53 protein-coding genes (1 of these 53 only partly in view) are annotated in these 57671 nt (G+C 59.8%); 16 read left to right on the top strand and 37 right to left on the bottom strand.

Translation table 11 applies throughout. The features are described 5' to 3' along the window. Together AB7M29_RS18885 and AB7M29_RS18880 are read left to right on the top strand one after the other, a co-directional pair. Positions 1–569, top strand: partial view of a response regulator transcription factor gene (locus tag AB7M29_RS18885; protein ID WP_008012908.1) — the 3' portion only. It extends 133 nt beyond the left edge of the window; only the last 569 of its 702 coding nucleotides appear in the window; its start codon lies beyond the left edge, outside the window; it ends in the stop codon at positions 567–569. A 4-nt stretch (positions 570–573) separates the two neighbouring features. After that, the gene (locus tag AB7M29_RS18880) at positions 574–1875 is read left to right on the top strand and encodes an ATP-binding protein (RefSeq protein WP_454247529.1); all 1302 of its coding nucleotides are present in this window, start codon (positions 574–576) and stop codon (positions 1873–1875) included. Positions 1876–1939: 64 nt separating this feature from the next. On the opposite strand, the gene pncA is transcribed toward AB7M29_RS18880, so the two are convergent. Then, positions 1940–2569 (bottom strand): bifunctional nicotinamidase/pyrazinamidase, encoded by a 630-nt coding sequence (gene pncA / locus AB7M29_RS18875; RefSeq protein ID WP_123722664.1) that lies wholly within the window; start codon positions 2567–2569, stop codon positions 1940–1942. Positions 2570–2798: 229 nt separating this feature from the next. Between pncA and AB7M29_RS18870 the strand changes: the two genes are divergently transcribed. Together AB7M29_RS18870 and nudC are read left to right on the top strand one after the other, a co-directional pair. Beyond that, the gene (locus AB7M29_RS18870; RefSeq protein ID WP_454247528.1) at positions 2799–3611 is read left to right on the top strand and encodes a crotonase/enoyl-CoA hydratase family protein; all 813 of its coding nucleotides are present in this window, start codon (positions 2799–2801) and stop codon (positions 3609–3611) included. A gap of 6 nt (positions 3612–3617) precedes the next feature. Beyond that, positions 3618–4448, top strand: coding sequence for an NAD(+) diphosphatase (gene nudC / locus AB7M29_RS18865; protein ID WP_454247527.1), 831 nt, complete (start codon positions 3618–3620; stop codon positions 4446–4448). Here nudC and AB7M29_RS18860 read toward each other — a convergent pair. Next, positions 4416–5195 carry a TSUP family transporter gene (locus AB7M29_RS18860; RefSeq protein ID WP_454247526.1) on the bottom strand — a complete coding sequence of 260 codons (780 nt, stop codon included), beginning with the start codon at positions 5193–5195 and terminating at the stop codon, positions 4416–4418. The two genes, nudC and AB7M29_RS18860, sit on opposite strands and share 33 nt — an antisense overlap. Positions 5196–5391: 196 nt before the next feature. Beyond that, entirely contained in the window at positions 5392–6630 is a 1239-nt protein-coding gene (locus AB7M29_RS18855) for an acyl-CoA dehydrogenase family protein (protein WP_217855860.1), read from the bottom strand. A gap of 356 nt (positions 6631–6986) precedes the next feature. Here AB7M29_RS18855 and sfnG point away from each other — a divergent pair, with 356 nt between their 5' ends. Next, complete coding sequence (gene sfnG, locus AB7M29_RS18850) at positions 6987–8081, top strand: dimethylsulfone monooxygenase SfnG (RefSeq protein WP_454247525.1); 1095 nt, start codon at positions 6987–6989, stop codon at positions 8079–8081. Between the two features lie 120 nt (positions 8082–8201). Here sfnG and AB7M29_RS18845 read toward each other — a convergent pair whose 3' ends face one another. Next, positions 8202–8678: a nuclear transport factor 2 family protein gene (locus AB7M29_RS18845; RefSeq protein ID WP_217855856.1), complete on the bottom strand. Its 477-nt coding sequence runs from the start codon at positions 8676–8678 to the stop codon at positions 8202–8204. 56 nt (positions 8679–8734) lie between these two features. After that, positions 8735–9298, bottom strand: a complete 564-nt coding sequence (locus AB7M29_RS18840) for a TetR/AcrR family transcriptional regulator (RefSeq protein ID WP_217855854.1) — start codon at positions 9296–9298, stop codon at positions 8735–8737. Positions 9299–9515: 217 nt separating this feature from the next. On the opposite strand from AB7M29_RS18840, the gene pssA reads away from it, so the two are divergent. From pssA to AB7M29_RS18805, 7 genes are all read left to right on the top strand, one after another. After that, entirely contained in the window at positions 9516–10859 is a 1344-nt protein-coding gene (pssA, locus tag AB7M29_RS18835; protein ID WP_217855852.1) for a CDP-diacylglycerol--serine O-phosphatidyltransferase, read from the top strand. A gap of 255 nt (positions 10860–11114) precedes the next feature. Continuing rightward, a complete protein-coding gene (locus AB7M29_RS18830; RefSeq protein WP_454247524.1) occupies positions 11115–12131 on the top strand; it encodes an AraC family transcriptional regulator in 1017 nt (338 codons plus the stop codon). A gap of 277 nt (positions 12132–12408) precedes the next feature. Continuing rightward, positions 12409–14073, top strand: a complete 1665-nt coding sequence (locus AB7M29_RS18825) for an AMP-binding protein (protein WP_217855847.1) — start codon at positions 12409–12411, stop codon at positions 14071–14073. 16 nt (positions 14074–14089) lie between these two features. Further along, positions 14090–14851 carry an SDR family NAD(P)-dependent oxidoreductase gene (locus AB7M29_RS18820; RefSeq protein WP_454247523.1) on the top strand — a complete coding sequence of 254 codons (762 nt, stop codon included), beginning with the start codon at positions 14090–14092 and terminating at the stop codon, positions 14849–14851. Between the two features lie 12 nt (positions 14852–14863). Beyond that, positions 14864–16057 carry an acetyl-CoA C-acyltransferase gene (locus tag AB7M29_RS18815; protein ID WP_050683239.1) on the top strand — a complete coding sequence of 398 codons (1194 nt, stop codon included), beginning with the start codon at positions 14864–14866 and terminating at the stop codon, positions 16055–16057. Positions 16058–16199: 142 nt separating this feature from the next. After that, positions 16200–17327, top strand: a complete 1128-nt coding sequence (locus AB7M29_RS18810; RefSeq protein ID WP_454247522.1) for an acyl-CoA dehydrogenase — start codon at positions 16200–16202, stop codon at positions 17325–17327. Positions 17328–17357: 30 nt separating this feature from the next. Continuing rightward, positions 17358–18131 carry an enoyl-CoA hydratase gene (locus AB7M29_RS18805; protein ID WP_030131385.1) on the top strand — a complete coding sequence of 258 codons (774 nt, stop codon included), beginning with the start codon at positions 17358–17360 and terminating at the stop codon, positions 18129–18131. A 126-nt stretch (positions 18132–18257) separates the two neighbouring features. On the opposite strand, the gene AB7M29_RS18800 is transcribed toward AB7M29_RS18805, so the two are convergent. The 11 genes from AB7M29_RS18800 to argH form a co-directional block, all read right to left on the bottom strand. Then, a complete protein-coding gene (locus AB7M29_RS18800) occupies positions 18258–19409 on the bottom strand; it encodes an acyl-CoA dehydrogenase family protein (RefSeq protein ID WP_454247521.1) in 1152 nt (383 codons plus the stop codon). A gap of 3 nt (positions 19410–19412) precedes the next feature. Next, complete coding sequence (locus AB7M29_RS18795; protein WP_454247520.1) at positions 19413–20519, bottom strand: enoyl-CoA hydratase/isomerase family protein; 1107 nt, start codon at positions 20517–20519, stop codon at positions 19413–19415. Between the two features lie 257 nt (positions 20520–20776). Beyond that, on the bottom strand, positions 20777–21472 hold the full coding sequence (locus AB7M29_RS18790) for an HPP family protein (RefSeq protein WP_217855842.1): 696 nt from the start codon (positions 21470–21472) through the stop codon (positions 20777–20779). 155 nt (positions 21473–21627) lie between these two features. Then, a complete protein-coding gene (locus tag AB7M29_RS18785; RefSeq protein ID WP_454247519.1) occupies positions 21628–22806 on the bottom strand; it encodes an MFS transporter in 1179 nt (392 codons plus the stop codon). Between the two features lie 184 nt (positions 22807–22990). Next, positions 22991–24397 carry an MmgE/PrpD family protein gene (locus AB7M29_RS18780; RefSeq protein ID WP_454247518.1) on the bottom strand — a complete coding sequence of 469 codons (1407 nt, stop codon included), beginning with the start codon at positions 24395–24397 and terminating at the stop codon, positions 22991–22993. Then, on the bottom strand, positions 24394–25281 hold the full coding sequence (locus AB7M29_RS18775; RefSeq protein ID WP_454247517.1) for a polysaccharide deacetylase family protein: 888 nt from the start codon (positions 25279–25281) through the stop codon (positions 24394–24396). The genes AB7M29_RS18780 and AB7M29_RS18775 overlap by 4 nt, the downstream gene beginning before the upstream one ends. Further along, complete coding sequence (locus AB7M29_RS18770; protein WP_454247516.1) at positions 25274–26122, bottom strand: polysaccharide deacetylase family protein; 849 nt, start codon at positions 26120–26122, stop codon at positions 25274–25276. Before AB7M29_RS18770 ends, AB7M29_RS18775 begins: the two co-directional genes overlap by 8 nt. A 274-nt stretch (positions 26123–26396) precedes the next feature. Further along, a complete protein-coding gene (locus AB7M29_RS18765) occupies positions 26397–27221 on the bottom strand; it encodes an ABC transporter substrate-binding protein (RefSeq protein ID WP_454247515.1) in 825 nt (274 codons plus the stop codon). A 53-nt stretch (positions 27222–27274) separates the two neighbouring features. Beyond that, on the bottom strand, positions 27275–28039 hold the full coding sequence (locus tag AB7M29_RS18760; RefSeq protein WP_052966337.1) for an amino acid ABC transporter ATP-binding protein: 765 nt from the start codon (positions 28037–28039) through the stop codon (positions 27275–27277). Positions 28040–28049: 10 nt separating this feature from the next. Continuing rightward, the gene (locus AB7M29_RS18755) at positions 28050–28928 is read right to left on the bottom strand and encodes an amino acid ABC transporter permease (protein ID WP_052966338.1); all 879 of its coding nucleotides are present in this window, start codon (positions 28926–28928) and stop codon (positions 28050–28052) included. A 151-nt stretch (positions 28929–29079) separates the two neighbouring features. After that, positions 29080–30507: an argininosuccinate lyase gene (gene argH / locus AB7M29_RS18750; RefSeq protein WP_454247514.1), complete on the bottom strand. Its 1428-nt coding sequence runs from the start codon at positions 30505–30507 to the stop codon at positions 29080–29082. 306 nt (positions 30508–30813) lie between these two features. On the opposite strand from argH, the gene AB7M29_RS18745 reads away from it, so the two are divergent. After that, on the top strand, positions 30814–31779 hold the full coding sequence (locus tag AB7M29_RS18745; protein ID WP_454247513.1) for a LysR family transcriptional regulator: 966 nt from the start codon (positions 30814–30816) through the stop codon (positions 31777–31779). Between the two features lie 332 nt (positions 31780–32111). On the opposite strand, the gene AB7M29_RS18740 is transcribed toward AB7M29_RS18745, so the two are convergent. From AB7M29_RS18740 to AB7M29_RS18725, 4 genes are read right to left on the bottom strand one after another with little or no spacing between them, the layout of a single operon-like run. After that, a complete protein-coding gene (locus tag AB7M29_RS18740; protein WP_454247512.1) occupies positions 32112–33491 on the bottom strand; it encodes a UDP-glucose dehydrogenase family protein in 1380 nt (459 codons plus the stop codon). After that, on the bottom strand, positions 33488–33901 hold the full coding sequence (gene arnF, locus AB7M29_RS18735) for a 4-amino-4-deoxy-L-arabinose-phosphoundecaprenol flippase subunit ArnF (RefSeq protein ID WP_454247511.1): 414 nt from the start codon (positions 33899–33901) through the stop codon (positions 33488–33490). Before arnF ends, AB7M29_RS18740 begins: the two co-directional genes overlap by 4 nt. Further along, complete coding sequence (arnE, locus tag AB7M29_RS18730) at positions 33898–34242, bottom strand: 4-amino-4-deoxy-L-arabinose-phosphoundecaprenol flippase subunit ArnE (protein WP_008072369.1); 345 nt, start codon at positions 34240–34242, stop codon at positions 33898–33900. The genes arnF and arnE overlap by 4 nt, the downstream gene beginning before the upstream one ends. Continuing rightward, complete coding sequence (locus tag AB7M29_RS18725; protein WP_454247510.1) at positions 34239–34364, bottom strand: hypothetical protein; 126 nt, start codon at positions 34362–34364, stop codon at positions 34239–34241. The genes arnE and AB7M29_RS18725 overlap by 4 nt, the downstream gene beginning before the upstream one ends. A gap of 140 nt (positions 34365–34504) precedes the next feature. Here AB7M29_RS18725 and AB7M29_RS18720 point away from each other — a divergent pair, with 140 nt between their 5' ends. Then, positions 34505–35485, top strand: coding sequence for a site-specific integrase (locus AB7M29_RS18720; RefSeq protein ID WP_454248733.1), 981 nt, complete (start codon positions 34505–34507; stop codon positions 35483–35485). A 9-nt stretch (positions 35486–35494) separates the two neighbouring features. Here AB7M29_RS18720 and AB7M29_RS18715 read toward each other — a convergent pair whose 3' ends face one another. The 12 genes from AB7M29_RS18715 to AB7M29_RS18660 all read right to left on the bottom strand — a co-directional run bounded on the left by AB7M29_RS18715 (position 35495) and on the right by AB7M29_RS18660 (position 50656). After that, entirely contained in the window at positions 35495–36250 is a 756-nt protein-coding gene (locus AB7M29_RS18715) for an ABC transporter ATP-binding protein (protein ID WP_454247509.1), read from the bottom strand. After that, a complete protein-coding gene (locus AB7M29_RS18710; RefSeq protein ID WP_217855830.1) occupies positions 36244–37305 on the bottom strand; it encodes a FecCD family ABC transporter permease in 1062 nt (353 codons plus the stop codon). Before AB7M29_RS18710 ends, AB7M29_RS18715 begins: the two co-directional genes overlap by 7 nt. Continuing rightward, positions 37302–38486 (bottom strand): ABC transporter substrate-binding protein, encoded by a 1185-nt coding sequence (locus AB7M29_RS18705; protein WP_454247508.1) that lies wholly within the window; start codon positions 38484–38486, stop codon positions 37302–37304. The genes AB7M29_RS18710 and AB7M29_RS18705 overlap by 4 nt, the downstream gene beginning before the upstream one ends. A gap of 63 nt (positions 38487–38549) precedes the next feature. Next, on the bottom strand, positions 38550–40982 hold the full coding sequence (locus tag AB7M29_RS18700) for a TonB-dependent siderophore receptor (RefSeq protein ID WP_454247507.1): 2433 nt from the start codon (positions 40980–40982) through the stop codon (positions 38550–38552). 110 nt (positions 40983–41092) lie between these two features. Further along, entirely contained in the window at positions 41093–42070 is a 978-nt protein-coding gene (locus AB7M29_RS18695) for a FecR domain-containing protein (RefSeq protein WP_454247506.1), read from the bottom strand. Beyond that, a complete protein-coding gene (locus AB7M29_RS18690) occupies positions 42071–42586 on the bottom strand; it encodes a sigma-70 family RNA polymerase sigma factor (protein WP_217858888.1) in 516 nt (171 codons plus the stop codon). Between the two features lie 81 nt (positions 42587–42667). Beyond that, positions 42668–43852, bottom strand: coding sequence for an aminotransferase class V-fold PLP-dependent enzyme (locus AB7M29_RS18685; RefSeq protein WP_454247505.1), 1185 nt, complete (start codon positions 43850–43852; stop codon positions 42668–42670). 16 nt (positions 43853–43868) lie between these two features. Beyond that, the gene (locus tag AB7M29_RS18680; protein WP_454247504.1) at positions 43869–45113 is read right to left on the bottom strand and encodes an MFS transporter; all 1245 of its coding nucleotides are present in this window, start codon (positions 45111–45113) and stop codon (positions 43869–43871) included. A gap of 16 nt (positions 45114–45129) precedes the next feature. Then, positions 45130–46980 (bottom strand): IucA/IucC family protein, encoded by a 1851-nt coding sequence (locus tag AB7M29_RS18675; protein ID WP_454247503.1) that lies wholly within the window; start codon positions 46978–46980, stop codon positions 45130–45132. 48 nt (positions 46981–47028) lie between these two features. Then, positions 47029–48177 (bottom strand): NAD/NADP octopine/nopaline dehydrogenase family protein, encoded by a 1149-nt coding sequence (locus tag AB7M29_RS18670; protein WP_454247502.1) that lies wholly within the window; start codon positions 48175–48177, stop codon positions 47029–47031. A gap of 26 nt (positions 48178–48203) precedes the next feature. Next, a complete protein-coding gene (locus tag AB7M29_RS18665; RefSeq protein WP_454247501.1) occupies positions 48204–49247 on the bottom strand; it encodes a PLP-dependent cysteine synthase family protein in 1044 nt (347 codons plus the stop codon). A 14-nt stretch (positions 49248–49261) separates the two neighbouring features. After that, the gene (locus AB7M29_RS18660) at positions 49262–50656 is read right to left on the bottom strand and encodes a Y4yA family PLP-dependent enzyme (protein WP_454247500.1); all 1395 of its coding nucleotides are present in this window, start codon (positions 50654–50656) and stop codon (positions 49262–49264) included. Between the two features lie 609 nt (positions 50657–51265). Between AB7M29_RS18660 and AB7M29_RS18655 the strand changes: the two genes are divergently transcribed. Together AB7M29_RS18655 and AB7M29_RS18650 are read left to right on the top strand one after the other, a co-directional pair. Further along, positions 51266–52156, top strand: a complete 891-nt coding sequence (locus tag AB7M29_RS18655; RefSeq protein WP_454247499.1) for an HpcH/HpaI aldolase/citrate lyase family protein — start codon at positions 51266–51268, stop codon at positions 52154–52156. A gap of 28 nt (positions 52157–52184) precedes the next feature. Beyond that, the gene (locus tag AB7M29_RS18650) at positions 52185–52625 is read left to right on the top strand and encodes a ParB N-terminal domain-containing protein (RefSeq protein ID WP_217858880.1); all 441 of its coding nucleotides are present in this window, start codon (positions 52185–52187) and stop codon (positions 52623–52625) included. 41 nt (positions 52626–52666) lie between these two features. Here the strand turns inward: AB7M29_RS18650 and AB7M29_RS18645 are convergent, their stop codons facing one another. The 5 genes from AB7M29_RS18645 to AB7M29_RS18625 form a co-directional block, all read right to left on the bottom strand. Next, entirely contained in the window at positions 52667–53221 is a 555-nt protein-coding gene (locus tag AB7M29_RS18645; RefSeq protein WP_217858879.1) for a PqiC family protein, read from the bottom strand. Positions 53222–53237: 16 nt separating this feature from the next. Continuing rightward, entirely contained in the window at positions 53238–54893 is a 1656-nt protein-coding gene (locus tag AB7M29_RS18640; protein WP_217858878.1) for a PqiB family protein, read from the bottom strand. After that, positions 54874–55530 carry a paraquat-inducible protein A gene (locus tag AB7M29_RS18635; protein WP_217858877.1) on the bottom strand — a complete coding sequence of 219 codons (657 nt, stop codon included), beginning with the start codon at positions 55528–55530 and terminating at the stop codon, positions 54874–54876. Before AB7M29_RS18635 ends, AB7M29_RS18640 begins: the two co-directional genes overlap by 20 nt. Next, positions 55527–56123: a paraquat-inducible protein A gene (locus AB7M29_RS18630; RefSeq protein ID WP_217858876.1), complete on the bottom strand. Its 597-nt coding sequence runs from the start codon at positions 56121–56123 to the stop codon at positions 55527–55529. Before AB7M29_RS18630 ends, AB7M29_RS18635 begins: the two co-directional genes overlap by 4 nt. Positions 56124–56523: 400 nt before the next feature. Further along, on the bottom strand, positions 56524–57546 hold the full coding sequence (locus AB7M29_RS18625) for an IS110 family transposase (RefSeq protein WP_454247498.1): 1023 nt from the start codon (positions 57544–57546) through the stop codon (positions 56524–56526). Between the last annotated feature and the right edge of the window lie 125 nt (positions 57547–57671).

Below are 57671 nucleotides of genomic sequence, written 5' to 3'. Positions count from 1 at the left end.
CTCCGGACTTGGTGATTCTTGATCTGATGCTGCCGGGGCTCGATGGGTTGCAGGTCTGCCGCTTGCTGCGAGCCGATTCGGCAACTTTGCCGATCCTGATGCTCACCGCCCGCGACGACAGCCACGATCAGGTGCTGGGCCTGGAGATGGGCGCCGACGACTACGTCACCAAACCCTGCGAACCACGCGTGTTGCTGGCCCGGGTGCGGACCTTGCTGCGCCGCAGTAGCCTCAGTGAACCGATGACCGCCAACGATCGCATTCTCATGGGCAATCTGTGCATCGACCTGTCCGAACGCACCGTGACCTGGCGTGAGCAACTGGTCGAGCTGTCCAGCGGCGAATACAACCTCCTGGTGGTGCTGGCCCGGCATGCCGGCGAAGTGCTGAGCCGCGATCAGATTCTGCAACGCTTGCGCGGTATCGAATTCAACGGCACCGACCGCTCGGTGGACGTGGCCATTTCCAAGCTGCGGCGCAAGTTCGACGACCACGCCGGCGAGGCGCGCAAGATCAAAACCGTGTGGGGCAAGGGTTACTTGTTCAGCCGCTCCGAGTGGGAATGCTGAGTCGATGTTCAGAATCCTGTTTCGCCTCTATTTGGTAACCATTGTCTCGTTCAGCGCCGCGATTTATTTGGTGCCGGACTTGGTGATCCAGGTCTTCCATGAGCGTTTTGTCACCTACAACCTCGATTACTCCCGAGGGTTACAAACGCTGATCGTCAAGCAGTTTCGCGCGGTGCCGATTGAGCAGTGGCCGGCATTGGCGGCCGAGATGGACAAGGAATTCCAGCCGTTGCACATCGTGCTGGCCCGCAACGACGACGCCGAATTTACCCTGGATGAACGTGCGCGCTTGCAGCGTGGGGAAAACGTCGTGCGCATCGGCGACTGGGGCTGGCGCACCTTGGCCGTGACGCCGTTGAACGAGCAGATGGTCGTGGAAATGGTCGTGCCGCCGGACCCGACGGACGTCAGCTGGTTGTACTGGAGCATCAACGTACTGATCGGCGCGACTATGCTCGCGTGCCTGTTGCTGTGGTTGCGCCCGCACTGGCGCGACCTGGAGCGCCTCAAAGGCACCGCCGAACGCTTCGGCAAAGGCCACTTGAGCGAGCGCACGCAGATTTCCCCCAGTTCCAACATCGGCAGCCTGGCCCACGTGTTCGACACCATGGCCGGCGACATCGAAAACCTGCTCAACCAGCAACGCGATCTGCTCAACGCCGTGTCCCACGAATTGCGCACGCCACTGACGCGGCTGGATTTCGGCCTGGCCCTGGCGCTGTCCGACGACTTGCCGGCCACCAGCCGCGAACGTCTGCAAGGCTTGGTCGCGCACATTCGCGAACTGGATGAGTTGGTGCTGGAACTGCTGTCCTACAGCCGACTGCAAAACCCGGCGCGGCTGCCGGAACAGGTCGACGTGTCGCTGGATGAATTCATCGACAGCATCCTCGGCAGTGTCGACGAAGAACTGGAATCCCCGGAAATCGTCATTGATGTGCTGCTTAACGGCCAGCTCGAACGCTTCTCGCTGGACCCGCGACTGACCGCCCGAGCTATCCAGAACCTGCTGCGCAACGCCATGCGCTATTGCGAAAAACGGATTCAGATCGGTGTGCAGGTGTGCGCCAAGGGCTGTGAGATCTGGGTGGATGATGATGGCATCGGCATTCCAGAGGAGGAGCGGGAGCGGATTTTCGAGCCGTTTTATCGGCTGGATCGTAGTCGGGATCGGGCGACTGGCGGCTTCGGGTTGGGGTTGGCGATCAGCCGCCGGGCGCTGGAAGCACAGGGCGGCACACTTACTGCGCAACCGTCGCCGCTGGGGGGGGCGCGGTTCAGGTTGTGGTTGCCGACCCCCGCCTGAATCTTGCGAAACCCTTGTGGCGAGGGGGCAAGCCCCCTCGCCACAAGGCATTACCAGTCACCGTTCAGCCGAGTATTTCGGTTGATGGAATCAACCCGACCCCAGCCACCTGCATCCGGTCGATTGCTGCCGCCAGCGATCCATCCAGATCAATCGCCCGACACGCATCCACCACCACAAACGCATTGAACCCCGCCGCCCGCGCGTCCAGCGCGGAGAACATCACGCAGAAATCCAGTGCCAGCCCGACCATGTAAACCGTGTCGATGCCGCGCTCTTTAAGGTATCCGGCCAAGCCTGTGGTCGTGGTTCGATCCGCTTCCAGAAACGCCGAATAACTGTCGATGTCCGGGTTGCAGCCCTTGCGGATGATCAATTGGGCGTGGGGCAGGTCCAGTTCCGCATGGAACTCGGCACCGGGTGTGGCCCGTACACAATGCTCAGGCCAAAGTGTCTGCTCGCCGTAAGGCAACTGAATCACGTCGTAAGGCTTGCGACCGGGGTGGCTGGAGGCGAATGAGGCATGGCCGGGCGGGTGCCAGTCCTGGGCGATGATGACCTGCTTGAATTGGCGGCCGAGGCGGTTGATCAAGGGCACGATCAGGTCGCCCTCCGGCACCGGTAATTGACCGCCGGGGATGAAGTCGTTCTGTACGTCGATAACCAGCAGGGCTGCACGTGAAGAGATAGGCATGGGTGGGGTTCCTCCTTGGAAAGTCAGGTGCAAGCATAGTGACAACTTTGCTGGTGCGCTAAGCCGGTTTCTCATTAATTTCGGTGGTGCAGCCAATCGCGAGCAGGTCAGTCCAGATACCACAAAACCCGGAGCAGTCCCGCATTTGGCCGAACCGCTGCCTTACTGCTGGCACTGATGCCTTGTTATAGTTCGGGCCTCATATTCTGCCCGGTAAAGGATCACTGCCATGTCTCAATACACCGCCTTCAGCGTCGAACTGGCCGATAAAATCGCCCATGTGCAGATCAACCGGCCGGAAAAGATCAATTCGATGAACGCCGCGTTCTGGAGCGAGATCATCGAGATTTTCCAGTGGATCGACGATACCGACGAAGTCCGGGTGGTGGTACTCAGTGGTGCCGGCAAGCATTTTTCTTCCGGTATCGACCTGATGATGCTGGCCGGTGTGGCCAATGAGCTGGGTAAGGATGTCGGCCGCAATGCGCGCCTGCTACGGCGCAAGATCCTTGCACTGCAAGCGTCGTTCAATGCCGTCGACAACTGCCGCAAACCGGTGCTGGCGGCGATTCAGGGTTATTGCCTAGGCGGCGCCATCGACCTGATTTCAGCCTGCGACATGCGTTACGCCGCCGAGGACGCGCAATTTTCCATCAAGGAAATCGACATCGGCATGGCAGCCGATGTGGGCACTTTGCAACGCTTGCCACGGATAATCGGTGACGGCATGCTGCGTGAACTGGCTTACACTGGTCGCACCTTTGGCGCCGACGAAGCGCGGACCATCGGCCTGGTCAATCGCGTCTACAGCGATACCACCAGCCTGCTTGAAGGCGTGATGGGCATAGCCCGTGAAATCGCCGGCAAGTCGCCGATTGCTATCACCGGCACCAAAGAGATGATCAGCTACATGCGTGACCATCGCATCGACGACGGCCTCGAATACGTCGCCACCTGGAACGCCGCCATGCTGCAATCTACCGATCTGCGCGTGGCTATGGCCGCCCATATGAGCAAACAGAAACCCGAATTTCTGGATTGATTAAACATGATTTCACGCTGGACCACTGCAGTACTGGACACCGATCAACCCGGCGGTTGGGCCGTGGCCCGCAGCCCTGAAGGCTTTTTGTTCGATGACAATGGCGCGCTGTTTCCACGGGAATGGCTCAAGCGTCAGGACCTGTCGATTCTCGCCGAGCATGGCATCGGTCACCTGGATGGCGAACCGGTCTACCTGCTGGAGTTGCGCAGTCACAGCGAAGTACCGGGCTGCAACTGGAAAGGCCTGCGAGCGTTCATGCTCGAGGGCGATCACACCGTCTACAAGGTTCTCGGCTATGCCGCGCAAATCGGGACTTGGGCCCGCGAACACCGTTTCTGCGGTAATTGCGGACAGGTGATGAACCAGGTGCCGCGTGAGCGGGCGATGTACTGTGAGCCGTGTGATATACGCCACTATCCGCGCATTTCACCGAGCATGATCGTGCTGGTGACCCGTGGCGACGAGGTTCTGCTGGCCCGATCGCCACGTTTTGTCACCGGGGTCTACAGCACGTTGGCGGGGTTTGCCGAGCCGGGGGAGTCGGCCGAGGATTGCCTGATTCGCGAGGTCCGCGAAGAGGTGCAGATCGAGGTCAAGAACATCCAGTACATGGGCAGTCAGTGCTGGCCGTTCCCGCATTCGATGATGCTCGGTTTTCACGCCGAGTATGCCGGGGGCGAGATTGTCTGTCAGGAAGACGAGATCGAAGACGCCCAGTGGTTCAACGTGCACGAGCTGCCGCCATTGCCGGCGTCTCGCTCGATTGCCCGTTACCTGATCGACGTCTATGTGGCGCGGCGCTTAGGCCACGCTGAACCAGTGCTGCCAAGCTAACCGGACGGTCAAGCCAAGCACCACGGTGATGAACACCGGACGAATGAATTTCGCACCGCCGCTGATGGCGGTGCGCGCGCCGAAGAAGGCGCCGACCATCACCGACAGGCCCATGCTCAGGCCGATGATCCAGTCCACCTGCCCGGAAAATATGAACACCGACAGCGCTGCGATGTTGCTGACGAAGTTCATGCTGCGCGCCACGCCGCTGGCCTTGACCAGGTCGATGGGGTACATCAGCAGGCTGCTGACGGTCCAGAACGCCCCCGTTCCCGGCCCGGCCACGCCGTCGTAGAAACCGAGGCTGAAGCCTTGTGTCGATTGCCATTTTTTCTTGATCGGTGCGTCGCTGTCCAGCGGCGCCTTCGGTGTGCCGCCGAACAACAGATAAAGACCGCAAGCGAAAACGATCACCGGCAGCATCTTGTTCAGCCATTCCGCCGGCAAGTAATGAGCGACCACCGCGCCGGTGAGTGCACCCACCAGTGTGCCGACGATGGCGTGCGTCCATTGCCGAGGATGGAACAGCTTGCGCCGATAGAAAGTGAAACTGGCAGTGGCCGAGCCGAAGGTCGAACTGAGTTTGTTGGTGCCCAGCACCAGATGCGGCGGCAGGCCTGCGGTCAGCAGCGCCGGAGTGGTCAACAGGCCGCCACCGCCGGCGATGGCGTCGATGAAACCGGCAATGAAAGCGACGAGGGCCAGAACGACCAGGGTAGTGGGGTCAACGCTGAGTTCGAAAGGCATGGAATGGGCTTATTCGGCAGGGCGCAGAAGAGGGCTGCGAGGAAGGCCGGTATCTTACCCATATCCAAACTCTGCGGCGACCGGTCTGGCCCTTTCGCGAGCAAGCCCGCTCCCACATTTAATCGCATTCCCCTGAAGGAACTCGGTCGAATGTGGGAGCGGGCTTGCTCGCGAAGGCGTCAGCCCCGACGACGCATCACTTGCGCTCAGGCCCATTACCAATCTGCCAAACAAACGGCGGTTCAGTCCCGTTGATCGCCCAGTCCCCGACAATCCGCGCCTTGTAGATCACCGGATTGTGCGACGACACGGTCCGCGCATTGCGCCAATGCCGATCCAGCGATTTGCCTTCACGAACATCCGAAGCGCCCAAGGCATTGAACAGCCCCGTGGTCGCGCGCTGGATCAATTCCGAGACCACCACCTGAGCCTTGGCCGACTCAATCTCCGCTGCCACATTCGCCGCACGCTCCAGCGCTTTATCCCCGGAGAACCGCGCCAGATAAGCCCGCTGCGCCGGTTGCGCAGCCTTCAAGGCACTGGCTTCGGCGGCATACACCCACGCCGCCACTTCACCAACCACCTGCTGCACTTGCGAATCTTCGCTGACCCGCTGTGCATTGCCGTGGCTATAGATGCGTTTACGCTCGCGCACCTGATGCGCCACATCACGCAATGCGGCGCGGCCAATTCCGGCCAGGGTCGCCAACAGCACCAATTGATAAAACGCCGTCTGGTATTTGAAGCGGGTGGCGAAGTCGATGATGTTCTCGGCGTCCACTTCGGCATCGATAAATCGCGAGGTGCCGCTGCCCGTGGTGCGCTGGCCGAAACCGTCCCAGTCATCGCTCTGCACAATTCCCGATTGGCGTGTGCGGACGGCAGCAATCACGTCGCCGCCGGTATCGCTGCGTTGGGCATAGACGTCGATCCAGTCAGAGAAAATGCTGCCGGTGCTGTAGAACTTCTCGCCGTTGAGCCGCCACTGATCGCCGTCGGGCGAAACCTTGGTGATCACATCACCGATCGCCACGCTGCCGATTTCGGTCCAGGCGCAACCGACGATGTCGCCCTCCACGAAGCGTTTGAACCAGACATCCCTAGCCGGTCCCGGCGCTGCGTTCAAACGATCCTCGGCAAAGGCGAAATGCCCGCGCAGGGCCTGGGGCACGTTGGAATCGGCTTCGGCCAGTTCGATCAGCAATTCGAACAACTGCGGCAGGGACGCGCCGCCACCGCCGTATTCAACCGGCACCCGAACCGCGCCGAAGCCAGCGTCCTTGAGCCATTGAATCGGTTCGTAAGGCAGGCTGCGGGTTTGTTCGCGCTCAACGGCACCGGCGGCGATGCGTTGGAAGATCGGCCGAAAACGTGCGGCCAGCGCTTCATAATCCGTGCCGGTAGATAGCGGGTTGATTACTTGATGTTCGGTCATGGGACAGCTCCTTGGGACGACAGTGAATACCGTGGGGGATTGCACGGTCCATGCCGAAGCTCGCAGACCTTGGTTTATTGGATGTTGTGGATTTCGGCGTGGCCTGAATTGTTGCTGTGCCAACAGAGCATCAGCAAATTGCTTCAGGTGTACCCGGATCCCTGTGGGAGCGGGCTTGCTCGCGAAAGCGATATGCCAGTCAATAAAGATGTTGAATGTTAAACCGCCTTCGCGAGCAAGCCCGCTCCCACAGGGATCTCGCTCGACTCAAGACGGTAGTGTCACAAATCGCGATTCAGCGCTGGCACGGTTGCTGCTCTGCCTCAGGACTTCCCTGAAAACCCGAGGACATGCCAATGAGTCATCAAGCCGTCAAATTTGCCTACTGGGTACCGAACGTCAGCGGCGGGCTGGTGGTCAGCAAGATCGAGCAGCGCACCCACTGGGGCATCGACTACAACCGCAAACTGGCGCAACTGGCCGAAGAGGCGGGGTTCGAATATGCCCTGACCCAGATTCGTTTCACCGCCGGTTATGGCGCCGAGTTCCAGCATGAATCCGTTGCCTTCAGTCATGCGCTGCTGGCCGCCACCACCAAGTTGAAAGTCATCGCGGCGATCCTGCCGGGGCCATGGCAACCGGCGCTGGCGGCCAAACAACTGGCAACCATCGATCAACTCACTAACGGCCGGGTGGCGGTGAACATTGTCAGCGGTTGGTTCAAGGGCGAGTTTCAGGCCATCGGCGAACACTGGCTGGAGCACGATGAACGTTATCGCCGCTCCGAAGAATTTATTCGCGCATTGAAGGGCATCTGGACCCAGGACAACTTCACCTTTCGCGGCGACTTCTATCGCTTCGACAACTACAGCCTCAAACCCAAGCCTCTGGGTCAGCCGGAAGTCTTCCAGGGCGGCAGTTCCCGCGCGGCACGGGACATGGCGGCGCGGGTTTCGGACTGGTACTTCACCAACGGCAACACCCCCGAAGGCATCAAGGCCCAGGTCGATGACATCCGCACGAAAGCAGCTGCGAACAATCATTCGGTGAAGGTCGGGGTGAATGCTTTTGTCATCGCTCGTGACACCGAAGAAGAGGCGCGGGCGGTGTTGGCGCAGATCATCGATCAGGCCGACCCCGAAGCCGTGAACGCCTTTGGCGACGCGGCGAAGCAAGCGGGCAGGGCGTCGCCCGAGGGCGAGGGCAACTGGGCCAAGTCGACCTTTGAAGATCTGGTGCAGTACAACGATGGTTTCAAGACCAACCTGATCGGCACACCGCAGCAGATCGCCGAGCGGATCGTCGCGTTGAAAGCGGTGGGCGTGGATTTGGTGCTGGCGGGGTTCCTGCACTTTCAGGAAGAGGTGGAATATTTCGGGAAGCGGGTGTTGCCGTTGGTGCGGGAGTTGGAGGCCAAAGCTCAACTGAAGCAAACCGCCGCGGTAGCCTGAACACCACAAGCCACTGTGGGAGCGGGCTTGCTCGCGAAGACGGACTGACATTCAATATTGATGTCGACTGACACACCGCTTTCGCGAGCAAGCCCGCTCCCACATTTGAACTGTGTGAACCTATAGGCCCAAGTCGGACAAGCCCGGGTGATCATCCGGCCGGCGGCCCAGCGGCCAGTGGAACTTGCGGTCGCTTTCCTTGATCGGCATGTCGTTGATGCAGGCGTAACGGTTGAACATCAGGCCGTTCTCGTCAAACTCCCAGTTCTCGTTGCCATAGGAACGGAACCAGTTACCCGAGTCGTCATGCCATTCGTAGGCATAACGCACGGCGATGCGGTTGGCGCCATGGGCCCAGAGTTCCTTGATCAGTCGGTAGTCCAGTTCCTTTGCCCATTTGCGGGTCAGGAATGCTTTGGCTTCTTCGCGGTTATGGGCGAACTCGGCGCGGTTACGCCATTGGGTGTCCAGGGTGTAGGCCAGGGACACCCGTTCCGGGTCGCGGGAGTTCCAGCCATCCTCGGCCAGGCGAACTTTTTCGATGGCCGATTCACGGGTAAACGGTGGCAATGGCGGACGAACTTCGGCAGTAGACATATTAAGTCTCCCTATCAAATTAACGTTCAAGCAAGTTGTCGGGCTTATTAAAAGTGTTACAGGTCCAATAACTTTCGCGCCATGCATTGCGCATTATCGGCGGCACTGTGATCACCCATCACAAGCGCTACGGTAATGGCACCGTCGATCAGGATCAGCAGCTGTTTGGCCTGCGTCTCCGGGTCTTGTGCGCCATGTTCGGTACAGAGCTCGCGCACGTAGTCGAGCAGCTTCTGTTTGTGGTCTTTGGCGACCAGGCGAACCGGGTCTTGCGCATCGCCGGTTTCGCCGCTGGTGTTGATGAATGCGCAGCCGCGAAAGCCTTCGGAGGCGAACCAGGCCTTGAGCACGGTAAACAGGTTGAGCAGCCGGTCGGCCGGGGTTTGCGCCTTTCCGACTTCGCTTCGATACCAATTCATCCAGCGCACATCACGGCGTTGCAGGGCCGCGACGGTGAGCTCCTCCTTGTTGGCGAAGTAGCGGTAAATACTTTTTCTGGAGACGCCGGCGGTTTTCACCAGAAGATCCATGCCGGTGGCAGCGATGCCACTTTTGTAGATCAACTTTTCGGTGACATCCAGAATGATGTCGCGTGTGTCGTTGCTAGTGATTTCGTTCATGCGGCCAACAGTAGAATGATCGTTCTCCTTGGTCAAGTGGTAATTTGTGTCGCTTGTGAAATTGCCTTCGCGAGCAAGCCCGCTCCCACAGGGGAACGCATTTCAAATGTGGGAGCGGGCTTGCTCGCGAAGAGGCCATTACAGACAGTAACAAGACCCAAGGCAATCCATGGTGTAAGCTCTCGGGTTCTTCGGATTCGACCCTTTTGCGAGCCCTATGCCGTCGCTTTTCAAACGCTCTCTGCTGCCTAAACTGCGCAGTTTTCCGCTGACCGCCGATGCCGTCACCATCCTCTCTGGCGCCGCCGAGTTCCGCCGTTGCCTGCTGGAACAAATCGCCCAGGCAACCCAGCGCATCTATATCGTCGCGCTGTACCTGCAACAGGACGAGGCCGGGCAGGAAATCCTCGATGCCCTGCACGCCGCCAAACTGGCGCGCCCGGAACTGGACGTGGTGGTGGTCGTGGACTGGTTGCGCGCCCAGCGCGGTTTGATCGGTGCCGGTAAGCAGCCGGGCAACTCGGCCTGGTATCAGGAAGCGACCCGTACCCACGAAAGCGTGGTGCCGGTGTACGGTGTGCCGGTGCAGACCCGCGAGCTGTTCGGCGTGCTGCATTTGAAGGGCTTTGTGATCGACGATTGCGTGCTCTACAGCGGCGCGAGCCTGAACAACGTTTACCTGCACAAATTCGACAAGTACCGCTTCGACCGCTATCACCTGCTGCAGAATCACGCGCTGGCCGACTCGATGCAGCACCTGATTCAGCACGGTCTGATCGCCTCAAAAGCGGTGCATCGCCTCGATCTGCCAAACCTGCCGACCACCCGCAGCCTGCGCAACGACATCGGTGACCTGCGCAGCCGCCTCAAGCACGCGGCGTACGACACCACGGCCGGCAATACGGCGAAGGGCGGTTTATCGGTCAGTCCCTTGCTCGGTGTGGGCAAGAACAACCCGTTGAGTCGGGTGATCTGCGAGCTGATCGCCAGCGCCCAACATCAGCTGACCATCTGCACGCCGTACTTCAACCTGCCGCTGGCAGTGACCCGGGAAATCAACCGGGCGCTGGCGCGGGGCGTGAAGATCGACATCATCGTCGGCGACAAAACCGCCAACGACTTCTACATTCCGCCTAGCGAGCCGTTCAAGGTCATCGCGGCGTTGCCGTACCTTTACGAAATCAGCCTGCGACGCTTCGCCAAGCGCCATCAGCGCAGCATCGACAGTGGCAAGCTGAACCTGCATTTGTGGAAGGATGGTGACAACACCTATCACCTCAAGGGCATGTGGATCGATCAGCGCTACACCTTGCTGACCGGTAACAACCTCAACCCACGTGCGTTCCGTCTCGACCTGGAAAACGCGTTGCTGATTGATGATCCGAAAGGTGAGTTGCTGGAACCGCGTGGCAATGAGCTGGCGGAGATTTTCCAACACACCAGCCGTATTGAGCGGTATCAGGATCTGGAAACGCTGCCGGATTATCCGGCGGGAGTGGCCAAGTTTCTCAAGCGCGTGAGTCGGGTACGGATCGAGCGGTTGTTGTATCGGATTTTGTGAGGGTTAATACGGCGGGGTAGGTGTGGCGCCTGCCCAAATGCCATCGCGAGCAGGCTCGCTCCCACATTGGAATTGTGATCGACTCAAATCCAATGTGGGAGCGGGCTTGCTCGCGAAAGCGGTGTGTCAGGCGACATCAATGTTGACTGTTATGGCCCCTTCGCGAGCAAGCCCGCTCCCACAGGGATCTGCGCCGGGCTGATGGCTGCGCTAATATGCTCACCACTCACACAAGAACAAGGCTCGCCACGGTCAATGTCGGAAAAAGACACCATCTCCATTCAACTGGTGCGTGAAGCGCTGTTGCAAAGTTGCGCCCCGGGCGCTGCCACCGAAGAGGTGTTGAACAAGGTCGGCATCGATCCGGCGTTGCTGGAAACCACCGACGCCCGTGTTCCGGCCACCGCTTATGCGCGGTTGTGGCGGTTGCTGGCCCGCCGCGGGGACGATGAGTTTTTTGGCATGGACCCGCGCAAGCTCAAGTCCGGCAGCCTGGAGTTTCTGTGTCGTTGCTCGATGGTTCAGCCAAGTCTGGCGGCCGGGCTGACTTCGGGCCTGAGCTTTCTGTCGTTGATGCTGGAGCGCATGCCCGCGCAACTGGTTCGCCAGCAAAGCCTGGCGGAAATCGTCCTGCTGGAGGACGAAGAAGACCCGCGCCGCGCCTTCACCTACTTCACTTACTGGATGATCGTGCACGGCGTTGCCTGCTGGCTGGCGGGGCGGCGGATTCCGATCCTGGCCATCGAGTTGCGTTGCCCAGCGCCGGATTTTTGTGATGACTACCGGGTGATGTTCTCCGAAAACCTGCGGTTCGACCGGCCGCGCACGCGGATGATTTTCTCCGCTGACTGCCTGGATTTGCCGATCAAGCGCAGCTCTGAAGAGCTCAAACGCTTCCTGGCCCATGCGCCGGCGAACATTCTGGTAAAGTATCGCGACCCCGAAAGCCTGGCCAGTCGGATCAAGCACGATCTGCGGCAACTGCCTGCCGAGCATTGGCCGGAAACCGAGGCGCTGGCGCAGCAACTGTGCATGTCGGCCTCGACCCTGCGCCGCCGCCTGGCTGAAGAGGGCCAGACGTATCAGGGGCTCAAGGACAGTGTGCGCAAGGAACTGGCCATCGTCTGGCTGGCCGAGCCTGCCATCAGCTTCGCCGAAATCGCCACCCGTTTGGGGTTTGCCGATACCAGTTCGTTCTACAAGGCATTTCGCAAGTGGTCGGGGTCTAATCCGGGGCATTATCGGAGTTTGATTCTTAACGAGGCCAGTTGATCCGGATTTTGTGTTGATTGGTCTGGCGCCTTCGCGAGCAAGCCCGCTCCCACAGTGGAATTGTGTCTGCCCACCTATTTGCAACCCACACAAAACTTATGTGGGAGCGGGCTTGCTCGCGAAGGCGTCCGCCCAGGCGCTGCATCCCTTGAACCTTGGCCAAACCAGTCACACAACTTGATAGCTTTGACCATTGTCCCGCGCCCCGCGCAGAGCGAGTATTTCCCTGTTATTTACGGTTCCCCCAACCTAATAAAAATACACAGGGATTCTGGCAATGCGCGATTACTTGTCTGCCACGTCACAGTTCAATTATCAGCACACCGTCGATGCCGCGCTCACAGGGTCGTTGAGCGCGCTCAATGCCTGCGTCGAGTGTTGCGACCGGCATGCCTTGCCGGGGCGCATCGCGCTGTTTTGGGAAGGCCGCGACGGCGCCAGCGCGACCTACACCTTCAGCGACTTGCAGGATAAGGCCGCGCGGTTTGCCAATTTCCTGCTGGCCCAGGGCGTGAAGAAGGGCGATAAAGTCGCCGGCCTCTTGCCACGCAACATTGAATTACTGATCACCGTGTTCGCCACCTGGCGCATCGGCGCGGTCTATCAGCCGCTCTTTACGGCATTCGGCCCGAAAGCCATCGAACATCGCCTCAACAGCTCCGGCGCCGCAGTCGTAGTAACCGACGCGGTCAATCGCCCGAAACTTGCTGAAGTGGCCGACTGCCCGACTATCGTCACCGTTGGCGGTCCCAAGGGCCAGGGCATCGTGCGTGGCGATTTCAGTTTCTGGGCCGAACTGGCCAATTATTCTTCCGAGTGCGAACCGGTATTGCTGACTGGCGAAGACCCGTTCCTGCTGATGTTCACCTCGGGCACCACCGGCCCGTCGAAAGCGCTGTCGGTGCCGCTCAAGGCAATTGTCGCGTTCCAGAGTTACACCCGTGATGCCGTAGACCTGCGCCCTGAAGACGCGTTCTGGAACGTCGCCGATCCGGGCTGGGCCTATGGCATCTATTTCGGTGTCACCGGGCCGATGGCGATGGGGCACCCGATCACCTTTTACGATGGCCCGTTCACCCTCGAAAGCACCTGCCGGGTGATCAACAAATACGGGATCACCAACCTCACCGGTTCGCCGACCGCGTATCGCTTGCTGATTGCCGGTGGCGACGAGTTCGCCCGCTCGATCAAGGGCAAGCTGCGCATCGTCAGCAGCGCTGGCGAGCCGCTGAACCCGGAAGTGATCCGCTGGTTCGCCGATAACCTCGGCGTGGTGATCCACGACCATTACGGCCAGACCGAACTGGGCATGGTTCTGTGCAATCACCACGGCCTCGATCATCCAGTGCACGTCGGCGCTGCCGGTTTCGCCTCGCCGGGTCACCGCATCGTGGTGCTCGATGACGAATACAAAGAACTCGGCGTCGGCCAGCCAGGCATTCTGGCCATCGACCGTACCCAGTCGCCGATGTACTGGTTCGGCGGCTACGAAGGCGCTCCGACCAAGGCCTTCGTCGGCAACTATTACCTGAGCGGCGATACCGTCGAGTGGAACCCGGACGGCAGCATCAGCTTCGTCGGCCGCAGTGACGACGTGATCACTACCTCCGGCTACCGCGTCGGCCCGTTCGACGTCGAAAGTGCGCTGATCGAACACCCGGCAGTGGTCGAAGCGGCGGTGATCGGTAAGCCCGACCCGGAGCGCACCGAGCTGGTGAAAGCCTTCGTCGTGCTCAGCCCGCAATACCGCGCCGAACCTGCACTCGCCGAAGAGCTACGCCAACACGTGCGCAAGCGTCTGGCGGCGCACGCGTACCCCCGTGAAATCGAATTTGTCAGCGAATTGCCGAAAACCCCAAGCGGCAAATTGCAGCGCTTTATCTTGCGCAACCAGGAAATCGCCAAGGCTCAAGAGGCCACCGCGAAGAACGTTTCAGCTTGAATCCAAGGAAACAATGATGCAGATCGAAAACAAGGTTTTTCTCGTCACCGGCGGTGCGTCCGGCCTCGGTGCCGCCACTGCTGAAATGCTGGTGGCTGCTGGCGCCAAGGTGATGCTGGTGGACATGAATGCCGAAGCCGTCGCGGCTCAGGCTGCACGTCTGGGCGCGCAAAGCGTAGTGGCTGACATTAGCAATGAAGCTGCTGCGGAAGCAGCGGTGCAGGCGACGGTCAAAGCGTTTGGCGGCCTCAATGGTCTGGTCAATTGCGCCGGCATCGTCCGTGGCGAGAAGATCCTCGGCAAGAACGGCCCTCATGCACTGGCCAGCTTCAGCCAGGTGATCAACGTCAACCTGATCGGCAGCTTCAACATGCTGCGCCTGGCAGCGGCGGCGATTGCCGAAACCGAAGCCGACGAAGACGGTGAGCGTGGCGTGATCATCAACACAGCATCGGCCGCGGCCTTCGACGGCCAGATCGGCCAAGCGGCGTATTCGGCTTCGAAAGGCGCGATCGTCAGCCTGACCTTGCCCGCCGCCCGTGAACTGGCGCGTTTCGGCATCCGTGTGATGACCATCGCCCCGGGCATTTTCGAAACGCCGATGATGGCCGGCATGACCCCGGAAGTGCGCGAGTCTTTGGCCGCTGGCGTTCCGTTTCCACCGCGCCTGGGCAAGCCGAGTGAGTACGCCGCGCTGGCCAGGCATATCATAGAAAACAGCATGCTCAACGGCGAGGTGATCCGTCTCGACGGTGCCCTGCGCATGGCCGCGAAATAAGGAGGATTAGACATGACACTTTCCAACGATCCGATTGTTATTGTCAGCGCCGTCCGCACCCCGATGGGCGGTTTTCAGGGCGAACTGAAAAGCCTGACCGCACCGCAGCTGGGCGCCGCGGCGATTCGTGCTGCCGTTGAGCGCGCCGGTATCGCCCCTGAATCCGTAGAAGAAGTGCTGTTCGGTTGCGTGCTGTCCGCCGGCCTCGGCCAGGCCCCGGCGCGGCAAGCGGCACTGGGCGCCGGGCTGGATAAATCGACCCGTTGCACCACGCTGAACAAAATGTGCGGCTCGGGCATGGAAGCCACGATTCTGGCTCACGACATGCTGATCGCCGGCAGTGCCGATGTTGTGGTCTCCGGGGGCATGGAAAGCATGTCCAACGCGCCATTCCTGCTGGACCGCGCCCGCAGCGGTTATCGAATGGGCCATGGCCGGGTGCTCGATCACATGTTCCTCGACGGTCTTGAAGACGCCTACGACAAGGGCCGCCTGATGGGCACCTTTGCCGAGGATTGCGCTGAAACCAACGGCTTTACCCGCGAAGCTCAGGACGCGTTTGCCATTGCTTCGACCACCCGCGCGCAACAGGCGATCAAGGACGGCAGTTTCAACGCCGAGATCGTGCCGCTCACCGTGACCGTCGGCAAAGAGCAGGTGCTGATCAGCCACGACGAACAACCGCCGAAAGCCAAACTGGACAAGATCGCCTCGCTGAAACCGGCGTTCCGTGATGGCGGCACCGTGACGGCGGCGAACTCCAGTTCGATCTCCGATGGCGCGGCGGCATTGGTGTTGATGCGCCGTTCCGAAGCAGAGAAACAAGGCCTGAAACCGCTGGCGGTGATTCATGGTCACGCTGCATTTGCCGACACGCCGGGGCTGTTCCCGGTGGCACCGGTGGGCGCGATCAAGAAGCTGATGAAGAAAACCGGCTGGTCCCTGGACGAAGTCGAGTTGTTTGAAGTCAACGAAGCCTTTGCGGTGGTCAGTCTGGTGACCATGACCAAACTGGAAATCCCCCACGAGAAGATCAACGTCCACGGTGGTGCCTGCGCTTTGGGTCACCCGATTGGTGCATCTGGCGCGCGGATCCTTGTGACCTTGCTCTCGGCCTTGCGCCAGAAAGGCCTGAAACGCGGTGTTGCAGCGATCTGCATCGGTGGCGGTGAAGCCACGGCCATGGCTGTGGAATGCCTGTACTGAAGCTGACACCAATCCCTGTGGGAGCGGGCTTGCTCGCGAAGGCGGTGTGTCATTCAACATTGATGTCGACTGACACGGCCTCTTCGCGAGCAAGCCCGCTCCCACAGGTCTTGCGTTTCAACTTGAATTTTAAGGACTTGGCATGATTCCCAATGACGAACAACTTCAGATCAGCGAAGCGGCCCGGCAGTTTGCCCAGGAACGGCTGAAACCGTTCGCCGCCGAATGGGACCGCGAGCATCGCTTCCCCAAGGAAGCCATCAGCGAGATGGCCGACCTGGGTTTCTTCGGCATGCTGGTGCCGGAGCAGTGGGGCGGTTGCGACACCGGTTACCTGGCCTACGCCATGGCGCTGGAAGAGATCGCTGCCGGCGACGGCGCCTGCTCGACCATCATGAGCGTGCACAACTCAGTGGGTTGTGTGCCGATCCTCAAGTTCGGCAACGACGATCAGAAAGAACGCTTCCTCAAACCACTCGCCAGCGGCGCGATGCTCGGTGCGTTTGCCCTGACCGAACCGCAAGCTGGCTCCGATGCCAGCAGCCTGAAAACCCGCGCTCGGCTCGATGGCGATCATTACGTGCTTAACGGTTGCAAGCAGTTCATCACCTCCGGGCAAAACGCCGGGGTGGTGATTGTGTTTGCGGTGACTGACCCGAGTGCTGGCAAGCGTGGGATCACGGCGCTGATCGTGCCCACCGATTCGCCGGGCTATCAAGTCGCGCGAGTTGAAGACAAACTCGGTCAGCACGCCTCCGACACCTGCCAGATTCTCTTCGAGGATGTGAAGGTCCCGGTGGCCAATCGACTGGGCGAGGAGGGCGAAGGCTACAAGATCGCCCTGGCCAACCTCGAAGGCGGCCGTGTCGGCATCGCCTCGCAATCGGTGGGCATGGCCCGCGCCGCGTTCGAAGCGGCCCGCGACTATGCCCGTGAACGCGAGAGCTTCGGCAAGCCGATCATCGAACACCAGGCGGTAGCGTTTCGCTTGGCAGACATGGCAACCCAGATCGCCGTCGCCCGGCAGATGGTGCATTACGCGGCGGCGTTGCGCGACAGCGGTAAACCGGCGCTGGTGGAAGCATCCATGGCCAAGCTGTTCGCTTCGGAAATGGCCGAGAAGGTCTGCTCCTCGGCGTTGCAAACCCTTGGCGGTTACGGTTACCTGAACGACTTCCCGCTGGAGCGGATCTACCGCGACGTGCGGGTGTGCCAGATCTACGAAGGCACCAGCGACATTCAGCGCATGGTCATTTCGCGCAATCTTTGAGAAGGAGTCCCCTCTGTGAGCAATAAAGAGCTGAACTACGAAACGATTTTGCTGGAAACCCACGGCCGCGTCGGCCTGATTACCCTCAACCGTCCACAAGCCTTGAACGCGTTGAATGCGCAAATTGTCAGCGAATTGAACCACGCCCTCGATGGTCTGGAAGCCGATTCGAACATCGGTTGCATCGTGCTGACCGGCTCGAAAAAAGCTTTCGCCGCCGGTGCCGACATCAAGGAAATGGCCGAGCTGACCTATCCGCAGATCTACCTCGATGACCTGTTCAGTGACAGCGATCGCGTGGCCAACCGCCGCAAGCCGATCATCGCCGCGGTCAACGGTTTCGCCTTGGGCGGTGGCTGTGAACTGGCGTTGATGTGCGACTTCATTCTGGCGGGCGACAACGCCAAATTCGGTCAGCCGGAAATCAACCTCGGTGTGTTGCCAGGCATGGGCGGCACCCAGCGCCTGACTCGCGCAGTGGGCAAGGCCAAGGCCATGGAAATGTGCCTGAGCGGGCGATTGATCGATGCGGTGGAAGCGGAGCGTTGCGGCATTGTTGCGCGCATCGTGCCGGCGGATGAGCTACTGGAAGAGGCGCTGAAAGTCGCGGCGCTGATTGCCAAGAAGTCGCTGCCGATTGCGATGATGATCAAGGAAAGCGTCAACCGCGCGTTTGAAGTCAGCCTGTCGGAAGGCGTGCGCTTTGAGCGTCGGGTGTTCCATGCGGCGTTTGCGACGCAGGATCAGAAGGAAGGGATGGCGGCGTTTATTGCCAAGCGGGAGGCGGAGTTCCAGGGTAAGTGATGTAGCGTTCTTGCGGACGCTTTCGCGAGCAAGCCCGCTCCCACATTTGATCTCGGGTGTTCACAAATGCCGTGTACACCGCAGGACTAATGTGGGAGCGGGCTTGCTCGCGAAGCTTTTAAGGCTTCAAACCAGGTAGTGCTTGAGCTCCCGGGCAATCACCATCCGCTGTATCTCGCTCGACCCTTCATAAATCTGCGTGATCCGCGCATCCCGGTAGTAGCGTTCCACCGGGTAGTCTTCCAGATACCCATACCCGCCATGAATCTGTATCGCCGACGAGCAGACCTTCTCGGCCATCTCCGAGGCAAACAGCTTGGCCTGTGAAGCCTCCGACAGACACGGTTTGCCGGCACTGCGCAACCTTGCGGCATGCAGGATCAGCAAACGCGAGGCGTTCAAGCGGGTGTGCATGTCGGCCAGCATGTTGGCGATGCTTTGGTGTTCGATGATCGGCTTGTCGAACTGCACCCGATCCCGCGCGTAAGCCAGCGCCGCTTCGAACGCTGCCCGGGCGATGCCCAAGGCTTGCGCGGCGATGCCGATGCGGCCGCCTTCGAGGTTGGAGAGGGCGATGGCCAGACCTTTGCCGCGTTCGCCGAGCAGATTGGCTTCGGGAACAGTGCAATTGTTCAGGGTGACGGCGCAGGTATCGGAAGCACGGATACCCATCTTGTGTTCACTGCGGTCGACGATGAAACCCGCTGTTTCGGTCGGCACCAGGAACGCCGAAATGCCGCGCTTGCCCAGCTCCGGGTCGGTCACGGCAAACACAATCGCCAGCTTCGCCCGTTTGCCGTTGCTGACGAATTGCTTGGCGCCATTGATCACCCACTGGCCGTCGCGCAGTTCGGCGCGGGTGCGCAGGTTATGCGCTTCGGAACCGGCCTGGGGTTCGGTGAGGCAAAAGCAGCCGATGGCCTGGCCGCTGGCGAGGTCCGGCAACCATTGCTGTTTCTGTTCTTCGGTGCCGTAGTTGAGCACCGGCCCGCAACCCACGGAATTGTGGATACTCATCAGCGCACCGGTGGCGCCGTCACCGGCAGAAATCTCTTCCACCGCCAGCGCATAGGCGACGTAGTCGACATAAGTGCCGCCCCATTCCTCGGGCACAACCATGCCCAGCAGACCCAGTTCACCCATCTTCGCCACCAGACCGTCATCGATCCGGCCTGCCTTTTCCCAGGCCTGTGCGTGGGGCGCGATTTCACCGCGGGCAAAATCCCGGGCCATGTCGCGGATCATCACTTGTTCTTCGCTCAATTCGATATCGTGCATGACTCAGCTCCCGCTCTGGTCGAACCCGGTGAAAAAACTCGCCACGTGCTCAGCGTCCAGCGCCTGCAGAGTCGGCGGGTTCCAGCGCGGGTTCTTGTCTTTGTCGATCAGCAAGGCGCGCACGCCTTCGATCAGGTCGCCGCGTTCGAACCACTGGCGATCCAGGTGCAGTTCGAGGGCGAAGCACTGTTCCAGGCTCAGGTACCGACCGCGCCGCAGCATTTCCAGGGTCACGCCCATGGCCAGCGGTGAACGGCTCTCCAGCAGGTCGGCGGTGGCCGTGGCCCACTCATGGCTGTCGGCGACGGTCACTTGACGCAGTTGTTCCACCATACTCGGCACATCAGGCAGGGCGAAGAAGTGATCGATAGCCGGCCGCAACGCCGCCAGGGGCGCTGCCGGCAGTTGCTGCACGGCGAGTTTCGCCAGCATGCCTTGCAGGTCCTTGAGCGGCGTGTCGTGCCATTCGAGGTGATCGAGTTGTTCGTCCAGCGTGCCCAGCTTGTCGCTTTCCAGGTACCAGTCGGCCAGGCCGCAATAGAGTGCATCGGCGGCGCGGATCTGCATGCCGCTGACACCGAGATAAATGCCCAGCTCACCGGGGATGCGCGGCAGGAAGTAGCTACCGCCGACGTCCGGGAAATAACCGATGGCCACTTCCGGCATCGCCAGACGGCTGCGCTCGGTGACCACCCGCAAATCGGCGCCTTGCACCAGCCCCATGCCACCGCCCAGCACAAAGCCGTCCATCAAGGCCAGGACCGGTTTGCGATAGTGATGGATGGCGAGGTCGAGGGCGTATTCCTCGACGAAGAAATCCTCGTGCAGGGTGTCGCCGCTTTTGAAACTGTCGTACAGCGAGCGAATATCACCGCCGGCGCAGAACGCTTTCTCACCCGCGCCGCGCAACACCACCGCATGCACCTGCGGATCCTGTGCCCAGGCATCGAGCTGCTGTTGCAGGCTGCGAACCATGTCCAGGGTAATGGCGTTGAGGCCGGCGGGGCGATTGAGGGTCAGGTGACCGATGTGATTGCGAACCTCGGCCAACACTTCGTTTTGCGTGGCATCCATGGGCTGTGTTGTCGGGGATGAAACCTGAGCAGTCATCACTAACTCCCTGCTTTTATTGTTCTTTATAGAGAAGCTCGCGCGCGAGCGATGCTGGATCGTATCAGTGCAAAATTGTGATGTACAACCGGGATACGTGCAGGTGCTGTTTGCATTTTTACCTTAAGGCACCATCAAAGGAATGCAAACTTCGGCAGCAATCGGCGGCGAATCTGTCAGTCAAGATACGGAACCTGTGGGATTGCGCTTGACTGACTGGCATCGGGGTAAGCCTGCACACCACAAAATCCTTTTCCTCAGGTTCTGCTGCTCAGCACTTCACCGATGCTACGCCGCTTGGCATGCAGCTCACTGGCATGAATCAGTTGTTCGAGGTCTTCGGGGGTGATGTCGTAGAAGGCCTCCATGTCGGCGAGGGCCAGTTTCAGATCCGCGGCAGTGATCGCCTGGCTGTCGGGGACGGGCATCATCGGTGCCGGTTCAGCGGGACGTTTTGGGTAACGAATGCGCGTCAGGTTGTTGTACGCCAGTGCGCTGAGCAGCATCGTCGAGCCACTGAGCATCACCGGGCCGAGTGCTTTCCAGTCCAGGGCAATGGTCGCCGGGTCTGCCAACACCAACAGCAACGCCAACGCTCCCGCAGGCGGGTGCAGGCAACGCAGCCAGCACATCAGAATCAGCGCCATGCCCGCCGCGAGGCAGGCGCTGCCGAGGGTGCGTCCGAGTACGTGAGCGACCAGCAGCGAAACCACCCCGGCGCTCAAGTAGCCGCCAAGAATCGACCAAGGCTGGGCGAGGGCGCCTGAGGACACGGCAAACAGCAATACTGCGGAGGCACCCAGCGGGCCGATCAAGTGCTGAGCCACTTGCATGCCGAATACCTGACTGCAGAGCCAGACGCTGAACATCGTGCCGAGCGACATGCCGATAGCGGCGCGGCTCCATTCTGAAGGACGGGTATTGATGGCGGCAGGTAACCAGCGAGCAAACATGAGGCAAACAATCCAAAAAATCGAGGCAAAAAAAAGGCTTAGCTGGGATACCCAGAAAGCCCTTGAAGTAGTTCCAACTATTGGGGGAGGAACGCCGCACAGTGTGCCGATCATTCCTGATGCTGACAAATTCATATTAATGCAGCTTCAGTGCATTATTTATGCAGTATTGCCACGCGCCGACCGCTCATGAAGCAGAGAAAACCGCCCATCGCCGTCAATGCGCTCAGGGCATAGAACATGGTGGGGGCAGGCGTATGCATCAGCAGATAGCCACAGATCACCGGGCTCAGCGCACCGCCGAGGGCCGCGAGGTTCTGCGCGCCGTAGTAGCTGCCGCGCAGTTCTTCCGGGGCCAGGGTGTCGACGAAGAGGAATTCGGCCGGATAAATGATCATTTCGCCGAGGGTGAAAATGAACATCGCCACGCACCAGCTCACCAGACTGTCAGCCAGGCTGAAACCGATCAACCCGAGGATGAACAGGCTGGTGCCCCCAGCAATCCAGTAGCGCAGTTGTTCACGTTTGAGGAACCGGCCGATCTGATATTGCAGCAGGATCACGCTGATGGCGTTGCAGGCGAGCAGGGCAGCCATGGTTTCCAAGGCACGTTTGGTGTCTTGGGTGACCAGCAAGTATTGCGACAGGTACAGGGTGAAACGACCGTGCACCACGGTGCTGAGCAGGCAGCCGCAAGTGAACATGATCAGCGTGCGGTCGTTCTTCAGGGTGATCAGGGTTTTGAGGAAACTCTGGGGCTGGCCGATGGCGGGTATCTGGGCCGGGTCTTTGGGAATCCCGCTCATCAGGAAAATACTGAAGAATGCGATGCCGCCGGCAATCAGGAACGGCGCCAGCGGCTGCACCCCGGCGATTACCACGCCGAGCATCGGGCCGGTAGCGTAGCCGATGTTGGTCAGGGTATAGCGCAGCGAAAAAGCCTTGGCGCGCTGGCCCATAGGCAGGTTTTCGCTGAGGATCGCCTTGGACCCGATCAGGAACAGCGCCGAGGCGGTTTCGGTGATCACCAGGGTGGCGGTGGTCAGGTAGAGGTTTTCGGCGAAGGTCAGCAGCACGAAACCGATGGCGCTGGAGAGCATGGCGAGGATCAGCAGCCGGCGCTTTTCCAGGCGGTCGATGATGTAACCGCCGTAAAGGGCGAGCAGGGTGGCGATAAACACCGCGATGCCCAGCAACAGGCCGACGTCCTGTTGGTTGAGGCCGAGTTTGTTGCTCAGAAACAGGGTGAGCAACGGGCTGGTAATGGCGCGGCTGACGACGATGGTCAGCGAAACGATCATCAAGCGGCGAATAACGAGGGAGTAAGTGGCCACGGTGGGGCAAATGTCCTTATTTATTTAGATTCTGTAGTGTTCGCCGGGATATCGAGTCGCTGCCATTCGCGAGCAAGCCCGCTCCCACATTAGAACTGTGCCGATCACAAAATTTGTGATCAACCCCCGATCAACTGTGGGAGCGGGCTTGCTCGCGAAGAGGCCGGATCAGGCAACGCCATACTCAAGTCAGCCATCGATCAAGCACCCGAACCGACTCCAGTTCTTCCAGCCGCCACAACTGCTCAATCAATCCTTCCGCCCGCTGCCGTGGCATAACCCGCCCAGCCAGACTGAAGAATTTCTCCTCCAGCGCCTCATCACTCAGCGGATTGCCCGGCGCGCCCAGCGGCACCTCAACACACAGGCTCGCTTGCCGACCGTCCACGGTCTGCAGGCTGACCACAGGCTCGCCATCCTCTGACAGTAGCGGGTCGACTTCAAGGCGAATGCGCGACATCCAGTGAGCAATCCGCGGGTGATGGCGTTGTTCATCATCGTAGGCTTCCAACCGGCAATGACCATGGACCAATCGAGCCGCGAGGGCATAACGCAGGCTCATCTGCGCCGCCGGCAGGGTGTTGATCTCCTGACCGCCGCACATGTCCTGAAGGAATCCGCACAACGAAACCTGAACGCTCTCGACCTGCTCCGCGCTGACCTGCAATTGATCCAGCAACAGGCCCAATGCATCGATCGCCGAATGCGTCCCCCGGCATGCGGCGTAGGGTTTGATCGAGCATCGGGCGAGTTTCCATACCTGGCCCAGTTCGGCATCCAGCGCCTCGGGCACAGCGGTATCCGCCGCGAGGGTCTTGAGAAAACCGCCCCAGACATCATCGAACAGCTTTGTCGGCCCGGTGATCCCTTGTTGAGCAAACCGCGCCGCCAGCAATCCACCTTCGGCGGCCCTACCGCTGTGGAGTTTTTTGCTTTGCGAGCCGTCATGAATGAAGGCCCAAAGACCGCCGCTGAAGCTGCCGGCAATGCCCAGCGCCGCCAGGGTTTGTGGTGCATCCAGACAGAGAATCCGCGCACTGGCCGCCGCAGCACCAAACACTCCGCACGTCGCCGTGGAATGCCAGCCGGCGCCGTTGTGGGCCGAGTAACTGCCGCAGGCTTCGAGCACCCGGCGGCCGATTTCGTAGCCGATCACTACAGCGGTGATCAACTCGCGGCCACTTACCGGTGTTTCAGAAACCGATCGCTCAGACATCGACACCGCGGCCATCACCGCCGGCAGCACCACTGCGCCGGAGTGGTCGCAGCCGCCGGTGTCGTCCAGCTCCAGGGCATGTGCGGCGATGCCGTTGAGCATGGCGGCCTGCGCTGCGCCGACTCGCTGACTGGTGCCCCAGACCAACGTATTCCCGGCTTCACCCTCGAAAACCCGACGTGCCTGCTTCGCCACATCGCTGCCAGCCCCAGCCAGGGTTACGCCGAAGGTGTCGAGGATGTGTCGCCTGGCTTGCACGACCAGTGCGGGTGGTAAATCTTCGAAGCGAGTATCGACGCAGAACTGCGCCAGCCGCTCCATCCGCATGACCCCATCGTAGGCGCCACCGAAGGTTGCGATCTCTTGATCTTTCATACGCCGTAATCCCGGTAATGACGTTCGTACACCGCCGCTGGGTGATCCTCGTCCAAGGGCGCTGCCGACTCAGCCCACCACTGAGCGACCTCGGCACCGGTGGCGATCCACACGTCGTTATGCTGTTGAATGCTTTGCAGCAATTCGCGCAACACGCCGATCCGCCCAGGCGTGGCGATGATTTCCGGGTGCAGCCGCAGCACGTAACACAGCCCGAATCGATGAAACCCGGCGAAGTCCATTTGCAGGTTGCCCAAGGTATGGCTGTAAGAGGCGATCCGCGATTGCGCGGGAGGCACCGCCGGGCTGAGGTTGAAGGCGAAGTAGGGCTCGTCTTCCAGTTCATAGTGCAACGGCAACTCGATCACGTCGGGCGCGGTCGGGTGCGCGAAGGGCAAATCATCGCCGCGCCATGACGAATCCCAACGGATGCCTTGCTCCCTTAACGCCTCGATGAAACCAGGCGCACCGTTGCCGGCGGGGATGCGAAAGCCTGTCGGACGCTGACCGGTCAGCGCGCTCAAGGCCGCGCAACCCTTGGCGACCTCGGCACTTTGCTCAGCCAGCGTCAGATTGTCGTAATTCTGATGGCGATACCCGGCGCAGGCAATCTCATGCCCGCCGGCCAGGATCGCCCGGATGTGCTGCGGGTTTTCCTCGGCAACGATGCCGGGGATGCACCAACTGCTGGAAACGCGTAGTTCTTCGAACAACCCGAGCAAACGCTCGACACCGCGTTGGGTGCCATAGCGCCACACCGACAAGGTTTTGTCGCGCCCGGCGACTTCCGGCGCCTGGGTGAGGATGCCGTGGATGTCGTTGTAATCGACGGTCAGCACCACGGCGCAGCGGTAGCCGTTGGGCCAGACAATGGAATCAGCCATGGTGATGCTCCTTCAGCCACCAGTGGGCGACGTCGCGGCAGGTGGCGAACCAGACGTCGTCGCGTTGGCGCATGTGTTCGAAGAGTTTTTCCAGCAACAGGATACGTCCCGGTTTGCCGGTGATCTTGGGGTGGAACAGGGTGGTCAGGCACAGCCCTTCATTCATGGCACCGTCGAACTCGCGGCACCAGTTGTCGAGGGTCAACGCGTAGCTGGCGGTGCGGTCGAGTCCCGAAGGAAAGTCCGGCGCGCGGGTGTAGGCGAGGGAGGCGTAGTCATCCATTTCCCAGCGCCCGGGGATTTCCACCAGCGGCGTATCGGAGCCCGGCACGTTGACCAGGTACGGCCGGTCATCGCCGCGCATGCTGCTGGAATAGGTCACGCCGGCTTCCACCAGCATGGCCGGTGTCTCGGCTCGCCAGTCGCCGGATGGCGTGCGAAAACCTTCGGCGCGGATGTTCAGGTGTTTCCAGAACACCTCGCGGGATTTGCTCATCACGTCCTTTTGCTGGTCCAGCGTCAGGGCGTAAAAGGATTCGTGTTTGTAGCCGTGGTAGGCCACCTCATGCCCGCGCTCGACAATCGCCTGGCACTGTTTGGGCCAGTTTTCAACGACCCAGGCCGGGACGAAGAACGTGGTCGGGATCCGGAACTCATCCAGCAAATCGAGAATGCGCGGCAGCGCCCGATAGGGGCCGTAACCACCGAAACCAAAATACTCGGGCTTGCGCCAGATCGAACCGTTGAGCATCGCATCGCCGGTCGGGCCATCGAGGTCGAAGGCCAGGGCGAGGCAGGCTGTGTGCTGATCGGGCCAGGTGGGTTGTGGTGAGGAGGACATGTGGTGCTCCAACTATTTATAGATAAAACACAGTCCCTGTAGGAGCGAAGCTTGCTCGCGAAGAGGCCCTGCCAGTCAATATTGACGTTGAATGACACACCGCGCCTTCGCGAGCAAGCCCGCTCCCACAGGTTTATCGGTTGGCCACAAAATTGTGATCAGACCCAGACTTAATGTGGGAGCGGGCTTGCTCGCGAAGAGGCCGGCACATTCAACATCTATGTCGCCTGTCAAATCGCTTTCGCGGGCAAGCCTCGCTCCTACGGGGCAAGCATTACTTGCCGGCGTTGATGGTCACGGTCTTGATCGCGCCCAGTTCCAGGTCCCATTTTTTAAGGATCGCCTGGTAGCTGCCGTCATCGACCATGCTCTGCATCGCCACTTTCACCGCTTCACTCAGCTCAGGCTTTTTCTTGCTCACGCCCAGCCCGGTGAACTGCTTGGAAATCGGCAGGCCCACGGTTTTGTACATGTCCTTTTCCTGGGTCTTGAGGTACGGCAGGGTTTCGCTGCCCTGCATGGCCGCGTCGATACGGCTCTGGCGCAGTTGCGCGCGGGCGTCGGCCGAGCCTTCGGTGCCGATCACGTTGATCGCAGGCTTGCCGGCGGCTTCGCAGTTGGCCTTGCTCCACTCGGCGATTTCCGCCGGGAAGGTCGTACGTCGGCTGGTGCCGACTTTCTTGCCGCACAGGTCAATGATCTCGTTGGTGTCCTTGTTTTTCTGCAAGGTGTAGAACTGCGGACCACTGGTGAAGTAGTCGACGAAGGTCACACTGGCCTGGCGCTCGGCGGTATCGGTCATGCCTGACATCACCATGTCGACGCGGTCGGTGGTCAGCGCGTTGATCATTTGCTCGAAGCCGGTTTCCTGCCATTTGATCTTCACGCCCAGCCGCTCGGCCAAGGCGTTGCCCAGGTCATAGTCGAGCCCTGTGAGGGTGTTGGTGGCCGGGTCCTTGAAATCCATCGGCGGGTAGTTCGGCATGATCGCTACCACGACCTCGCCTTTTTCCTTGATGCTGGCCGGTAACTCGGCGGCCCAGGTGAAACCGGAAGCCATAACGCCTGCGAGTACTGCTGGAATAACGAAGTTCTTCATGGTCGTTCTCTTATGAGTGTTGTTACGCAGCTCTTGGTTTCCGAGACTGGCGCTTAGGTTCGAACGGCAGAAATGAAGCTTTGGGTGCGTGGGTTTTGTGGACTTATTAGTATTTCTTCGGGGCTTCCAGCCTCCACGATCTGTCCCTCGTCCATGAACACCATGCGGTTGGAAACCTCGCGAGCGAAGCCCAGTTCATGGGTGACGACGATCATGGTCATGCCGGTCTGCGCCAGATCGCGCATCACCGACAGCACCTCACCGACCAGTTCCGGGTCGAGTGCCGAAGTGGGTTCATCGAACAGCATCAGCTTGGGTCGCATGGCGAGCGCGCGGGCAATCGCCACCCGTTGTTGCTGGCCGCCCGACAGTTCGATCGGGTAGCTGTTGCGCTTGTCGGACAGGCCGACGCGAGCGAGCAATTCCAAGGCTTCTTCGTGCGCTTCTTTGGGCGAACGCTTGAGCACCTGGCACGGCCCTTCGATGATGTTTTGCAGCACAGTCATGTGCGGGAACAGATTGAAACGCTGGAACACCATGCCGGTGGCCAGGCGCTGACGGGCGATCTGCGACTCGTTGAGTTCGTGCAGTTTGTTGCCGGCGATGCGGTAACCCACCAGTTCGCCGTCGACCCACAGGCCGCCCTTGTCGATTTTTTCCAGCTGATTCACGCAGCGCAGCAGGGTGCTCTTACCGGAGCCGGACGGGCCGATAATGCACAGCACTTCGCCTTGCTCGACCTCGATGTTGATGTCCTTGAGCGCGTGGAAATGGTCGTAGTACTTGTTCAGGCTCACGGCCTTGACGATGCTTCTCATGTTGAACTCCTCAAGAACGCTTGCCGGCGCCGCGAGCGAAACGACGCTCCAGACGGCTTTGACCAAAGGACAGAACAGTGACGGTGGCCAGGTACCAGATACCGGCGACGATCAGCAGCTCCATCACGCGGGCGTTGGCGTAGTAGATGTTCTGGGCGTTGTAGAGCAGTTCCGAGTACTGGATGACGCTCGCCAGGGAGGTCATTTTCACCATGCCGATGAACTCGTTGCCCACCGGCGGAATGATGATCCGCATGGCCTGGGGCAGGATGATCCGGCGCAGGGCTTGCAAACGCGGCATACCGATCGACTTGGCGGCTTCGTACTGCCCGGTGTCCACCGAGAGCAGGCCGGCACGCACCACTTCGGCGGTGTAGGCGCCCTGGTTGATGCTCAAGCCGAGGAGGGCGGCCACGAACGGCGTCATCAGGCTCACGGTGTCCATTTCGAACAGGCCGGGGATGCCGATGGTGGGGAAAATCAGCGCCAGGTTGAACCACAGCAGCAGTTGCAGGATCAGCGGCGTGCCGCGAAACAGCCAGGTGTAGGTCAGCGCCACATAGCGCAGGATCGGGTTGGCCGACATGCGCATGATCGCCGTGATCACCCCGAAGACGATGCCCAGCGCCATCGCCAGCACGGCCATGACGATGGTATTGAGCAGGCCCCACATAATGGCCTGAGAGGTCAGGAACTGGCCGATGTACGACCATTCGATCTTGCCTTCGGCGAAGGCCCGCACCAGGCCGACAATCGCAATCACGATCACCGTGGCGAAGAAAATCCGCCCGTAGTAACGCCGTGGCACATGCTGGTACTGGGTGATATCGAACTGGTTTTCCGCCAGTTTGCGCTCCGCCTGGAGTCGTTCTGCCTGAGTCTGGCTCATGTTATTTCTCCGTACACTTGGTAATTCAAGCCAACCACAATCCCCTGTGGGAGCGGGCTTGCTCGCGAATGCGGTGTGTCATTCAACATAAATGGCGACTGACACGGCCCCTTCGCGAGCAAGCCCGCTCCCACAGGTTTTGTGTCCTGCTTCAGAGCCGGAAACCTTGATAGTTCTCGGTCCATTCGTGCTGCGCAGCGAGGGCGCTTTTCAGTCGGCCGATCTGCTCGCGCACCTGTTGCGGCGCGGTGCCGCCCCAGCCACTGCGGGCGGCGATGGCGGCTTCGAGGGTCAGACTGTCGCGCACTTCAGGCTTGAGCCGCGGATCGATCTCGGCCAATAGCGCCGGGGACGCTTCCCACAATTCGATGTCGTGCTTCTCGCAGGCCTGGACCAGCGCGCCGGTGATCTCGTGAGCTTCCTTGAACGGCACACCGCGCACCGCCAACCAGTCGGCCACTTCGGTAGCGAGGGTGAAACCCAGCGGTGCCTGACGGCGCAGTTCTTCGACGTTGACCTTCATGGTCGCAACCATTCCGGCCATGGCCGGCAACACCAGCAGCAAGGTGTCGACGCTGTCGAGCACGCCGTTTTTGTCCTCACTCAAGTCGCGGTTGTAGGACAGCGGCAGGGATTTGAGGGTCGACAGCAAACCAGTCAGGTTACCGATCAGGCGACCAGCCTTGCCCCGGGCCAGTTCGGCGATGTCCGGGTTTTTCTTCTGCGGCATGATCGAACTGCCGGTGGCGTAGGCATCGTCCAGTGCGACCCAGCGAAATTGCCGCGACGACCATAGGCAGAATTCTTCGGCGAGGCGGGAAATGTTGATCCCGAGCATGCTGGCGATAAACAGGAACTCGGCAACGTGATCGCGGCTGGCCACGGCGTCGATGGAGTTTTCGCACACGCCGCTGTAGCCCATTTCCTTGGCCGACTGCTGCGGCAGGCGCGCGATGGCGGAACCGGCCATGGCTGCGGCGCCGAGTGGCGACAGCGAGGTGCGCACGTCCCAATCCACCAGACGCTGCACGTCGCGCAGCATCGATTGGGCATGAGCCAGCAAGTGATGAGCGAAGACGATCGGCTGGGCCTGTTGCAAGTGAGTGAAACCCGGGCAGATGCTCTCGATGTGTTGCTCGGCCTGGTCCACTAGTGCTTGTTGCAAGGCCAGCACTTCGACGGCCAGGGTGCGCACGTGATCCCGCAGGAACAGCCGCAGGTCGTTGGCGGTCTGGTCGTTGCGTGAACGGCCGGCGCGCAGCTTGCCGCCCAGTGCGCCGAGGCGTTCGGTCAGCAGGCGCTCGATGAAAGTGTGGACGTCTTCGTCGTCCAGCGTCGGCGCGATGCTGCCGGCACGGAAGTCATCACCGATACGCTCCAGGGCGTCGAGCATGGTCTGGGTTTCCTGCTCGCTCAACAGCCCTGCGCGCTGCAATTCCCGGGCATGCGCCTTGGAACCGGCGAGGTCGTACGGGGTGAGGCGAAAGTAGCGCTCAGGGCAACGGGAGAGGGCCGCCAGGGCTTCGGACGGGCCGCTCTTGAAGCGGGCACCCCAGAGACGGTCGGTGGTTTGAGACATTGTTGTTTTCCTCGTCGTAAAGCGAATTGAAATCGGTATACCGAGCCCGAAACACCCGCCGAAAAATCATTCGGACGTGGTTCGGCTCAATCAAATTCAAGGGCAGGGGAAAAGCGCAGTTGCTAAATGGCGAGAGCTGATCGAAGTGTCAGCTTTTAATAGTTCGAAATCAGTGAGTTGGCACTGATCTGCGGGATTTATTAACGGTTGCCAAGCCTTGTTTTCTGTGTTCATTATTATTGGCCAGCTATGTTTTTGTTGTTGGGCACAGATTGTTGAATAGGGCGCCAGAGGTAAATAAGCATTATGGAAACCCCACTTTCCAATTCCGGAAACCCGCCGCCAAAAACGGTACATCGGGCACCGCTGGCCCTCAGCGGTCTGGACTTCAAACTGCTCAAAGTGTTCAAGGCCGTGGTCGAGGCCGGCGGCTTCAGCGCAGCGCAGAATGAGCTGAATGTGGGCCTGGCAGCCATCAGCAAACAGATCTCCGACCTTGAGATTCGCATCGGCATGCGCCTGTGTACCCGAGGGCGGGAAGGCTTTCACCTGACCGAAGAAGGGCGTCTGGTGTACCAGGCGTCAATCGATTTATTTGCCTCGGTCGACAACTTTCGTGATCGGCTTAGTTCAGCCCAGAACGAACTGATTGGCGACCTTGGGGTGGGTGTTATTGATAATACGATTACCGACGATAATTCACCGTTAGTTGCGGCGATTCGAAAGATGAATGAAGAATCGCCGAAAATAAGGTTTCAACTTCAGGCGTCTCAGTTAGATGAAGTAGAAAGAGGCGTAGTCGAGGGGCGGTTAATGGCCGGAATCGTGCCGGTTTATCAGAAAAGGGAAGAGTTCGATTACTTCCCGCTTTATGAAGAACGCTCGTACGTGTATTGCGCCGTCGGCCATCCACTGTTCTCGATGCCGGAGGCGGAGATGGGCAGCAATGTGCTGCAGGATTACGAGTGCATTAACCACCGTTACGCGATCCATCGAGACAAACTGAATTTTGCCCGCTACGACAGCTTTTCCGCCTCGGCGACTCAAGTCGAAGCCGTGGCGCTGCTGGTCAAGACCGGCCGTTTTGTGGGTTTTCTGCCCGAGCACTACGCCGCAACGTTGGTGGCTCAGGGGCAGTTTCGGGCGGTGCGTCCGGACCTGATCAACATCGTCACGCCGTTCAATCTGATCCTGCGCCACAACACCGTGCGCAGTCCGCTGGTGAAGGCGTTTGCCCAGGCGTTAGGGGTGGATTTGAAGGCGCCGGTTTGACGTCAAGCCTATGTGTTCCAGCGTGGCTGACAATAACTAACGGACAATACTTCTATGTCGGAGCTGCCGCAGACGGCGGTCTTTTGATCTTGATCTTCGGCAACTTCGAAGCCGCCAAAAGATCGCAGCCTTCGGCAGCTCCTACAAGGGCATGGTGCGGCGCCAGGTAATCGTTTGATCGAAATACCGGCGACGTAGCCTTCGGCAACTGCTACAAGGCCTGCGTACACCGAGCTTTATGTAGGAACTGCCGCAGGCTGCGATCTTTTGATCTTGATCTTCAGCAACTTCAAAGCCGCGAAAGATCGCGGCCTTCGGCAGTTAGCGGCGCGTCAGGCCACGACCGAGGCCGCTGGCCATTGCTGATGGGGAATCGGCAGGTTACGCGATTCACCGCGGCCCATCGGGAAGTACAGGAAACCGCTGCGGGCCAGGCGTTCGGCGTCGTACAGGTTGCGCCCGTCGAAGATCACCGGTGCGTTAAGCCGTTGCTGGATCAGGTTGAAGTCCGGCGCCTTGAACTGCTGCCATTCGGTGCAGATGATCAAGGCGTCGGCCCCGGCAAGAACCGATTCTGGTGTGCCCATAAGCATCAGCTTAGATTCATCAGGGTAAAGGTGTTGGGTTTCCTGCATGGCTTCCGGGTCGAACGCCCGCACATGAGCCCCGGCGGCCCACAATGATTCCAGCAGCACCCGGCTCGGTGCGTCGCGCATGTCATCGGTGTTGGGTTTGAAGGCCAGGCCCCACACGGCGAAGGTTCTGCCGCGCAAATCGCCTTTGTAGAAGGCGTTGATGCGTTCGAACAGTTTGTGTTTCTGCCGCTGGTTGATGGCTTCCACCGCTTGCAACAGGTCGCTGGAGCAATGGGCCGCTTCGGCACTGTGAATCAGCGCGCGCATGTCCTTGGGGAAACACGAGCCACCGTAACCGCAACCGGGATAGATGAAGTGATAACCGATGCGCGAATCGGCACCGATGCCCAGCCGCACCGATTCGATGTCGGCGCCCAAGTGTTCGGCCAGCTCGGCAATCTGGTTGATGAAACTGATCTTGGTCGCCAGCATGCAGTTGGCGGCGTATTTGGTCAGTTCGGCGCTGCGCAGGTCCATGAACATGATGCGGTCATGGTTGCGGTTGAATGGGGCGTAGAGGTCGCGCATCACGTCGCGCACGTCATCGCGTTCACAGCCGATGACAATACGGTCCGGGCGCCGGCAATCGGCCACGGCCGAACCTTCCTTGAGAAACTCGGGGTTGGAGACGATATCGAACTGCAACAGCCGACCGACCTTGAGCAGGCACTTTTCGATATGCGCGCGCAGGGTATCGCCCGTGCCCACCGGCACCGTGGATTTCTCCACCAGAATCACCGGTTGTTCACGGTGACGCGCCACGGCTTCACCCACCGACAACACGTGGCACAGGTCCGCCGAACCATCCTCCCGGGACGGCGTGCCGACGGCGATGAACAACACCTGGCCATGTTGCACCGCGAATTTTTCGTCGGTGGTGAACTGCAGCCGTTTGGCCTCCAGGCTCTCACGCACCAGGCTGGCCAGCCCCGGTTCGAAGATGCTGACGTGGCCCTGTTGCAGCAACGCGACTTTTTTCTCGTCAATGTCCATGCACACCACGTCGTGGCCGACTTCAGCCAGGACGGCAGCTTGCACCAGGCCAACATAACCGCTACCAAATACACTGATTTTCATGAAGCACTCCTGATAGTGGGCGCGCGAGCAGGTCGAGAGTTGATAGTGATGACACCGAGGATGACCAGTGCCACCCCGAGGGTTTTCGAAAGGCTGAAGGTTTCGTTGAACAGCGGCAGGCTGGCGGCCAGCACGTACACCAGCGCGTAGCTGATGCTCAGCAGCGAATAGGCCCGACCCAGGGGCAAATCCCGCAGGGCGGCGAGCCAGGTGAAAATCGACACGGCATAGGCAAGGATGGCGGCCAGCACGACGGCCACGGCGGACGCATCGACGCTGCCGTTGCTCAAGGCGCTTATTAACTGTTCGGGATGGGGCAGGCGAGTCATGCTCCAGCGCATGCCCAACTGCGCGGCACTACCCAGCAGCACGCTGCCCAGGGCGAAGGCGAGCCCGCGACGCAGGCTCATGCGTGTTGCCCCAGCAAGGCCACACCAGCGATCACCAGCGCAACGCCCAGCCAGTGACGGCGGTCAATGGTTTCGTGGAAGACGAAGCGGGCGACCAGTGTGATCAACACGAAATTCAGGCTGAGCATGGGATAGGCGACGCCGACTTCGAGGCGCTGCAACACCAGCAGCCAGACCAGCAAGCCCAATCCCAGAGAGGCGAGCGCCAGCCACAGCCACGGCGAGCGCAGTTTCTCGCCCCAGCCCGACGTCTTGCCGCGCCAGCTTTCCACGGCGTACTTCTGGGCGATCTGGCCCAGGCAGGTCAGCAGGCAGGCAGCCAATACGAGCAGCAGGCTCATGACGCCTCCTGAGGCAAAATCAGCATCATCAGATTGCCTTGTTCATAACGTTTGCCATCCTTGGGCAGTCGCTGGTGGACTTCGAGCAGCCACGGTTGCTGAGTCAGGATAGGCTGGGTCATGTTTCAATTCGTCTATCGTGTTGTTTCCAGTCAAGCAGACGTTCGGTATTGGCGATGCCTGGTTTCGCCGACAACCCAAGAAGCCACCATTGACTTTCCAGTCCATGGTCGGCAGCGTGACGGCCCGGCGGGCTCAAAGGATGACGGGAGCCTGCGTATTTATTCATTTCAAGGCCGTTTCATTGATTGACTTACCTACTACTGAATCCATCGTTTCAAAAGCCAACCCGTTGACCCTGTATCTGGCGCGTCTGGCGCCGTCCAGCCAGTTGACCATGCGTTATGTGTTGCAGGACGCCGCTGACCGTCTGGACTTCGAAGACATGAACATCGAAGAGATTCCCTGGCACGAGCTGCAACCCGAGGATGTCATTGCGCTGGTGGCGACCTTGCGCGAAGACGGCTACGCGCCGAACACCTCATCGCTCTACGTTAACGCGGTGCGAGGGGTGATGAACGAAGCGTGGCGCATGAGCCTGATCAGTCAGGAGCACTTGCTGAAAATGCGTTCGGTCAAAGGCATTGCCGGCACGCGACTGTCCCAGGGGCGCAACCTCAAGCGCACCTTGATTCGAGACTTGATGGAGGTCTGCGCCGCCGATCCACGGCCACAAGGGCTACGGGACGCGGCCATCATCGGGATTCTGTACGGTTCGGGGATGCGCAAATCGGAATCGGTGAATCTGGACCTGGCTCAGGTGGATTTCACCGAGCGCAGCTTGTGCGTCACCGCCAAGGGCAACAAACAGCTGATCAAGTACGCGCCAGCCTGGGCCTTCGCCAAACTGGATGCGTGGCTGGAGTTGCGGCGTTCGCAGTTAAAGGAGGGCGAGACGGACGATCCGTTCCTGTTCAACCGCATCCGCCGTGGCAGCCACATTACCCGCGAGCGCATCACCAAACATGCGATCTACTACATTGCCCGGCAACGCGGCGCACAGGTCGGGGTGAAAATCATGCCGCACGATTTCCGACGGTCGTTCATTACCCGAGTGATTGAAGAGCACGATCTGTCGATTGCGCAGAAACTGGCCCATCACAGCAACATCCAGACCACCGCCAATTACGATGTGCGCGACGACAATGAACGCCGTCGGGCAGTGGACCGCTTCGACCTTTGACGTCGGGTTTCAGACGATATCGTCGATCAGAATGTGGCTCTGGGCACGGCTGCATTTCTCGATCCGCGCTTCGACCTTATAAACCTCGCGCAGCATCTGCTCAGTGATCACTTCATCGCTGGGCCCGCTGCCGTGGCTGGTGCCATTGGCGATGACCAGCACCTGATCAGCGAAGCGCAGGGCCTGATTCAGGTCGTGGATCGCGATGAACACAATCACCTCGCGTTTGCGCGCCAGTGCCCGCATGAAGTTCAGCACTTGCACCTGCCGATGCATGTCGAGGGCGCTGGTCGGCTCGTCCATCAGCAAGATTTCCGGCTCGCGCACCAGGGTTTGCGCAATCGACACCAGCTGTTGCTGGCCGCCGCTGAGTTCGCCGAGGTTGCGAAAGGACAGGTCGGTGATCCCCAGCGCGCCGAGGATTTCGTCCACCAATCTCAACTCGTCGTCGTGCACGACCCAGCCAGGCGTTAGCTGTTTGCGCGCCAGCAATACTGACTCGTAAACCGTCAGGCGGGCGCTGGCATTCAGGCCTTGGGGCATGTAGCTGATGCCTCGTGAGCCTTTTTTCGAGTCTTGCAGAATGACTTGACCTGGCCCATCGATCAGCCCGGCCATGCGCTTGAACAGGGTCGACTTGCCCGCCGCGTTCGGCCCGACCACGGCGACCACCTGGCCACCGGTGAAGGTCGCGGTGGTCACGCCGGAAATGATCTCGCGCTGGCCATAGCGGGCGCCGAGGTTCTCGAGCTGGATCTTCACCATGAGTTTTTCTTCCCGCTGAGAATCAGAGATATGAAGAACGGCACGCCAATCAGCGAGGTGACCACGCCAATGGGAAATATCGCGCCCGGGATCAGGGTTTTACTGACCACTGAACTGGCGGACAGAATCAGCGAGCCGGTCAGCAGCGAGGCGGGTAGAAAGAACCGTTGATCTTCGCCGATCAGCATCCGCGCAATGTGCGGTCCGACCAGGCCGATAAAGCCGATGGTGCCGACAAACGCCACCGGAAACGAGGCGAGCAGGCTGACCATGATCAGCGTCTGAAAGCGCAGGCTGCGCACGTTGATCCCGAAACTCGCGGCCTTGTCATCGCCCAGGCGCAGGGCGGTCAAAGCCCAGGCACGTTTGGCGAAAATCGGCAGGGTGATCAGGATCACCAGGCAAATCACCCCGAGTTTCGGCCAGGTGGCTTTGGTCAAACTGCCCATGGTCCAGAACACCACCGCCGCGACGGCTTGTTCGGTGGCAAAAAACTGCACCAGCGCCAGCAGCGCATTAAAGGTGAACACCAGCGCAATGCCGAGCAGCACGATGGTTTCCGCCGTCACGCCACGGCGCATGCTCAGGAAATGGATCAGCAGCGCGGAAAGCATCGCCATGATGAAGGCATTCACCGGCACCATGTACTGCGCCGCCAACGGGAACAGCGCCACGCCGAAGGCCAGGCCCATGGCCGCGCCGAAACTGGCGGCGGCAGAAATACCGAGGGTGAAAGGACTGGCAAGGGGGTTGTTGAGGATGGTCTGCATCTGCGCTCCGGCCAGCGACAACGCCGCGCCGACCGCCACCGCCATCAGCGCCACCGGCAGACGGATTTCCCACATCACCACCCGCACTTGCGCCGACGCGGTGTCCGGTGAAAACAGCGCATTGAGTACTTCGCTCACGCTGTAACTGGCGGGGCCCAGGGCCAGATCCAGCAACACGCTGCACACCAGCAACACCAACAACGCCGCGAGGATCAGCCGTTTGCGCAGCACCAATTGACGATACGTGTCGCGTTGTACGATCTGCGCTTCGCCCAAGGAGCTCATTGACGGCTCTCCTTCAGGCTGACGAAGTAACCCGATTCGTACGGTACCGGCAGGAATCGCTCATGCAGTTCGCGAAACGAGGCGTCGGGATCGAGGTCGGCAAACAGTGTCGGGTGAAACCATTTGGCGAGTTGCTGGATGGCCACGAATTGGTAAGGGCTGTTATAGAACTGGTGCCAGATCCCATGAAACGCCTGGGTGCCCTGAGCCTTGATCCCGGCATACGCCGGGCGCTGGGTGTACCAGGCCAGTTTGCGTCGGGCCTCTGTGAGGTCGGCACCCGGGCCGACACCGACCCAACGGCCGTTGGGCGCAAAGGCTTCCCAGTTGGCGCTGGTCACGACCACTTGATCCGGGTTGGCGACAATCACCTGTTCAGGGTTCAACTGGCCAAAGGTGCTGGGAATAATGCCTTTGGCGATGTTGTTGCCGCCGGCCATCTCGACGAAACGACCGAAGTTCTCGTTGCCGAAACTCAGGCAGCAGTCATCGGTGTAACCGCCGATACGCTCGATGAACACATTCGGGCGCGGCGCTTGACTGGCCTTGATGACGTCGGTAACGCGGCGGATCTGCTGGTTGCGGAAATTAATGAACGCCTCGGCGCGTGCTTCCTTGCCAAACAGCTTGCCGAACAGGCGCATGGTCGGTTCGGTGTTGTCCATCGGGTTGTTGCGAAAGTCGACATAAACCACCGGAATGCCTAGGGCGTCGAGTTTCTCGATGTAGCGGGCGTCTTCAGTGGCGTGTTGGGCTTCGATGTTGAGAATAATCACGTCCGGCTGCTGGGAGATGGCTTGCTCGATGTCGAACGTGCCGTCTTCAAAGCCGCCGAAGGTGGGGATCTTCGCGATGTCGGGGAATTTGCGCAGGTAGGCGCCGTAGGTGTCCGGATCAGATTGGATCAAATCCTTGCGCCAACCGACGATGCGCTCGATCGGGTTCTGCGTATCCAGTGCGGCGACCAGGTACAGCTGACGACCTTCACCGAGAATTACCCGTCTGACCGGCAGGTGAACCTTGACCTTGCGGCCGAGCAAGTCGGTCACCGTAACTGCAGCAGGGTCCTGAACGGCGGCAACCGCGTTGCGCGGTGCCAGTGAAAAAAACAACGCCGCGCCCAGCAGTCCTGCCAATAGCAGGGCAACGAAGGCGTGGCTGTGTCGATGAACAGATGCCATGGTTGAAGCCTTTACAGGGTCAGCCCGAGCAGCGGCTCAGGCCACTGCTCGGGCTGAACGTTTTCAGAAATCGACGGTGGCCGACAGTTGCAGGGTGCGCGGCGAACCTTGGGAGAAGGCGCCGTAAGACGCGACACCGGACCAGTACTCACGATCGAATACGTTCTGCACCGTCGCCCGGAACGTGGTCGGGTGTTCCGCGATGCGCGTGGCGTAACGCGCTCCGACATCGAAGCGGGTCCATGGATCGAGTTCCTGGGTGTTGGCCTGGTTCACGTATTGGCTGCCGGTGTAGATCGCGCCGCTGGTCAGCGTCAAACCTTCGACCCACGGGGTGTCCCATTCGGCCCAGAGGTTGGCCTGAACCTCGGGTACGCCCACCGGTTTGTTGCCACGGTTGGCGGCAGTGCCGGTTTTGGTCAGTTCGGCGTCGAGCAAGGTCACGCCACCGAGCAGCCGCGTGCCCTGGGCGATTTCACCGAACACGTTCAACTCCACGCCACGGTTGCGTTGTTCGCCTTCCACCGAGAACACGCCGTTGGCCAGTTCGCCGCTGGGCTTCTTGATCTGGAACAGGGCGAGTGTGGAGGTGAAGGTACCGTAGTCGACCTTGACCCCGACTTCCTGTTGACGGGAGATGTAAGGCGCGAAGATTTCACCCGAGTTCGAGGCCGTGGCCGGTGCGATGTCGCCTTTGCTCAAGCCTTCGATGTAGTTGTAGTAGAACGAAACGTGATCCCAGGGTTTGACCACCACCCCGAACAGCGGCGTGGTTTCGCTTTCATCGTACGAGGTGGTGACCACACCGGCGGTGTTGTAGTTATCGGACTTGATGTTCTGCTTGCGCAGGCCGAGGGTGACCTGCAAGCGTTCGTCCATCATCGACAGGGTGTCGGCCAGGGCCACACCGGACAGTTCGGTCTCGGAGACTTTCAGCGCATCGGGGCTGGCAATCGACGGTTTCGGACGGTCGACCGGGTGATAGATGTTCGACAGAACCGCCGGCCCGGAGTTGATGCCCCTGGACAACTCGTCACGGTAACGGGTGACCTGCACGGTGGTGCTGTGGCTGATCGGGCCGGTGTCGAAGCGCAGGCGGGCACCGGCATCGACGGTGTAGCGCTCGACTTCGAATTTGTAATAGCCGGGAACCGACCGCGTATCACCAGCGCTGTTGAGGATGGTCGGGGTCTGGTCGGACATTCGCGCGACATCCGACTTGCCGCCGCCGGCGTGGGCGAACACGGTCAGGGCGTCGTTGAGGTCGTACTCGGCACCGAGCAGGGCGGACTTGTCACGGGTTTCGGACCAACCCCAGTCCTGGCTGACGTTGGTCCGGCCATTGGCTGCAGAGGGAACGTCCACGCCGGAAGCAATGAGGAACGGCCGTGACGCTCCGTCGAATTCTTCCTTCTGGCTGATCAGGTCCAGGGTGGTGCGCAGGCGGTCACCCTGATAATCCAGCGAGATCGAACCGATATCGACATCACGGGATTGATCGTCGATGGCGGTGTCGCCTTGCTGGGTGCTGCCGTTGATGCGCACGCCGAACTGGCGTTCCTCACCGAAGCGCCGACTGACGTCGATGTGCCCGCCGATCTGCGAGTTCATGGCGTAACTGGCGGTGAACCGAGTCAGGTCTTCATCGAGAGAACGCTTGGGCACCACGTTGATCACGCCACCGACGCCGCTATTGGGTGACATGCCGTAGAGCAGGGCGCCAGGGCCTTTGATTACTTCGATGCGTTCGGCGTACTCGGTGAACACCCGATAGTTGGGGGCCACGCCGTACACGCCGTCGAATGCCAACTCACCGAGGTTGCCTTCACCCACCGGAAAGCCACGGATGAAGAAGGAGTCGACAATGCCACCGGTCTGGCCCGTGGAACGCACCGAGGAGTCACGCTCCAGCACATCCGCCACGGTGACCGCCTGCTGATCCTTCATCAGTGCCGAGGTGTAGTTGCTGACGCTGAAGGGCGCGTCCATCACATCCTTGTTGCCCAGCATGCCGAGGCGCCCACCACGAGCGACCTGACCGCCTGGATAAGCCGGCGGCAGGCTATTGGTGCGAGCGTCGATGCCGTTGACCGTGGTTTCGTCAAGGGTCAACCCGCCTGCGCTGTCGGCCGGGCGCGGTGCCAGGGTATAGCTGCCGTCATTGCGCGAGACGATTTCCAGGCCGCTGCCGGCCAGCAATCGGCTCAGCGCTTCCTGCGTCGAGTAAGTGCCCGACAGGCCCGGGCTGGTCAGGCCTTCGGTCATCGAAGGTTGAAACGACAGGGCAATGCCGGCGTCGACGGCAAATCTCGACAACGTTGCACCCAATGGCCCCGGCGCGATGTTGTAGGCACGGGTGGCGGTGGCATCCTGTTGTACCGGCGCGGCGGCCGAGGCAAACGGGCTGGCGACACCGGTCAGGGCAAGGCTTAGCAACGCGCTACGGACAGCCAGTTTCAATGAGCGATCCGAACACTGAGGGCGTGCAACGAACATGGAGTGATGACCCTTTCGACGAGGTTGAGAAGTTCTTCCTTCCCTAGCCAGTCGAGATCAAAAAAAGTATCACCTGCGCCGCAATTTTTTTGCGAGGCTTTTTTTCGAGCTTAGGCAGGAGAAAGCGTGACCCAATAGCCGCTTAAATGCCCGGTGGCGATCACCGGGTACGTTTGCACGAGCATGTTCAGGGTGCGTTGCGTGTCGCTGATGGGGAAGGCGCCGGAAATGCGCAGATCGGCAATGGCCGGATCGCAGCGTACGAAGCCTTTGCGATAGCGCGCCAGTTCGGTGATGAAGTCGGCCAGACGTACGTTGTCGGCCATCAGCATGCCTTGGCTCCAGGCGCTGACGGCGCTGTCCACCGGGTTCAATCGGCCAAAGGCTTGCGCGGAAAAATCGGTGCGTTGCCCGGCATTGACGATTAATGGGGCGACGTGACTGTCACGGGGCAATTCGACTCTGACTGCGCCGTCCAGCACGGCAAGGTGGGTGCGGGTCTGCCATTCGCGAACGGTAAACCGTGTGCCCAAGGCCTGCATGCGCCCCTGACGGGTGCTGACCAGAAAGGGCCTGACCTGGGGCAATACATCTGGCGCGGTTTGCACCAGAATTTCGCCTTCGCGCAAGTTGATCAGTCGCTGGTTAGCGTCGAACAGCACGTCGATGGCGGTGTCGGTGTTCAGGGTGATGCGCGAGCCGTCGGCCAGGGTCATTTCACGACGCTGGCCCACGGCAGTTCGGTAATCGGCTGTCCATTGCTGCGATTCCACCAGCTTCCAACTGCCCCAGCCGGCGGGCAGTACGGCGAGGATGGTCGCCAGTTTTGCCAGTGCGGTGCGTCGTTCGGGATTGCTTGGGCGGTCCAGCGTCGACATCGCCAGCGACGGCGGCAGCCCGCCGAGCTTGCTTTGCAGCAATTGCGCACGAGACCAGGCGCGATGCCGCTCGGGACTGCTGACACGCCAGCATTCCCATTCGGCACGCTGGGTTTCGTTGAAGTCGCTTTCGCTCAGACGCATCAGCCATTCGGCGGCTTCTTCGAGAATTCGCGGATCGATTTGCGCGTCACCGTGGCGAGTCGACATTCACTCCACCAGCATCAGGCATTGCACGAAGGCCTGCTTCATGTAGCGCTTGACGGTAATCAGCGAGACGCCCAGTTGTGTGGCGATGTCCTCGTATTTCAGCCCGCCGATCTGCGATAGCAAAAACGTACGCTTCACCAACGGCGGCAGAGAGTCGAGCATCGCGTCGATTTCGTGCAGGGTCTCCAGCACCATGAAGCGCAGTTCGGGGGAGGGCACTTCGGGCGCGGGCAACAACGCCAAGGCATCCAGGTAGGCGCGTTCGAGCGCCTTGCGCTGATACCAATTGACCAGGATGCCCTTGGCCACGCAGCTCAGGTAAGCCCGAGGCTGCTCAATGACCGCGACCCGGGACGCGAGTATGCGAGTGAAGGTGTCCTGTGCAAGATCGGCCGCATCCATGGCGTTGCCCAGTTTTTTGCGCAGCGTGGCGTACAGCCAGCCATGATGCCCGCTGTACAGGGCCTCAATTGTGCGCAGATGATTGTAGTGGGTCGCGGGCAAGGTATCGCTCATGGAGGATAATTTTTTGCGATTGAGAAGTATTCCCAATCCTAATGGACGGTGACCCTGCGACGCAAGAGGGGAATCGGTGGCTTACCTTCGCGGCATGCGTTCCAGTGCATGAATCATCGCGTCGATTTCGGCCTCGGTGTTGTAGGCATGGACCGAGGCGCGGCTGACTTCCTGCAAGCCCCGTTGCTGCATGTCGAGCAGGGTCGAGCGGAACGTCGAGGTGGTGACGTTGATCCGTTTGTCTTGTCCCGCCAGCCATTGCTGCACCTGTGCCGCGCCGTGCCCCTGATGGGTAAAGGTGACGATGCCCGACTTGACCGAGCCAGAATCCTGCGGGGTGACGCCGGGCAGGTTGGCCAGTCGGTGGCGCAGGTGGCTCGCCAAGTGTTGAATGCGTTGCCACATCGGCTCGATGCCTTGGGTCAGGGCGTAATCCACCGCAGCGCCGAGACCCAGTTTCGCGGCGACGTTGCATTCCCAGTTTTCGAAGCGTCGGGCATCGGCACGAATCTCGTAGCTGTCGGGTGACAATAGGGCGGCCGAATGCAGGTCCAGAAATGCCGGCTCCAGACGTTCGCACAGAGACTTTTCGATATAGAGAAAGCCCATGCCCCGTGGCCCGCGAAGGTATTTGCGGCTGGTGGCGGCGAGCAGGTGACAGCCGATTTTCTGCACATCGATGGGCATTTGCCCGACTCCCTGGCAGGCGTCGAGCAAAAACAATACGCCCGCAGCACGCGCCAGTGCGCCGATTTCCTCGATGGGCTGGACTGGCCCGCCGTTGGTGGCGATCACCGGCAACGACACCAACGCCACGCGATCATCGCCGAGCATGTCTTGCAAGGCTGGCAGCGATACCTGGCCCTGTTCATCATTGGGGATGATCCGGATCTCGATGCCGCGCAGCTTCTTCAGTTGCAGATAGGGAATGTAATTGCCGGCGTATTCGGTGGTCGACGTCAGCACCACATCCCCGGGCCCCAACGGCAGCGAATAGAACGCCATGTCCCAGGCGCGGGTGGCATTTTCGATCACCGCGATTTCATCCGGGCGGGCGTTGATCAAGCGGCCAATGGACCCATATACGTTTTCCAACTCAAACGCACGTTGCCCGGCTGCCTCGTAACCGCCCAGGCGCGCTTCGAGTTGCAGGTGACGGGTCATGACGTCGATGACCGGATCGGGCATCAATGCCGCGCCGGCATTATTGAAGTGGATCAGTTGCTCGACACCCGGAGTGTCGGCACGCAATTGTTCAATGTTCAAACGGGATTCTCCTTGATCAGTCGCCGGGCGGGACCTGACTCGGCTGCATCACCACCGGCCAATAGCGCAGGGCGACAATCGGAATCAGCGCGACCACATAGGCCAGGCAAACAAACAGGTAGGTGTATTGCAAACCATAGACCTGGCTGAGCAAACCACCGGCCGAGATGCCCGCGATGGAGGCGAATTGCGCGGTACTTTGGGCAATCCCCAGGACGTAACCCTGCTGTGAGCTGTCGGCGGTTTTCGAGATCAGTGCCATCAGCACCGGCGTCGTCGCCCCCAGCAGCACGCCCCAAACGAAGTAGGCAATGACAAATACCGCCGGGTTACGGGTGATGCCGGCCAAGGCGGTCAGGCCGATGCAACCGATAACAATGTAGGTGATGCGGTGCAGGGTTTCCTGCTGGCTACGGTGTTCGAAGTAGCGCGACCACGGCGTGGCCGAGATGATGAAACCCAGGGCCAGCAAGCCATAGCACAGGCCGACTACCGAGTTGCTGACCTCGAACACCGAGCTGACATACAGCGAGAACGAAGTCTGCGGCAGCATTCGCGCCAGCAACAGAATCCCCATCACGCCCAGCAACGACAGCAGTGGTGAACCTTGCCATAGGCTGCGTGAACGGCTGATCGGTGCCGCGGCATCCACCACCGGGGTTTTCTTCACCGGAGGCACATCCGGCAAGGTCACGGCCGCCACCACGGTGCAGATTGCACAGAGGGCCGCGGCAATGATGTTGATCCAGAAGAAGGTCGCGTAATCAAGGATCAGCCCGCCGACCACGGCACCGAGCAACGAACCGACGTTGGTGGATATTTGCAGGATTGCAAACAGCCGCGCCCGGCGTGAGGGCGCTTCGATGCTGACGCCGTAAGCCTGGGCCGGGGCGATGTACCCGGCGAACGCGCCCTGCAAAAAACGCAGGAGCAGGATCACCCAGATATCGCTGAAGAGGGCCAGCCCAAGCTGGGTCAACGACAAACCGGCCAGGGCGCGGATCATCATCAACTTGTGGCCATACCGGTCGCCGATACGGCCCCAGAATGCACTGGTCAGAATAATGCCCAGCATCGGCCCGACGTAGACGGCGATGCTGGCGAAGCTGAACACCGACTCCGACGACGTCAGCCCACGCAGGTGGACGGGCCAGAACGGCCCGCTCATTTCCATCGCGCCCATGGAGATGAGCTGGATCGCGAACAGAAGATAAATCAGGATTCTTACGCTCGAACCCTGGATGGCACCTGCATGGGACATGAGTCAGCCTCGATGGTTAAACGGCATCAAGCGGGTTGGTCAGCGTGTGCTGCAAGCGATAGTTGGAGTACTGCATCAAGTGCATGCGCAACAACGATCGGGTTGGCCACGGGTCTTGAATGAATGCTTTTCGTTCGACTTCCCACAGCGCCGGCGAGACACGATCGCGCACGGCGGCGAATGCCTGCTCGGTTTCTTCACGCAATACCTCCCACATCCGAGTGTTGTTCAACGCGTACTCCTTCGTCAGCCACAGGGCCATTTCGTGCAGGTGCGTGAGGAACGCAGCGTCCAGCACAAACATGCGTACTGGCTCGATGTCGTCGACGAAAACCGTTGGCAGGATTCCCGGCTGCACGTGCGGTTGCAGGGCGTAGCCGCGCTCTTCAAGCAGCGGCGCGTAGGTTCTGCCATCGCCGAAATCGCGGATCAGCAGACTACGTGCTTTGCCATCCGGAGAAAACAGCACCATGGTGTTTTGCTGGTGGGCTTCGAGCCCGATGCCGTACAACAGGTAGATTGCAACAACGGGCTGGGTGACGACTTTGGCGTATTGGCGGAACCAGCGTTCGACACTGTCGGCGCTGGCCTGAACCCCATCGCGCTCGATCAGGTCAGTGAATAGCGGCCGGCCGCTACCGGGCAAACGGGTGAACAGTGAGGCCACGGTGATCGGCAGGCAATCGTCGCTGCGCTCGAACGCTTGCTGACTGGCGCGATAAACCACTGACAAGTGCCGACCCGGCGCATCGTCCTGGGTGATGGCGTTTTTGTACCGCACGCCGATTTCTTCCGGGAAGATTTCCAGTTGCTGATCGAAACCGTTTTCCGCGGCGAGAATCTGCGTGATCACCGTGCTGATGCGCGGCCCCATGTGAATCGACTTGGCTTGCAGGCTGCGCAGCTCGCTGGTCATCCATAGCGCGATCGGCAATTTGATCAGCGGCGCGCTTTCGTTGAGCACCGGCATCATCGTGCGGTACGACATGGTCGGCAGCGTCGCAATGTCCGGGCCTTCAGTAATCAGGATGCCTTCTTCGATTTCCGCGGCGAAGGTCTTGAGTACGTAAGCCTGCAAATGCCAGGCGTGAATCGGCAACGGCAACCACTGAAGTTCGTTCAGGCCTTGGGCGTTGAGCGAAGCCTTCCATTGCTCCCATTGCGCCGGGAAGTTGCTGGCGAACCAGGCGTGATAACTGGTGACGTGGGGCATGCTTTCGCTTTTCGCCATGTCGGCTCGCAGCGATGCAATGCGCAGCGGCACCTGAGCGTTGAACTCCGGGGACAATTGCTCGACTTCGGCATCGCTCAGGCCCGGTCGGGACTTCCAGGTCGGGTAATACGGATGGCCTTCCAGCGAACCCCACTGGTCCAGCAGGATGGCCGCATCCTTGGTGCTGGCGTGCTGGCGAAGATAATCGGTAAAACTGTCGAGCCCGTTGTCTTTGGTTTGCTCGGCCAGTCGGGCATTCCATTGCTGACGATGCTGGCGAGCATGGGCATCGTTCAGCAGGCTGTTTTCCATGTCTGATTTCAATCCGGCGACACCCTCGTCGCTGGGTTCAAAGTCGAAGTTGTCGCGCAGCACATCCAGCAAGTCCTGATGGCTGTGGATCACTTGACGTACGCCTTCATCCGTCAGCAGCACCACGTCGCCGTCATTGACCAGCGTATCGGCAGGGCCCATTGCGATGTCGGAGAAGAACAAATGCGCGCGTGCATTCTTCAGCGCGAATGTGGCTTGTTTGCCATCGGCGGTAAAACTCAGGGCCGTGCGGTCGAGAATGTTTTCGGCAAACAGGCAACGGATCAACCGTCGCAGGGCGTTTTTGCGGGAGAAGGCGATCAGTGTCTTGAGGTCATCCATATCTGCTATCTGCTCGTCGGGAAATAAAGGAAGAGGTTGGCTCGCCACTTAGGCCGTACGCGGCCAATGGCTTGGGAAGTAGTCCAGCGCCGAATCGCGCAAGCCCTGCATGTAGGCCACGCTCCAGTTCAGGACTTCCTCGATGTAAGGGACTTTGAGCTCGAAACGCCTGGCCATTTCCACCAGCAACACCAAGCCATAGGCGACGTCTTCATTGAAGGCGCGGCTTTCCCGTTCGATCACGTAGCCGGGGCGGTTGTTGTCGGCGGGCACCATGGGCGCGAGGATGTCGTTGTAGGCCTGGTTGGTCCGCAGGATCGACAACATGCTGCTCTGGTCGCGGATCTGCTCGCCGTAAGCCTCGACAATTTCCTGCTTCAAGGATTTGACCGAAGACAGATCGACGCCCAGCCGCTGGCTGATCACCGCGCACAAATCCTGGCTTTCCTGATCCATGCGTTCCAGGAAATAGGCGCCCAGCTCCGGGCACTCGGTCCACCAGCACATGCGTTGCGGGAAAATCTTGCGATGCCACTGGCCATAGGGCCCGATCAGCCCGTAGATCACCGAGCTGTGCATGATCGGATTACCCGGCGTCAGGGTGATTTCCAAATAGTTGTCCAGCAGCGTCACACACGGGCCATACAACACGATGAGCAGTGAGTGCAGCTGTTGGCGGGAGGCGTCCGATTCGCGGGCATGGGTGGCGACGTAGAGCTGGCTTTTGCTGCCGCCCATTTTGATCGACAGCCCGGGTTTCAGATCGAAGGCGGTGTGCGGCACATCTTTCATGCCCCAGATCACCAGGTTCGGCCGTTCGGCCAGTGCGGCTTCGGCTAGCCAGTCGAAACCGCAGAAGCCTGGAATCGCACCGATGTAGACCGGTTTATCCGCACTCAGGTGCGGCGCGATGGCTTGCAGCATTTGCGGTCGGGCATGGGCCGGCACGGTAATGATCACGATATCGGCGTCCTCAACGGCGACTCGCGCATCGGAGGTCACCCGATCCAGCCGCGCGCTCAGCGTCGAGCCATCCGGCAACAGCGCTTGCATCGGCGTATGGCGGGTGTGCTGGTCGATCACCTCCGGGTTGCTGGTGAGCATCGAGACCTGAACATTGTGCAGCTGTTTGAACAGGATGGCGTTGAGATGACCGGTCCTGCCACCGCCACAAATGGCGACTTTCAGTGGTTCCATTGGAGCGTTCCTGAGTGGGGAAGGGGTCATGCAACGCTCAATTGCAGCGGGGTGGAGGTCGCGTCCAGCCATTGGGTCTTGCCCAGCCAGATGTCCAGCTGCGGCGCGACATCCGGGTCCAGCAGGTCCCGTTCCTCCAGCCATTTGTCATCGAACACGGTGTGCAGGTACTTTTCGCCGCCATCGGCAATCGGTACCACCACATTGCCGGTGAGCACGCCTTTGTGGATCAGTTCCAGGGCCTTGAAGATCGCGCCGCCGGTGGAGCCACCGACCAGCAATGCCATGTGGCGAGCGATGTAGCGTGCGGTTTCGAACGCCTGCGAATCGGTGACTTGCACACCCAGATCGATGCAGCTGTAGTCGAGCACCAGCCCCACGGTGTCGCCGGCGGGAGTACCGGTGCCGGATTGATAATACGGATAGCCGGGATGGCCAAAGACGATCGACCCGGCGGGTTCCACGGCCACGGTAACAGTGTCCGGGTTGTGCAGTTTCAGCCCGCGAGCGATGCCAGTCATCGAGCCGCCGGTCCCGACGCAACCGACGTAGGCACCGATGTTTCCTTCGGCCTGAGCGATGGTCTCGCGCACGAAATCGCTGTAACCACCGGCATTCGCGGCGTTGTCGGACTGGTTCATGAACACGGCGCCGGGGATCTGGTTCGCCAGTTCGGCGGCCAGTCGCTGGCGTTCGACCACCGCGACTTCATCCTCGCGATAGTTGCCCGCGACGAAGCGCACTTCGGCGCCGAGCGCTTTCATCACGGCGATCTTGTCCTGGGCGGCATGGTGATCGACCACGGCGATGAAATGCAGGCCGAACTCGACGGCCGCCATGGCTAGGCCGATGCCGGTGTTGCCGGAAGAAGACTCGACCACCACGCCACCGGGTTTGAGGCGCCCGGACTTGAGGGCGGCCAGCACCATGTTGCGCGCCATGCGGTCTTTTATGCTGCCGCCGGGGTTGTTCTTTTCAATCTTGAGCAACAGTCTGGCGTGGGTATCCGGAACAGCAATTCCCAACATGGGCGTATTGCCAATAAGGTCTGAGACTTTATTCAATATCATTTCAAGTATTCCCTTTAGTAGTCAGGTGAAAACGCGTAGTTACCTTCCGTACAACAGGTCGCCATCAGCCGCCGGGGCAGGGGATGGCGATGAAACTCGTTCTCCAGCAAGTCCATTTGATAGCCGGCGGTATTGGCATAGATCAATAGATCGCCGGCCTGGGGGCAGGTATTGAAATTGATTAATCGATAAGTGATGACATCGTCATCCAGACAACTATGCCCTGCGATATAGGCCTGCATGGGTATGTGATCTGATACTTGAGCGCTGATCAGGATTGGATCGACCAGATATTCAGACGCAAACCATGTTTCGCAGGCGCTAAAACTGCTGCCTTCAACGAATATAACCGTTTTATTGTTGGCCAGTTGTTTGGTGCGCGTCACACGAAACAATGAAATGGCCGCCTGATCAACCAGACTTCGGCCGGGCTCCAGCGCCAGGGTGATGTTTTGTGATTTAAAATAAGCCGCGATGGAAAGTCCTGGCGAATGATCAGCTTCCAGAAACAATGCCAGCCATTGGCAAGCCGTCAGGCTACTGCCATAAGGATAAAAAGAGTCCGGGACTGAGTGGTTGTAATAGTCGCTGGGTTTATTGTTGTTCTCCAGGAAACCGGCATAAGCCTGAGGGTCGACATAGCGCATCGGCAAGCCGCCGCCGATGTCGATCATGCTCGGGGTCAATCCCACTTCCCGTGCGGCATCGACAAACCCGCTGAGCTCTCGAAAGGCCTGCGCGCGGCTCTCGAATCCATAACCGCCGAGGTGAAAATGAAAGCCTTCGAAATGGAACGCGTCGGTATGTTCGGTCAGGTACTGCAGGCATTGCAGGAGGTCATTTGCCTCCATTCCAAATCGGCTTGCCGGGCAGCTCTGCGGCCTGTAACGCAGTAAAACCCTGGCTTTTGCGGCTGTTGATCGAGAGTCGACGACAGCTTTCAGGTGATCGAACTCTTCCAGCGAATCCACGCAAATCAGCGAACCATGACGCACCAGCGCCTGGTGGAACACCGTTGTTTTGGCCGGGCCCGTTGCGCATAAACGCTCCGGCGCGGTGCCGGCACGCAGCGCCGCATCCAGCTCATGGACGCTGGAAACATCGATACCGATGCCCGCAGTCGCAGCGGCGCCAAGCAGGCTCTGGGACTTATTAGCCTTGGCACCGTAGAAAATGGCATGACGTACGCCGTATTGATTGAGCACGCTTTGCAGGGCCGTGGCGTTAATGTGAAAAGCATGTGGCCATACCAGATTCAGCGGAGAACCATTTTGGGACACAAGTTCCAGAAGTGTCTGCGGAAAGTTATGAATCAATCGGTCAACGATTGGGTCAAGCAGCGGTTTAAGTCGTTCAGGCTCATGCACTTCAATTCGCTCTTCGGGTGGCGATGCAGTTGTATTAGGCATAGTTACCCCCTGGCATTGAAAACGTCGCCATTCATATTTCGATAACTAACGGTTATCGATAGGTGAGATGTTGCTTCTCGTCAGTCGCGAGTGATTAAAACCCTGGAGGCGGGTGCCACAGCGCATTTAAAGATAGGCAAATGACCCTAGTGATATTAATGGATTGCATGAGAACCCTATTCCCTGTGGTGTATGCGGATATGGCGATCAGCCATTGATTAATGGCGTCGCCTATCGATTTAAAGTGCCAGTGCCTGACATTTAAATGACATCACTGCGCTGCTTTCCTTGAAACATTACTTACTTGTATTTTGGAAAAAACCTACGGAACGGGGAGAACCTTATTGCTAGCGCGAACGATTATCAAGTAAGGTTTTCACATATTTTGAATATCCACCCCAGCGAGGAGAGTTCAGAGCCTGTTTATCTTCACGCTGAAGTAAGCAATCAACGCTCTATAAAAAAAGCTTAATGCCTTGATCAATAAGGAATTGAGGGTTGATCCAACAAACTGGCACCGGGTTCGAAATTCACCCCATGCCCCGGAGCCAGAAATTTTTGAAGCGCCTTTCGAATATCCCCGATTGATGCATGCCCAGGAGAGATTCAATGACAACTGATCGTCTCAGCACCACCGCCACGCTTCCCATCAGCTACCTGTTCGTTCCGGGTAATCGCCCCGAACGTTTCGCGAAAGCGGTCGAGGCCAATCCGGATGCGATCATCCTTGACTTGGAAGACGCCGTGCACCCCAACAGTAAAGCGGCGGCGCGGGCCGCGATCTGGGCCTGGCAGGAGAGCACGCCAACCACGCGGTGCCAGCGTTACATTCGCTTGAACAGCGTCAGCAGCACGTTGTTTCGTCAGGACCAGACATGGTTGAGCGACATGCGTTACCCCGAGCGATGCGCAGGTATTTTCCTGCCCAAGGCAGAATGCCCCGAGGCATTGTCCGAGGTCGTCGAGCGTTTGCTGGCGTGGAATCCTTCGCTGCAGATCGTCGCCATCATCGAGACCGCCAAAGGCTTGCATCAGGTCGAAGCGATTGCCGCCATTCCCGGGCTGGCGCGGCTGGCATTCGGTTCGCTGGACTTTTCCCTGGACATCAACTGCAGCCAGATACCGGAGGCCTTTCTCTTTGCTCGCAATCGAATCGTGCTGGCCTCGCGCACCGCGGAGCTGCCGGCACCGATTGATGGCGTCACGCCGGCGATCAGCGACATGACCGTGGTGGCGCAGGAATCACATTACGCCCGCTCCCTGGGCTTTGGCGCCAAGCTGTGCATTCATCCCGCGCAGTTGACCACCGTTCAGCGCGCCTTCCTGCCCGATGCGCGGCAGCTGGCCTGGGCGGACCGGGTATTGACTGCCGTCGCTGGTGGCAGCCACGCGGTTCAAGTGGATGGCGAGATGGTCGACCTGCCGCTGATCGAGCACGCTCAACGCTTGCGCGCGGTGGCCAGCCAGTACGCGATCCCGGCCAAAGCCGATGCCTGCTGAACCCGGCTGTTAAATCAGGAGATGAACCATGGGACACCCGCAAGCGGCTCTTGCCGCACGGCCGAATTCGCTCAACAGCTACCAGATTGCCCTGCGTCCATTGTGTGATGTCTTGCAATCGGAGCAGGTCGATCCGGTCAACGTGAAACGGCTCAGCGAAGCGATCATCCGCGCCGGGCATTGGCTGGAGCCGATCATCGTGGAACGCTCGAAAGGCATCGTGATGGATGGCAATCACCGGCTCAACGCGGCGTTGCAATTGGGCTTGAAACGGGTGCCGTGCATTCAGCTCGATTACACAGACCCACGGGTGTGCGTACGGCATTGGCAGACTGGGCAGGCGTTCGAGGTGGCGCGGATTTTCACGACCATCGCACGAGGGGAAATTTTTCCCTACAAGACCACCCGGCATGCATTCGACCCGGCGCTGCCGGTGGTGGCCATTCCACTGGACTGCCTGTACGCCTGAACTGATAGGTGATCAGGCGGGCGCTGGACCCCGCAACCTGTTCAGGGCGTCGCGGGGCAGCCTTTTTGTGATCCGGCTGCGGCCTGACTGATGGCGGCGGCCAAGCGCTTCACATTGTTCTGATGAGCGACCACCAGGTCATCAATGCTCGGGCCGGAAGGGGTCTGTAACGTGCTGCGACAGGTGATCAGTGCGGTATCGCCGGCACCGAGACTGCGCAGGCGCCATTTGACGTCGATCAATGCGTATTGCCCGGGAATCGAATCGAAGCGTTGTACATCCAGGCGCAACGACACTCTGCGTTGCGGGTTACTGTTGACCAGTTGATCGACCAGGGCGCTGCGCAATTCATCCACTAGGGTCGCTGCCCACCATTCGGTTTCGAGGATTGCCACGCCACTGTTGCCCTGGCGAATGACAATCTGCGGGCGGTCGACCTGGGGCGGCACCGTGATGCTTTCGATCTGGATCTCCGCGCTGCTGCTTGCGCCACTCAATTGGGCAGGGGTCAGGGTGTGGAACTGAATCGGATCGCTGCGGCAAGCGGTGAGCAACAACAACGCGGTGACCAGCGTGATTTTCAGCGAAAAAGCCATGGTGTTGCTCCTGTGGTCAGTTGCGCGGTGGTGCCTGCATATCAATAGGTGCGGCATTGTCGGGACGACCGCGAATCAGCGATTCCGGATGTCGGCCCAGGTAATCCGAGAGTTCACGCAAGGAGCGCGACATCCGCCCGAGTTCGTCCAGGGTTTGAGTCAACTGTTCCCGTTGCGGCGAATCCTCGGCCAGAGTCGAGCTGGCCGATTGCAACGTCTTGCTGACGTCCGCCAGGGTGGTTTGCACGCCGGGCAGGGTCCTGGCGTTGAACTGTACGAGGCCCTTGCGCAGTTCGACGAGGTTGCTGTCGAGGTTGCCGGCGATGCGTTCGATTGGCAGCTGGTTGATCTTGTTGACCATGCCCTCCAGTTTTTCCTGCAACTGCTCGAGGCTGCCAGGAATGGTGGGAATAACGACGGGACGGGCGGTCGGATCGAACACGACTTTCTCGGCTTTGGGGTAGAAGTCGAGCGCGATGTACAGCTGACCGGTCAACAGATTGCCGCTACGGGCCTGAGCCCGCAGGCCGTTTTCGATGAAGCTGCCCATCAGTTTTATACTGGCGGCTTCGTCATTGGGGTCATGATTCAAGGCCTTAAGCATCTTTTCATGGGCCTGGCCGAGTCGCTGCGGGTAGATCACGATGCCGACATTGACCGGAAAACTGCGTTTTTTTGCGTCGAAATCCAGATTGACCGAGACGACTTTGCCAAATTCGATGCCGAGGAATTCCACCGGCGCATCGATCTTGAGCCCGCGCAAGGCCTGATCGAAACGCAGGCTCAAGTACTGCCCCTTACCGTGGGGCGGGGCGAGGGCGGTTTGCGGATCCTCGAACAGGTCGAAGGTCTTATTCTCGCTGGCCGGCTGATCGTTGGGGCTGTATTCCGGCGCGCGAAACGCGATGCCACCCACCAACAAGGACGACAAGGACTCGGTACTCACCGCAAAACCGTTGGCGCCGACGTTCACATCAATACCACTGGCGTTCCAGAACCGGGTGTTCTCGGTGATGTAGACGTCATTGGGCGAGTGCACGAATATTTCGATGTTCACCCCTTTGCCGTCGGCATCCAGTGCATACGCGACCACTTGCCCGACCGGGATTTTGCGGTAGTAAACAGGAGAGCCGATATCCAGCGAACCGAGGTCCTGGGTGTGCAGCACAAAGCGCTTGCCCGGCTCGCCATAGGTAATAGGTGGCGGATTTTCCAGGCCGATGAAGTGTTTGGAGCGGGCATTGGCCTCGCCAATGTCGGCGCCAATGTAATCGCCTGACAGCAGCGTATCGATGCCCGAGACGCCGCCGGCTCCAATGCGCGGTCGCACGACCCAGAATTGCGAATCTTCGCGGGTGAAACTTTCAGCCTGTTTGTCGAGTTTGATCGTGGCGTTGACGCTTTTCTGATCGTCGCTCAGCTTTACTTCCGAGACATGGCCGATGACCACGTTGCGATACTTGACCTCGGTCTTGTTGGCCGTAAGGCCGCTACCGGTCTTGAACGTGACGGTGATGGTCGGGCCTTCCTGCATCACGTTGTGTATCACGAGGGAGATCCCCACCAGCACCGCAACGATCGGCACGATCCACACCAGCGAAACGCTGAAGCGACGGGTCTTGATACTGGCCTGGCCGGGGTCTTGCGGCCCATCAGTGGCTTGCGACTTCATCCATGACCTCCTCGTTTGGTGGTTTTTCTCGCTGGTTATCCCAAATCAGCCGCGGATCGAAACTCATTGCCGACAGCATGGTGAACACCACCACCAGACCAAAAAACAGAATGCCCAGGCGCGGTTGAATATCGCCCAGAGCCTGGAATTTCACCAGTGCGGCGACCAACGCAACAACAATCACGTCGAGCATCGACCAGTAGCCGATCAACTCAACGAAACGGTAAAGCTTCGAACGCTCCTTGCGCGCCCAAAGGCTGCCGCGTTGCACGGTGATCAGCAGCAGGGAGATGGCAACGAACTTGATGCCCGGTACCGCGATGCTGGCGATGAAAATGATCAGGGCAATGTCCCACGCACCGTGCTGCCAGAACTCCAGCACACCGCTCATGATGGTGCTGTCAGAGCCACTGCCAAACAGACTGGTGTTCATGACCGGTAGCAGATTGGCCGGGATATAAAACACCAATGAGGTCAGCAAGTAGGCCCATGTGCGGGTCAATGAGTTGGTTTTACGGGCATGCAGCGGCGCGCCACAGCGTGGGCATTCGTGAGGATTGTCGGTTATGTCGCAGGCCAGGCCACAGCTGTGGCACAGGCACAAGTTGAGTTCGCTGGCGAGCGGTGGCCTGTTCATAGGGTGTCCCACAGTTCACGGACATCACGGCCGGCAATGCGAATCAACAGCAGGCTGAGAACGGCCAGGGCAAACAGACCGATGCCGGGAATTACATCCAGTAAACCGGCGAGTTTGAACACCGCGACCATTGCGCCCAGCAGACAAACCTCGAGCATGCTCCAGGGCCTGAGGGTTTCCAGCCAGCGCATGCACACTTTGAAGCCGGGCGAGCGTTGGGAGGTGAGGGCGAAACCCAACACCCAGATCAGCAGGAGCAATTGGAACATCGGTGCGATGATGATGGAAATCGCTGCCACTAGCGCAATAAAAGTGATGGGGCCCTGGCTCAGCGCGACAACCGAGTCCCAAAGCGTCGCGCTGTTTTTCAGCCCCTTCATGCTGATGCTCATGACCGGATAGAAATTGGCAAAGATCCACAACACAGTCGCGGTGATGCTCAGCGCCAGACGTTGTTGCACCGACAAACTGTTGTGACGCTGGAGCACACCGCCGCAGCAGGTGCACAGGGCTTTTTGATGTTTGGCGAGCGTGACTTTTTCATACACGCAGTCGCAGTGCTCGCAAATGATCAGTTGGTCAGTCGTAGCCATAGGCCGCACTCGCCAGGAGACAGGAAAGTCAGAGCACTCCCTCAATATAGAAGTGACTTGCGATTGAGCAAATTAAAAGACTGATCAAGAGGATGGGGGCATAAAGTCTGATCGACCGCGTCATCGTTCTTCGCGAGCAAGCCCGCTCCCACATCTATGGTTACCCCCTTTTCTGCAATACTGTTTTTGATGCGTGTTTGGCTTGCTTTCATCTATCCGGCGTCTGAGTGGGGTTGTGGCCCCGCGCCTCGATGAGAATCGATGCCCGACGATCCTAATTATTCGAACGGCCTTTCAGCCGTGTGGGAGCTCAGGGTTGTCGTCAGGCCGGTTAGCCGTTCACGTCATCAGTTATCCAGCATCGCAAAACCAGGTGGGTGGTGCTCGGGTGACAGCAGGGTCAGGCGTTCATCGCGGCTGGCCCTGCATCGAATTCAGTGTGGTGGGCCGCAATCGCCCAGGCGATCCTCGCCAGCTTGTTGGCCAGCGCGCAGACCACATGGTTGGAGTGATGGTGGACCAATAGCTGTCGGACCCAGTCCGCCAACCAGCCTTTCTGGCGGTCCAGCTGCATCAAGTAAACACGGGCACACTGGACAAGCAGGCGCCTCTGGTTGCGATCGCCGCGCTTGCTGATGCCCAGCAGTACGGTCTTGCCGCCCGTGGAATGTTGTTTGGGCACCAGCCCGATCGAGGCCGAATAGCCCCGGCCGCATTTGAACTGTTTGCCATCGCCCAACTCGGCAGCCAGGACGCTGGAGGTGATCGGGCCGACACACGGCATGGTCATCAAACGGGCCGCCAGATCATCTTCAGCGGCCTGGCATTCCACGTCCTTGTCCATTGCCTTGACCTGCTCATCCAGATAGTTGAAGTGTGCATGCAGCAGCGTCAGAATTTTTTTGGTGCGCTCAGAAAATGAACCCGCCTCCAGCAGCGCCGGCAGCTCTTTGATGGATTTGAAGCCTGGGGCCAGGCTGACGCCCACCTCCAGAAGAACGGCGTGAATCCGATTGACGGTCGCGGTGCGGTCCTTGATGAACGAATCGCGTGTCGAATTGAGCATGGCCAGCTCTTGCTGAGCCTGGGTTTTGGGGTGCACAAAGCGCATCGTTGGACGCGTCGCCGCCTCGCAGATCGCCTCGGCATCAGCGAAGTCGTTATTGTTGCTTTTCACGTAAGGACGCACGAGGTGAGGAGCAATGAGCTTGGGCGTATGCCCCAGCTTGGCGACCTCCTGCGCCATGAAGTGGGCTCCGCCACAGGCCTCCATCACGACGGTGCAGGGTTCAAGGTTCGCCAAGTGTTGAATGAGCGCCACGCGAGTAAACTTTTTGCGGTAAAGCTCATGGCCTCGATCATCTTGCGCATGCAGGTGAAAGGCGTGTTTTCCCAAATCGATGGCGGCAATAGCTACTTTCATGGCAACGGTCTCCGGTGAGCCCCCTGCGAAAGCTTAGTGGGCGATCGCAGGGGGCGGCGGGGGTAGCCATTTCATTATTCGATCGCATTTCTTCAGGAAGAACTCGATCAACTGTGGGAGCGGGC

The sequence above is a fragment of the Pseudomonas sp. F-14 TE3623 genome (assembly GCF_053629015.1).
The sequence above is the reverse complement of the archived record's forward strand: the minus strand, read 5'-3'. Positions and strand labels throughout refer to the sequence as shown.

Bases quoted from the DNA above. Each gene is read 5' to 3' on its own strand.
- AB7M29_RS18670 (WP_454247502.1), bottom strand. From the start codon at position 48,177: ATGGAACCACTGAAAGTCGCCATTTGTGGCGGTGGCAGGACCGGTCAT.
- AB7M29_RS18660 (WP_454247500.1), bottom strand. From the start codon at position 50,656: ATGCCTAATACAACTGCATCGCCACCCGAAGAGCGAATTGAAGTGCAT.
- AB7M29_RS18740 (WP_454247512.1), bottom strand. From the start codon at position 33,491: ATGAAAATCAGTGTATTTGGTAGCGGTTATGTTGGCCTGGTGCAAGCT.
- AB7M29_RS18775 (WP_454247517.1), bottom strand. From the start codon at position 25,281: ATGGCTGATTCCATTGTCTGGCCCAACGGCTACCGCTGCGCCGTGGTG.
- AB7M29_RS18870 (WP_454247528.1), top strand. From the start codon at position 2,799: ATGTCTCAATACACCGCCTTCAGCGTCGAACTGGCCGATAAAATCGCC.
- AB7M29_RS18840 (WP_217855854.1), bottom strand. From the start codon at position 9,298: ATGAACGAAATCACTAGCAACGACACACGCGACATCATTCTGGATGTC.
- AB7M29_RS18630 (WP_217858876.1), bottom strand. From the start codon at position 56,123: ATGGCTACGACTGACCAACTGATCATTTGCGAGCACTGCGACTGCGTG.
- AB7M29_RS18780 (WP_454247518.1), bottom strand. From the start codon at position 24,397: ATGAAAGATCAAGAGATCGCAACCTTCGGTGGCGCCTACGATGGGGTC.
- AB7M29_RS18800 (WP_454247521.1), bottom strand. From the start codon at position 19,409: ATGCACGATATCGAATTGAGCGAAGAACAAGTGATGATCCGCGACATG.
- AB7M29_RS18745 (WP_454247513.1), top strand. From the start codon at position 30,814: ATGGAAACCCCACTTTCCAATTCCGGAAACCCGCCGCCAAAAACGGTA.
- AB7M29_RS18790 (WP_217855842.1), bottom strand. From the start codon at position 21,472: ATGTTTGCTCGCTGGTTACCTGCCGCCATCAATACCCGTCCTTCAGAA.
- nudC (WP_454247527.1), top strand. From the start codon at position 3,618: ATGATTTCACGCTGGACCACTGCAGTACTGGACACCGATCAACCCGGC.
- AB7M29_RS18705 (WP_454247508.1), bottom strand. From the start codon at position 38,486: ATGGCATCTGTTCATCGACACAGCCACGCCTTCGTTGCCCTGCTATTG.
- AB7M29_RS18625 (WP_454247498.1), bottom strand. From the start codon at position 57,546: ATGAAAGTAGCTATTGCCGCCATCGATTTGGGAAAACACGCCTTTCAC.
- AB7M29_RS18640 (WP_217858878.1), bottom strand. From the start codon at position 54,893: ATGAAGTCGCAAGCCACTGATGGGCCGCAAGACCCCGGCCAGGCCAGT.
- AB7M29_RS18880 (WP_454247529.1), top strand. From the start codon at position 574: ATGTTCAGAATCCTGTTTCGCCTCTATTTGGTAACCATTGTCTCGTTC.
- AB7M29_RS18710 (WP_217855830.1), bottom strand. From the start codon at position 37,305: ATGAGCTCCTTGGGCGAAGCGCAGATCGTACAACGCGACACGTATCGT.
- AB7M29_RS18680 (WP_454247504.1), bottom strand. From the start codon at position 45,113: ATGTCCCATGCAGGTGCCATCCAGGGTTCGAGCGTAAGAATCCTGATT.
- AB7M29_RS18635 (WP_217858877.1), bottom strand. From the start codon at position 55,530: ATGAACAGGCCACCGCTCGCCAGCGAACTCAACTTGTGCCTGTGCCAC.
- AB7M29_RS18765 (WP_454247515.1), bottom strand. From the start codon at position 27,221: ATGAAGAACTTCGTTATTCCAGCAGTACTCGCAGGCGTTATGGCTTCC.
- AB7M29_RS18700 (WP_454247507.1), bottom strand. From the start codon at position 40,982: ATGTTCGTTGCACGCCCTCAGTGTTCGGATCGCTCATTGAAACTGGCT.
- AB7M29_RS18675 (WP_454247503.1), bottom strand. From the start codon at position 46,980: ATGGATGACCTCAAGACACTGATCGCCTTCTCCCGCAAAAACGCCCTG.
- AB7M29_RS18860 (WP_454247526.1), bottom strand. From the start codon at position 5,195: ATGCCTTTCGAACTCAGCGTTGACCCCACTACCCTGGTCGTTCTGGCC.
- AB7M29_RS18795 (WP_454247520.1), bottom strand. From the start codon at position 20,519: ATGACTGCTCAGGTTTCATCCCCGACAACACAGCCCATGGATGCCACG.
- AB7M29_RS18715 (WP_454247509.1), bottom strand. From the start codon at position 36,250: ATGGTGAAGATCCAGCTCGAGAACCTCGGCGCCCGCTATGGCCAGCGC.
- AB7M29_RS18655 (WP_454247499.1), top strand. From the start codon at position 51,266: ATGACAACTGATCGTCTCAGCACCACCGCCACGCTTCCCATCAGCTAC.
- AB7M29_RS18855 (WP_217855860.1), bottom strand. From the start codon at position 6,630: ATGACCGAACATCAAGTAATCAACCCGCTATCTACCGGCACGGATTAT.
- AB7M29_RS18720 (WP_454248733.1), top strand. From the start codon at position 34,505: ATGACGGGAGCCTGCGTATTTATTCATTTCAAGGCCGTTTCATTGATT.
- AB7M29_RS18825 (WP_217855847.1), top strand. From the start codon at position 12,409: ATGCGCGATTACTTGTCTGCCACGTCACAGTTCAATTATCAGCACACC.
- AB7M29_RS18760 (WP_052966337.1), bottom strand. From the start codon at position 28,039: ATGAGAAGCATCGTCAAGGCCGTGAGCCTGAACAAGTACTACGACCAT.
- pncA (WP_123722664.1), bottom strand. From the start codon at position 2,569: ATGCCTATCTCTTCACGTGCAGCCCTGCTGGTTATCGACGTACAGAAC.
- sfnG (WP_454247525.1), top strand. From the start codon at position 6,987: ATGAGTCATCAAGCCGTCAAATTTGCCTACTGGGTACCGAACGTCAGC.
- pssA (WP_217855852.1), top strand. From the start codon at position 9,516: ATGCCGTCGCTTTTCAAACGCTCTCTGCTGCCTAAACTGCGCAGTTTT.
- AB7M29_RS18650 (WP_217858880.1), top strand. From the start codon at position 52,185: ATGGGACACCCGCAAGCGGCTCTTGCCGCACGGCCGAATTCGCTCAAC.
- AB7M29_RS18810 (WP_454247522.1), top strand. From the start codon at position 16,200: ATGATTCCCAATGACGAACAACTTCAGATCAGCGAAGCGGCCCGGCAG.
- AB7M29_RS18695 (WP_454247506.1), bottom strand. From the start codon at position 42,070: ATGTCGACTCGCCACGGTGACGCGCAAATCGATCCGCGAATTCTCGAA.
- AB7M29_RS18755 (WP_052966338.1), bottom strand. From the start codon at position 28,928: ATGAGCCAGACTCAGGCAGAACGACTCCAGGCGGAGCGCAAACTGGCG.
- AB7M29_RS18665 (WP_454247501.1), bottom strand. From the start codon at position 49,247: ATGATATTGAATAAAGTCTCAGACCTTATTGGCAATACGCCCATGTTG.
- AB7M29_RS18820 (WP_454247523.1), top strand. From the start codon at position 14,090: ATGCAGATCGAAAACAAGGTTTTTCTCGTCACCGGCGGTGCGTCCGGC.
- AB7M29_RS18845 (WP_217855856.1), bottom strand. From the start codon at position 8,678: ATGTCTACTGCCGAAGTTCGTCCGCCATTGCCACCGTTTACCCGTGAA.
- AB7M29_RS18815 (WP_050683239.1), top strand. From the start codon at position 14,864: ATGACACTTTCCAACGATCCGATTGTTATTGTCAGCGCCGTCCGCACC.
- AB7M29_RS18770 (WP_454247516.1), bottom strand. From the start codon at position 26,122: ATGTCCTCCTCACCACAACCCACCTGGCCCGATCAGCACACAGCCTGC.
- AB7M29_RS18725 (WP_454247510.1), bottom strand. From the start codon at position 34,364: ATGACCCAGCCTATCCTGACTCAGCAACCGTGGCTGCTCGAAGTCCAC.
- arnF (WP_454247511.1), bottom strand. From the start codon at position 33,901: ATGAGCCTGCGTCGCGGGCTCGCCTTCGCCCTGGGCAGCGTGCTGCTG.
- AB7M29_RS18690 (WP_217858888.1), bottom strand. From the start codon at position 42,586: ATGAGCGATACCTTGCCCGCGACCCACTACAATCATCTGCGCACAATT.
- AB7M29_RS18645 (WP_217858879.1), bottom strand. From the start codon at position 53,221: ATGGCTTTTTCGCTGAAAATCACGCTGGTCACCGCGTTGTTGTTGCTC.
- arnE (WP_008072369.1), bottom strand. From the start codon at position 34,242: ATGAGCCTGCTGCTCGTATTGGCTGCCTGCCTGCTGACCTGCCTGGGC.
- AB7M29_RS18830 (WP_454247524.1), top strand. From the start codon at position 11,115: ATGTCGGAAAAAGACACCATCTCCATTCAACTGGTGCGTGAAGCGCTG.
- argH (WP_454247514.1), bottom strand. From the start codon at position 30,507: ATGTCTCAAACCACCGACCGTCTCTGGGGTGCCCGCTTCAAGAGCGGC.